Source organism: Pseudomonas sp. RT4P38 (assembly GCF_054897765.1).
Genome location: NZ_CM142703.1, coordinates 5315720 through 5372010, shown reverse-complemented (window position 1 = coordinate 5372010; position 56291 = coordinate 5315720). Strand labels below are relative to the sequence as shown.

General features: G+C 58.1%; 52 protein-coding genes, 5 tRNA genes and 1 riboswitch (2 of these 58 running past the window's edge). Of the genes, 41 read left to right on the top strand and 16 right to left on the bottom strand.

Annotated elements, in window-relative coordinates; genetic code table 11:
* Positions 1–710, top strand: partial view of a MucB/RseB C-terminal domain-containing protein gene (locus ACYZT7_RS24930; protein ID WP_462038603.1) — the 3' portion only. The gene continues 247 nt to the left of window position 1, outside the view; 710 of the gene's 957 nt are visible here — the last part of the coding sequence; its start codon lies beyond the left edge, outside the window; the stop codon is at positions 708–710.
* A gap of 180 nt (positions 711–890) precedes the next feature.
* Complete coding sequence (locus tag ACYZT7_RS24925; protein WP_449642532.1) at positions 891–2318, top strand: DegQ family serine endoprotease; 1428 nt, start codon at positions 891–893, stop codon at positions 2316–2318.
* A gap of 67 nt (positions 2319–2385) precedes the next feature.
* On the opposite strand, the gene ACYZT7_RS24920 is transcribed toward ACYZT7_RS24925, so the two are convergent.
* Positions 2386–3819 (bottom strand): M48 family metalloprotease, encoded by a 1434-nt coding sequence (locus ACYZT7_RS24920; protein WP_462038602.1) that lies wholly within the window; start codon positions 3817–3819, stop codon positions 2386–2388.
* Between the two features lie 98 nt (positions 3820–3917).
* On the opposite strand from ACYZT7_RS24920, the gene ACYZT7_RS24915 reads away from it, so the two are divergent.
* Together ACYZT7_RS24915 and ACYZT7_RS24910 are read left to right on the top strand one after the other, a co-directional pair.
* Positions 3918–4157: a sulfurtransferase TusA family protein gene (locus tag ACYZT7_RS24915; protein ID WP_020300476.1), complete on the top strand. Its 240-nt coding sequence runs from the start codon at positions 3918–3920 to the stop codon at positions 4155–4157.
* A gap of 32 nt (positions 4158–4189) precedes the next feature.
* Entirely contained in the window at positions 4190–5260 is a 1071-nt protein-coding gene (locus ACYZT7_RS24910) for an AI-2E family transporter (RefSeq protein ID WP_462038601.1), read from the top strand.
* Positions 5261–5297: 37 nt separating this feature from the next.
* On the opposite strand, the gene ACYZT7_RS24905 is transcribed toward ACYZT7_RS24910, so the two are convergent.
* Positions 5298–5771 carry a peroxiredoxin gene (locus tag ACYZT7_RS24905; RefSeq protein ID WP_008153083.1) on the bottom strand — a complete coding sequence of 158 codons (474 nt, stop codon included), beginning with the start codon at positions 5769–5771 and terminating at the stop codon, positions 5298–5300.
* Positions 5772–5781: 10 nt separating this feature from the next.
* The gene (locus ACYZT7_RS24900) at positions 5782–6342 is read right to left on the bottom strand and encodes a glycine cleavage system transcriptional repressor (RefSeq protein ID WP_008034925.1); all 561 of its coding nucleotides are present in this window, start codon (positions 6340–6342) and stop codon (positions 5782–5784) included.
* A 329-nt stretch (positions 6343–6671) separates the two neighbouring features.
* On the opposite strand from ACYZT7_RS24900, the gene dapA reads away from it, so the two are divergent.
* From dapA to ACYZT7_RS24860, 8 genes are all read left to right on the top strand, one after another.
* Entirely contained in the window at positions 6672–7550 is an 879-nt protein-coding gene (gene dapA, locus ACYZT7_RS24895) for a 4-hydroxy-tetrahydrodipicolinate synthase (protein WP_007898664.1), read from the top strand.
* A 17-nt stretch (positions 7551–7567) separates the two neighbouring features.
* A complete protein-coding gene (bamC, locus tag ACYZT7_RS24890; RefSeq protein WP_462038600.1) occupies positions 7568–8683 on the top strand; it encodes an outer membrane protein assembly factor BamC in 1116 nt (371 codons plus the stop codon).
* Positions 8684–8687: 4 nt separating this feature from the next.
* A complete protein-coding gene (locus ACYZT7_RS24885; RefSeq protein ID WP_008153089.1) occupies positions 8688–9446 on the top strand; it encodes an MBL fold metallo-hydrolase in 759 nt (252 codons plus the stop codon).
* 28 nt (positions 9447–9474) lie between these two features.
* Positions 9475–10188 carry a phosphoribosylaminoimidazolesuccinocarboxamide synthase gene (gene purC / locus ACYZT7_RS24880; RefSeq protein WP_008034929.1) on the top strand — a complete coding sequence of 238 codons (714 nt, stop codon included), beginning with the start codon at positions 9475–9477 and terminating at the stop codon, positions 10186–10188.
* Between the two features lie 83 nt (positions 10189–10271).
* Positions 10272–10361, top strand: a tRNA-Ser gene (locus ACYZT7_RS24875).
* 191 nt (positions 10362–10552) lie between these two features.
* A complete protein-coding gene (locus ACYZT7_RS24870) occupies positions 10553–10885 on the top strand; it encodes a hypothetical protein (protein ID WP_449642525.1) in 333 nt (110 codons plus the stop codon).
* Between the two features lie 313 nt (positions 10886–11198).
* Positions 11199–11498, top strand: a complete 300-nt coding sequence (locus tag ACYZT7_RS24865; RefSeq protein WP_462038599.1) for a hypothetical protein — start codon at positions 11199–11201, stop codon at positions 11496–11498.
* Complete coding sequence (locus ACYZT7_RS24860; RefSeq protein WP_462038598.1) at positions 11491–11802, top strand: hypothetical protein; 312 nt, start codon at positions 11491–11493, stop codon at positions 11800–11802. The genes ACYZT7_RS24865 and ACYZT7_RS24860 overlap by 8 nt, the downstream gene beginning before the upstream one ends.
* A 17-nt stretch (positions 11803–11819) precedes the next feature.
* Here the strand turns inward: ACYZT7_RS24860 and ACYZT7_RS24855 are convergent, their stop codons facing one another.
* The 4 genes from ACYZT7_RS24855 to ACYZT7_RS24840 all read right to left on the bottom strand — a co-directional run bounded on the left by ACYZT7_RS24855 (position 11820) and on the right by ACYZT7_RS24840 (position 15314).
* Positions 11820–12800 (bottom strand): hypothetical protein, encoded by a 981-nt coding sequence (locus ACYZT7_RS24855; RefSeq protein ID WP_462038597.1) that lies wholly within the window; start codon positions 12798–12800, stop codon positions 11820–11822.
* 163 nt (positions 12801–12963) lie between these two features.
* Complete coding sequence (locus ACYZT7_RS24850) at positions 12964–13443, bottom strand: YbaK/prolyl-tRNA synthetase associated domain-containing protein (RefSeq protein WP_462038596.1); 480 nt, start codon at positions 13441–13443, stop codon at positions 12964–12966.
* A gap of 9 nt (positions 13444–13452) precedes the next feature.
* Positions 13453–14217 (bottom strand): sulfite exporter TauE/SafE family protein, encoded by a 765-nt coding sequence (locus ACYZT7_RS24845; RefSeq protein ID WP_282375762.1) that lies wholly within the window; start codon positions 14215–14217, stop codon positions 13453–13455.
* Between the two features lie 5 nt (positions 14218–14222).
* Positions 14223–15314 carry a TauD/TfdA family dioxygenase gene (locus ACYZT7_RS24840; RefSeq protein ID WP_462038595.1) on the bottom strand — a complete coding sequence of 364 codons (1092 nt, stop codon included), beginning with the start codon at positions 15312–15314 and terminating at the stop codon, positions 14223–14225.
* A gap of 104 nt (positions 15315–15418) precedes the next feature.
* Here ACYZT7_RS24840 and ACYZT7_RS24835 point away from each other — a divergent pair, with 104 nt between their 5' ends.
* On the top strand, positions 15419–16342 hold the full coding sequence (locus ACYZT7_RS24835; protein WP_462038594.1) for a LysR family transcriptional regulator: 924 nt from the start codon (positions 15419–15421) through the stop codon (positions 16340–16342).
* Between the two features lie 243 nt (positions 16343–16585).
* On the opposite strand, the gene ACYZT7_RS24830 is transcribed toward ACYZT7_RS24835, so the two are convergent.
* The 3 genes from ACYZT7_RS24830 to ACYZT7_RS24820 all read right to left on the bottom strand — a co-directional run bounded on the left by ACYZT7_RS24830 (position 16586) and on the right by ACYZT7_RS24820 (position 19867).
* Positions 16586–17299 carry an HNH endonuclease gene (locus tag ACYZT7_RS24830; protein WP_462041857.1) on the bottom strand — a complete coding sequence of 238 codons (714 nt, stop codon included), beginning with the start codon at positions 17297–17299 and terminating at the stop codon, positions 16586–16588.
* 507 nt (positions 17300–17806) lie between these two features.
* On the bottom strand, positions 17807–19057 hold the full coding sequence (locus ACYZT7_RS24825; RefSeq protein ID WP_150657174.1) for a ribonucleotide-diphosphate reductase subunit beta: 1251 nt from the start codon (positions 19055–19057) through the stop codon (positions 17807–17809).
* A gap of 546 nt (positions 19058–19603) precedes the next feature.
* Positions 19604–19867, bottom strand: a complete 264-nt coding sequence (locus ACYZT7_RS24820; protein ID WP_462038593.1) for a DUF2790 domain-containing protein — start codon at positions 19865–19867, stop codon at positions 19604–19606.
* Positions 19868–20367: 500 nt separating this feature from the next.
* Here ACYZT7_RS24820 and acs point away from each other — a divergent pair, with 500 nt between their 5' ends.
* The 7 genes from acs to argR all read left to right on the top strand — a co-directional run bounded on the left by acs (position 20368) and on the right by argR (position 28254).
* Positions 20368–22323, top strand: a complete 1956-nt coding sequence (acs, locus tag ACYZT7_RS24815) for an acetate--CoA ligase (protein ID WP_462038592.1) — start codon at positions 20368–20370, stop codon at positions 22321–22323.
* 670 nt (positions 22324–22993) lie between these two features.
* Complete coding sequence (locus ACYZT7_RS24810) at positions 22994–23767, top strand: ABC transporter substrate-binding protein (protein WP_008154331.1); 774 nt, start codon at positions 22994–22996, stop codon at positions 23765–23767.
* Between the two features lie 90 nt (positions 23768–23857).
* Positions 23858–24547: an ABC transporter permease gene (locus ACYZT7_RS24805; RefSeq protein ID WP_131059697.1), complete on the top strand. Its 690-nt coding sequence runs from the start codon at positions 23858–23860 to the stop codon at positions 24545–24547.
* Positions 24544–25242 carry an ABC transporter permease gene (locus ACYZT7_RS24800; protein ID WP_462038591.1) on the top strand — a complete coding sequence of 233 codons (699 nt, stop codon included), beginning with the start codon at positions 24544–24546 and terminating at the stop codon, positions 25240–25242. Before ACYZT7_RS24805 ends, ACYZT7_RS24800 begins: the two co-directional genes overlap by 4 nt.
* Position 25243: 1 nt before the next feature.
* Positions 25244–26368, top strand: coding sequence for a M14 family metallopeptidase (locus ACYZT7_RS24795; RefSeq protein ID WP_462038590.1), 1125 nt, complete (start codon positions 25244–25246; stop codon positions 26366–26368).
* A gap of 27 nt (positions 26369–26395) precedes the next feature.
* Positions 26396–27160 carry an ABC transporter ATP-binding protein gene (locus ACYZT7_RS24790; RefSeq protein WP_008154324.1) on the top strand — a complete coding sequence of 255 codons (765 nt, stop codon included), beginning with the start codon at positions 26396–26398 and terminating at the stop codon, positions 27158–27160.
* A gap of 113 nt (positions 27161–27273) precedes the next feature.
* Positions 27274–28254 (top strand): transcriptional regulator ArgR, encoded by a 981-nt coding sequence (gene argR / locus ACYZT7_RS24785; RefSeq protein WP_462038589.1) that lies wholly within the window; start codon positions 27274–27276, stop codon positions 28252–28254.
* 17 nt (positions 28255–28271) lie between these two features.
* On the opposite strand, the gene ACYZT7_RS24780 is transcribed toward argR, so the two are convergent.
* Positions 28272–32987: a dermonecrotic toxin domain-containing protein gene (locus tag ACYZT7_RS24780; protein WP_462038588.1), complete on the bottom strand. Its 4716-nt coding sequence runs from the start codon at positions 32985–32987 to the stop codon at positions 28272–28274.
* A gap of 285 nt (positions 32988–33272) precedes the next feature.
* Between ACYZT7_RS24780 and ACYZT7_RS24775 the strand changes: the two genes are divergently transcribed.
* From ACYZT7_RS24775 to astE, 7 genes are all read left to right on the top strand, one after another.
* Positions 33273–34493: an aspartate aminotransferase family protein gene (locus ACYZT7_RS24775; RefSeq protein ID WP_462038587.1), complete on the top strand. Its 1221-nt coding sequence runs from the start codon at positions 33273–33275 to the stop codon at positions 34491–34493.
* Between the two features lie 203 nt (positions 34494–34696).
* Complete coding sequence (gene aruF / locus ACYZT7_RS24770) at positions 34697–35716, top strand: arginine/ornithine succinyltransferase subunit alpha (RefSeq protein WP_461977786.1); 1020 nt, start codon at positions 34697–34699, stop codon at positions 35714–35716.
* A 53-nt stretch (positions 35717–35769) separates the two neighbouring features.
* The gene (gene astA, locus ACYZT7_RS24765) at positions 35770–36795 is read left to right on the top strand and encodes an arginine N-succinyltransferase (protein WP_462038586.1); all 1026 of its coding nucleotides are present in this window, start codon (positions 35770–35772) and stop codon (positions 36793–36795) included.
* Positions 36792–38261, top strand: a complete 1470-nt coding sequence (gene astD, locus ACYZT7_RS24760; RefSeq protein ID WP_462041856.1) for a succinylglutamate-semialdehyde dehydrogenase — start codon at positions 36792–36794, stop codon at positions 38259–38261. Before astA ends, astD begins: the two co-directional genes overlap by 4 nt.
* A gap of 139 nt (positions 38262–38400) precedes the next feature.
* Positions 38401–39747: an N-succinylarginine dihydrolase gene (gene astB, locus ACYZT7_RS24755; RefSeq protein ID WP_462038585.1), complete on the top strand. Its 1347-nt coding sequence runs from the start codon at positions 38401–38403 to the stop codon at positions 39745–39747.
* 18 nt (positions 39748–39765) lie between these two features.
* Entirely contained in the window at positions 39766–40053 is a 288-nt protein-coding gene (locus ACYZT7_RS24750; protein WP_033056735.1) for a hypothetical protein, read from the top strand.
* Positions 40054–40065: 12 nt separating this feature from the next.
* The gene (astE, locus tag ACYZT7_RS24745) at positions 40066–41076 is read left to right on the top strand and encodes a succinylglutamate desuccinylase (protein ID WP_462038584.1); all 1011 of its coding nucleotides are present in this window, start codon (positions 40066–40068) and stop codon (positions 41074–41076) included.
* A gap of 126 nt (positions 41077–41202) precedes the next feature.
* On the opposite strand, the gene ACYZT7_RS24740 is transcribed toward astE, so the two are convergent.
* Positions 41203–41712, bottom strand: a complete 510-nt coding sequence (locus tag ACYZT7_RS24740; protein ID WP_461977792.1) for a 6,7-dimethyl-8-ribityllumazine synthase — start codon at positions 41710–41712, stop codon at positions 41203–41205.
* Positions 41713–41814: 102 nt separating this feature from the next.
* Positions 41815–41985, bottom strand: a riboswitch (FMN riboswitch).
* Between the two features lie 195 nt (positions 41986–42180).
* On the opposite strand from ACYZT7_RS24740, the gene ltaE reads away from it, so the two are divergent.
* The 7 genes from ltaE to ACYZT7_RS24705 all read left to right on the top strand — a co-directional run bounded on the left by ltaE (position 42181) and on the right by ACYZT7_RS24705 (position 48144).
* The gene (gene ltaE / locus ACYZT7_RS24735) at positions 42181–43185 is read left to right on the top strand and encodes a low-specificity L-threonine aldolase (RefSeq protein WP_462038583.1); all 1005 of its coding nucleotides are present in this window, start codon (positions 42181–42183) and stop codon (positions 43183–43185) included.
* Positions 43186–43331: 146 nt separating this feature from the next.
* Positions 43332–45950, top strand: a complete 2619-nt coding sequence (alaS, locus tag ACYZT7_RS24730) for an alanine--tRNA ligase (RefSeq protein ID WP_462038582.1) — start codon at positions 43332–43334, stop codon at positions 45948–45950.
* Between the two features lie 91 nt (positions 45951–46041).
* On the top strand, positions 46042–47283 hold the full coding sequence (locus tag ACYZT7_RS24725) for an aspartate kinase (RefSeq protein ID WP_461977798.1): 1242 nt from the start codon (positions 46042–46044) through the stop codon (positions 47281–47283).
* Positions 47284–47469: 186 nt separating this feature from the next.
* The gene (csrA, locus tag ACYZT7_RS24720; protein ID WP_002554426.1) at positions 47470–47658 is read left to right on the top strand and encodes a carbon storage regulator CsrA; all 189 of its coding nucleotides are present in this window, start codon (positions 47470–47472) and stop codon (positions 47656–47658) included.
* 62 nt (positions 47659–47720) lie between these two features.
* Positions 47721–47811 (top strand) — tRNA-Ser (locus tag ACYZT7_RS24715).
* A gap of 108 nt (positions 47812–47919) precedes the next feature.
* A tRNA-Arg gene (locus ACYZT7_RS24710) sits at positions 47920–47996 on the top strand.
* A 71-nt stretch (positions 47997–48067) separates the two neighbouring features.
* A tRNA-Arg gene (locus ACYZT7_RS24705) sits at positions 48068–48144 on the top strand.
* Between the two features lie 19 nt (positions 48145–48163).
* Here ACYZT7_RS24705 and ACYZT7_RS24700 read toward each other — a convergent pair.
* Positions 48164–48682, bottom strand: coding sequence for a cell envelope protein SmpA (locus ACYZT7_RS24700; protein WP_462038581.1), 519 nt, complete (start codon positions 48680–48682; stop codon positions 48164–48166).
* A 320-nt stretch (positions 48683–49002) separates the two neighbouring features.
* On the opposite strand from ACYZT7_RS24700, the gene mgtE reads away from it, so the two are divergent.
* Entirely contained in the window at positions 49003–50445 is a 1443-nt protein-coding gene (gene mgtE, locus ACYZT7_RS24695; protein WP_462038580.1) for a magnesium transporter, read from the top strand.
* 100 nt (positions 50446–50545) lie between these two features.
* On the opposite strand, the gene ACYZT7_RS24690 is transcribed toward mgtE, so the two are convergent.
* Positions 50546–50872, bottom strand: coding sequence for an Arc family DNA-binding protein (locus ACYZT7_RS24690; protein WP_003178899.1), 327 nt, complete (start codon positions 50870–50872; stop codon positions 50546–50548).
* A gap of 110 nt (positions 50873–50982) precedes the next feature.
* On the opposite strand from ACYZT7_RS24690, the gene ACYZT7_RS24685 reads away from it, so the two are divergent.
* Positions 50983–51138 (top strand): hypothetical protein, encoded by a 156-nt coding sequence (locus ACYZT7_RS24685; protein ID WP_462038579.1) that lies wholly within the window; start codon positions 50983–50985, stop codon positions 51136–51138.
* Between the two features lie 121 nt (positions 51139–51259).
* Positions 51260–51832: a phosphonate metabolism protein/1,5-bisphosphokinase (PRPP-forming) PhnN gene (gene phnN, locus ACYZT7_RS24680; protein WP_462038578.1), complete on the top strand. Its 573-nt coding sequence runs from the start codon at positions 51260–51262 to the stop codon at positions 51830–51832.
* Here phnN and ACYZT7_RS24675 read toward each other — a convergent pair.
* Complete coding sequence (locus ACYZT7_RS24675; protein WP_074879199.1) at positions 51807–51986, bottom strand: PA3371 family protein; 180 nt, start codon at positions 51984–51986, stop codon at positions 51807–51809. The genes phnN and ACYZT7_RS24675 overlap by 26 nt on opposite strands.
* A gap of 22 nt (positions 51987–52008) precedes the next feature.
* A complete protein-coding gene (locus ACYZT7_RS24670; protein WP_462038577.1) occupies positions 52009–52239 on the bottom strand; it encodes a hypothetical protein in 231 nt (76 codons plus the stop codon).
* Positions 52240–52532: 293 nt separating this feature from the next.
* Here ACYZT7_RS24670 and ACYZT7_RS24665 point away from each other — a divergent pair.
* The 4 genes from ACYZT7_RS24665 to ACYZT7_RS24650 all read left to right on the top strand — a co-directional run.
* A tRNA-Arg gene (locus ACYZT7_RS24665) sits at positions 52533–52609 on the top strand.
* A gap of 336 nt (positions 52610–52945) precedes the next feature.
* Positions 52946–54550: a response regulator gene (locus tag ACYZT7_RS24660; protein ID WP_462038576.1), complete on the top strand. Its 1605-nt coding sequence runs from the start codon at positions 52946–52948 to the stop codon at positions 54548–54550.
* Positions 54547–55239: a sensor histidine kinase gene (locus tag ACYZT7_RS24655; RefSeq protein ID WP_462038575.1), complete on the top strand. Its 693-nt coding sequence runs from the start codon at positions 54547–54549 to the stop codon at positions 55237–55239. Before ACYZT7_RS24660 ends, ACYZT7_RS24655 begins: the two co-directional genes overlap by 4 nt.
* Positions 55240–55440: 201 nt before the next feature.
* Positions 55441–56291 carry the 5' portion of a glutamine synthetase family protein gene (locus ACYZT7_RS24650; RefSeq protein ID WP_462041855.1) on the top strand. 391 nt of this gene lie beyond the right edge of the window, so only the first 851 of its 1242 coding nucleotides appear in the window; its start codon is at positions 55441–55443; its stop codon lies beyond the right edge, outside the window.

Genomic DNA, 56291 nt, shown 5'->3' with positions numbered 1-56291 from the left:
TTGATGGGCATACTCAATGCGTCAGCGGCACCCTGATAGCAGGGCTTGGGGGTTCCCCCAACTCCGCTGCTCGTGCACTCGATCCACAAAAGTTAAAGAATTGGTACGATCTTGCCGTGATTGGCAAGTCGCGTGTGGCCGGGCGTGCGGCAGTGATCGTTTCACTGAGACCTCGCGATCAACACCGATACGGTTTTGAATTGCATCTGGATAAAGAAACCGGCTTGCCTCTCAAATCATTGCTTATGAATGAAAAAGGGCAATTGCTGGAGCGATTCCAGTTCACCCAACTGAATACCGCCGATGTTCCAGCCGAGAGCGACTTGCAGCCGGGTCCGGATTGCAAAGCCGTCACCCTCGATAGCGATAAGGCTTCGGTGGCCAAGGCCGCTCAGGTCTGGCATTCGGACTGGTTGCCTGCAGGTTTTGAGCTGACAAGCAGCACCTCGCGCAACGATCCAGAGACCAAAACTCAGGTTAACAGCCTGATGTATGACGATGGTCTGGCCCGTTTCTCGGTTTTTCTGGAACCGTTGAATGGCGCAACAGTCACTGACACTCGCACCCAGTTGGGACCAACCGCTGCAGTCTCCCGACGCTTGACTACCCCGCAAGGTGAAATGATGGTGACCGTGGTCGGTGAGATTCCGATTGGCACCGCTGAGCGGATTGCGCTATCCATGCGCTCCGACGCCACTGCAACCAAGTAGTGAGCTGTATCGAAATGTTTGGTGAGCATTTCAACTTGCAAATATCTTCGAATTTTTCTATAGGTCAGAGCCCCTCGGCTCTGGCCTTGTTTGTTGTTCCCGGAACAAAAATACCGGCGTATCGTTCCCGGTGTTCCTTGCTCCATATCGCTTAACCATGCTCGTCGTAACGGGAGCCGTATGTCGATACCACGCTTGAAGTCTTATCTCTCTATTTTTGCCACCGTGCTGGTGCTTGGTCAGGCGGTCGCTGTTCAAGCGGCCGAGTTGCCTGACTTCACACAGTTGGTCGAGCAGGCCTCGCCCGCGGTGGTGAACATCAGTACCACGCAGAAACTGCCGGACCGCAAAGTGTCGAGCGAGCAGATGCCTGACCTTGAAGGCTTACCGCCGATGCTGCGCGAGTTCTTCGAACGTGGCATGCCACAGCCGCGTACGCCTCGCGGTGATCGTCAGCGTGAAGCCCAATCCTTGGGTTCGGGCTTCATCATCTCGCCTGATGGCTACATCCTGACGAACAACCATGTAATCGCCGATGCCGACGAAATCCTCGTTCGACTCGCTGACCGCAGCGAATTGAAGGCGAAGCTGGTCGGCACCGATCCACGTTCCGACGTGGCTCTGTTGAAAATCGAAGGCAAGGATCTGCCGGTCCTGAAACTTGGCAAATCCCAAGACCTGAAAGCCGGCCAATGGGTCGTGGCTATTGGCTCGCCATTCGGTTTCGACCATACCGTGACCCAAGGTATCGTCAGCGCCATTGGTCGCAGCCTGCCGAACGAAAACTATGTGCCGTTCATCCAGACCGATGTGCCGATCAATCCAGGTAACTCTGGTGGTCCGCTGTTCAACCTGGCCGGTGAAGTGGTTGGCATCAACTCGCAAATCTACACCCGTTCCGGCGGCTTCATGGGCGTATCGTTCGCGATCCCTATCGACGTAGCCATGGACGTTTCCAATCAGCTCAAAAGTGGCGGCAAAGTCAGCCGTGGCTGGTTGGGTGTGGTGATTCAGGAAGTGAACAAGGACCTGGCCGAGTCGTTCGGTCTGGAGAAGCCGGCCGGTGCGCTGGTGGCTCAGATCCAGGATGACGGCCCGGCTGCCAAGGGTGGCCTGCAAGTGGGCGACGTGATTCTGAGCATGAATGGCCAACCCATCGTCATGTCCGCCGATCTTCCGCACTTGGTGGGCGCGCTGAAGGCCGGCTCCAAAGCTGATCTGGAAGTGATACGTGAAGGCAAGCGCAAGAATGTCGAGTTGACTGTTGGCGCTATCCCGGAAGAAGGCAAAGAGCTGGACGCATTGCCGAAATCCAGCACTGAGCGCAGCAGCAATCGCCTGGGTGTTTCCGTGGCCGAGTTGACTGATGAACAGAAGAAAACCTACGACCTCAAAGGCGGCGTCGTCATCAAGGAAGTCCAGGACGGTCCTGCTTCTCTGATTGGCCTGCAGCCAGGCGATGTAATCACTCACCTGAATAATCAGGCGATTGGTTCCACCAAGGAGTTCACGGATATCGCCAAGGCACTGCCGAAGAACCGTTCGGTGTCGATGCGGGTTCTGCGTCAAAATCGCGCCAGCTTCATCACCTTCAAACTGGCTGAATAATCCGGGTTGTTAGTTGAATAAAAAACCGCCTCGAAAGAGGCGGTTTTTTTGTGTCTGCCGAAAAGAGTCAGCCCATCATGTCCTTGATCATGCGCTCTTGCTCCATCAGCTCTCGTTGCCGTGCGTCGATCCGCGACGACAGCGGGAAGTTGGTGCCGGCCTTGCGCTTGGCGAAGTCCAGTTGCTGAATGGCCTGACGGTAATCCCCGACCAGGGCGAAATACTCGGCGCGGGCCTGATGCAGGCCGATGATGTTGCCTGACAGACCTCGAGTCTCGGCCACCATGTACCAGACGTCCGGATCGTCGGGGCGACTCTTGAGTAAACTTTCCAGCGCTTTTTCCGCTTCGGGCGCGCGGTTCTGCTTGAGCAGCAGATCAACACGCACCGAATTCAGCGGATAGTTGCCGGGATACTGAGTAAGCATCCGGTCAACCCGGGACTGGGCATCAGGCAGACGATTGTTGGTGATGTCCAGGTCGACCTGAGCCAGGTTATAGATAATTTCGTTCGGCGACTTGGCCAGCAGCATCTTGAGGTTTTCCCGTGCTTCATTCAGCTGGCCGCCCTTGATCTGGGCGATGGCCAGGCCGTAGCGCGCGACATCGTTTTTCGGGTTTTCATCAAGCTGGGCGCGGAAGCGTTTGGCGCCCAGGCCTGGGGTTTCTTCATAGATCAACTGGACCCGTGCTCGAATCAGCTGATAACGCATAGTGTCTTCGATGCCGCCGGGTTTTGCCTGTTCGGCGCGGTTGCGCGTGTCAGCGATCCGCGACTCGGTCACCGGGTGAGTCAGCAGAAACTCTGGTGGCTTGGCGTCAAAGCGGTATTGGCGCGCCAATCGCTCGAACATGGTCGGCATTGAGCGCGGCTCGTAACCGGCCTTTTCCAGATTGAGGATGCCGATGCGGTCGGCTTCCTGTTCGTTCTGGCGAGAGAAGCGCCGCTGTTCCTGAATGGCCGCCGCCTGCGTGCCCGCAATGGCCGCGATCCCGGCATCGCCGGCACCGGCTGCGGCAATCACGATCCCGGCCAGCAGCGCGGCCATCATCGGCACCTGCATGCGTTGTTGGGCTTCGACGCCGCGGGCGAAGTGGCGTTGCGACAAGTGAGCCAATTCGTGAGCGAGTACCGAGGCGTATTCGCCCTCGGTCTGTGCATTGAGAAACAAACCGCCATTGACCCCGACAATTCCGCCTGGTGCCGCGAAGGCGTTGAGTTGCGGGCTATTGATCAGGATGAACTCCAGTCGCCGGTCATTGACCTGGCTGGTTTCAACCAGTCGGTAGACGCTGGATTCGACGTAGTCCTTGAGCTGTGGGTCGTTGAGCTGCGAAACCTGGCTGCGCAACAGCGCCAGCCAGGCACGGCCCAACTGGTGTTCCTGTTGCGGCGAGACGATGGCAGAACTGGCGTCGCCGAGTGACGGCAGGTCGTCGGCGAAGCCCGGTGAGGCGAGCAGGCAAGCGAGCGTCAGCAGGGTAGGGCGCAAAAAAGTCATGCACAAAGCCTTAGTCGACAAAGACCTTACTGTAGCCGGACACTACGCTTCGGACCAGATATTCTAGCCGCTCAACCAACTGATCCCGGAGTGATGCAATGACCGACGCTGTAGCCCATGACGCCGAACTCGACGCCAGCGGCCTGAATTGCCCGTTGCCTTTACTGAAGGCCAAGCTGGAACTCAATCGACTGGCCAGCGGCGCAGTGCTCAAGGTGATCGCCACCGATGCGGGCTCACAGCGTGACTTCCGCACTTTTGCCCGATTGGCAGGTCATACGCTGCTTCGTGAAGAAGATGAAGCGGGTGTTTACCGCTACTGGTTGAAAAAAGCCTGAATTCTGCTGCGTTCGTTTCTAAGGGATTATTGATGTTCAAGGTGTTACGCGACTGGATTCAGCGTTATTTCTCCGATGAAGAAGCCGTGGTGCTGGCGGTCCTGCTGTTTCTGGCGTTTACCGCCGTGCTTACGCTGGGCGGCATGCTCGCGCCAGTGCTGGCCGGGATGGTGCTGGCGTATCTGATGCAAGGGTTGGTAGTGACTCTCGAACGCCTGCGCATGCCCGGCGGGGTAGCGGTGGGGCTGGTCTTCGCCTTGTTCATGGGGGTTTTGCTGGTATTCATTATTGTCGTGGTGCCATTGCTCTGGCATCAGATGATCACCTTGTTCAACGAGTTACCCGGCATGCTCGCCAAGTGGCAATCGCTGTTATTACTGCTGCCTGAGCGCTATCCGCATCTGGTATCTGACGAGCAGGTGCTGCAGGCCATCGAAGTGGCGCGGGGCGAGATCGGCAAGTTCGGTCAGTGGGCGCTGACGTTCTCGCTGTCGAGTCTGCCGCTGCTGGTGAACATCATGATCTACCTGGTGCTAGTGCCGATCCTGGTTTTTTTCTTTCTCAAGGACCGGGAAATGATCGGTCAGTGGGTGCGTGATTACTTGCCCCGTGAGCGGGCACTGATCACCCGCGTCGCTCATGAGATGAACCGTCAGATCGCCAACTACATTCGCGGCAAGGTCATCGAGATTTTCATTTGCGGTGGCGTGACCTACATCGGTTTTGTGGTTCTGGGGCTCAACTACGCAGCGCTGCTGGCATTACTGGTGGGGGTGTCGGTGGTGGTGCCTTATGTCGGCGCAGTGGTGGTGACCGTTCCGGTCATGCTGATTGCACTGTTCCAGTGGGGCTGGAGCGATCAGTTCATCTATTTGATGGCGGTCTACGGGATCATCCAGACACTGGACGGTAACGTGTTGGTGCCGCTGTTGTTCTCGGAAGCGGTCAACCTGCATCCGGTGGCGATCATCTGCGCGGTGTTGTTGTTTGGCGGACTGTGGGGTTTTTGGGGCGTGTTCTTTGCGATTCCCCTGGCGACGCTATTCAAGGCTGTGCTGGACGCGTGGCCGCGCAAGGAACCGGTGGTGGCGCCGCTGTTGTAAGCGGTCTGCGGGAGCGGGCTCCCACAGCATTCAACGATCAGGCCTTGTTCAGCGCCTGAGCTGCAGCCAATACCGCATCCACATGCCCCGGCACCTTCACACCGCGCCATTCCTGACGCAGCACACCGTCCTTGTCGATCAGGAACGTGCTGCGATCAACGCCCATATATTCCTTGCCATAGAGCTTTTTCAGCTTGATCACGTCGAACTGCTGGCAGAGCGCTTCTTCCTTGTCGCTGATCAGCTCGAAGGTGAACGCCTGCTTGGCCTTGAAGTTTTCGTGTGATTTAAGGCTGTCGCGGGACACGCCGAAGACTTCAGTGTTGGCGGCTTTAAAAGCATCAAGCTGATCACGAAAGCCCTGACCCTGGGTGGTGCAGCCTGGCGTGCTGTCCTTCGGATAGAAGTAAATCACCACCTGTTTGCCTTTGAGGCTCGCGAGGTTGACGGTCTGCCCGCTGGTGGCGGGTGCTTCGAAGTCGGCAACCGGTTGGTCGATGGCAACGGCCATGAAAGCTTCCTTACATTGGGTTTTGTGGGCGCCACGGTTCGATCAGGGCATCCAGGTTCAGCGCGTCGGCGAAATCCAGGAACTGATCGCGCAGCCAGCTGATTTGCACACCGGCCGGCAAGGTCACGGTAAACGTGGCATTGAGCATGGTGCCGCCGGTTTGCGGAGCCTGATAGGTGTCGCAGGTCAGGTTCTCGAGCTCGACGTTGTGGTCCATGAAGAACTGGCACAGCTCGTTAATGATGTCCGAGCGGTAAGCCGAGCTGACATAAGCGACGTATGGCAGGGCTTGAGGACGATTCTCCAGCGCTGCGCTGCGCACCACATTGACCGTAAAGGCGTGCTTCTTGGCGAGGCTCGGCAGGCTGCCTTCGAGGCGCGCCAGGGCGTCCCAGCTGCCGGAGATCTCGAGGATCAACGCACTGCACTCGCCATGACGCGTCAGGCGAGAGGTGACCACGGCGCAGCGGTTTTCATGGCTGGCGCGGCACAGGACGTTAGTCAGCTCCATGGGGTTGGCGCCGAGGGCACTGATGACAAGGAATTGTTCGCGAACTGTGGGGGTGGACATGCAGCATTCCTAAAGCGATGAGCGGTCGATACTTCTACGGGCTTTTTTTACCGGGAGCGAGCCTGCGGATGCGAATTCAAAAAACCCGAGCCGCAAGGTTGCAACGTGCTCCAGAGTGGCAAGAGCGAAGGGTGGCAACGCTGGATCGGGGCTTGTGATGCCGAAAATAGAGGCTGGAACCCGGCGTACGAGCTTATCAGTACCGATCAAAGTCTGAAGGGTAGCGAAAAGCAGCGCCAAGGGGAATGGCAGCAGCGCAGTACTTCGCTTGTACAAGCATCTTGGCGCCAGTACCATTACCGCTCTCTTTTTCCGGCAGGAGCGGTTGCATGATTGCGGGCAGTATGGTGGCACTGGTCACACCCATGGATGCACAAGGTCGTCTCGACTGGGACAGCCTGAGCAAACTGGTGGACTTCCACCTGCAAGAGGGCACCAACGCCATCGTGGCGGTCGGCACTACAGGTGAGTCGGCCACGCTTGACGTGAACGAGCACATTGAAGTGATTCGTCGCGTGGTTGCCCAGGTTGCAGGGCGTATTCCGGTGATCGCCGGTACGGGCGCCAATTCGACGCGCGAAGCGATCGAACTGACGACCAACGCGAAGAACGCCGGCGCCGACGCGTGCCTGCTGGTAACCCCTTATTACAACAAGCCGACGCAAGAAGGCCTGTACCAGCACTTCAAGGCAATCGCCGAAGCCGTCGACATCCCGCAGATTCTCTACAACGTGCCGGGCCGTACCGCTTGCGACATGCAGGCCGAGACGGTGATTCGCCTGTCGACCGTGAAGAACATCATCGGCATCAAGGAAGCCACGGGCGACCTGCAGCGCGCCAAGGACATCCTGGCCGGCGTGAGCAGCGACTTCCTGGTTTATTCCGGTGACGACGCGACCGCGGTCGAGCTGATGCTGCTCGGCGGCAAGGGCAATATTTCGGTGACCGCCAACGTCGCACCACGCGCCATGAGCGAGTTGTGTGCCGCGGCCATGGCCGGCGATGCCGTCAAAGCCCGGGCGATCCACGAAAAACTGATGCCGCTCAATAAAACCCTGTTTATCGAATCCAACCCTATCCCCGTGAAATGGGCACTGCATGAAATGGGCTTGATGCCGGACGGTATCCGTCTGCCGCTCACCTGGCTTAGCGCTGCCTGTCACGAACCGCTGCGGCAGGCCATGCGCCAGTCCGGCGTCCTGGTTTAATTGAGGAAGTACTACGCATGAAGCGAATGGCCGGACTTTCCGCACTTGCCTTGATCATCTCCAGCACCAGTGGCTGCGGATGGGTTTGGGGCCCGGAAGGTTACTTCCGTGACCGTGGTAGCGATTACCTGGAAGCGCAACAAACTGCACCCATGCAATTGCCGGCGGATGTCAGCACTGCCAAACGTCTGGATCCGCTGTTGCCGATCCCGCGCAACGTGGCCGATGACACCGCTAAGGGCGAGTACATCGTTCCTCGTCCGCAACCGTTGTCGGCAGGGGCTGACGCCAGCGCCTACTCCCTGCAAAAGACCGGTGATTCACGTTGGATCGTCGCCCAGAACCCGCCGGCCGAAGTCTGGCCAGTGGCTGTGCAGTTCTTCCAGGATAACGGTTTCCGTCTGGACGAACAGCGCCCGCAAACCGGCGAATTCACCACCACCTGGCAGCATTCCGATGAACTGTCCGCCGCCATGGCCAAGCGCCTGAGCGCGGCCGGTGTCGGCGCTGACAGCGAAACCCGCGTGCGGGTCCGCATCGAGCCTGGCGTGCAGCGCAACACCAGTGAAGTCTACGTGGTCAGCGCCGAGCGTCCTGCGGGTAGCACCTCCGACGTGGCCTTTACCAACCGTTCGGTCAACACGGGCCTGGACGCGGCACTGGTCGACGACATGCTCGCGAGCATGAGCCGCACCTCGGAGAAGGGCGGTTCGGTCTCCATGCTGGCTTCACGTGATTCCGATACGCCAAGCCGTGTCAGCCTGAGCGAAGACGGCAGCGGCAACCCGGTTCTGAACGTCGGTACTGACCTGGATCGTGCCTGGTCGAGCGTCGGTCGTGCGCTGGAACAGGGCGAATGGCGCGTTGAAGACATCAACCGCAGCCTGGGCCTGTACTACATCAACCTGGCTGAAAAAGCCGAGAAGAAAGACGAGAAGCCTGGTTTCTTCAGCGGCCTGTTTGGCAGCGCGCCGAGCAAGGAAGAAGTTGAATCCCGTGCCGAGCGTTATCAGGTTCGCCTGAGCAAGGTTGGCGACAACGTCCAGGTCACCGTCGAGAAAAACATCAATACCGTGGCGCCAGCAGACGTGGCGCGCAAAGTGTTGAGCGTGATTCAGGACAACCTGGGCTGATCACATGCGTTTTGCCGTTCTCGGCAGCGGTAGCCAAGGGAACGGCACGCTGATAGCCAGCGCTGACACGTATGTGCTGGTGGATTGTGGTTTCTCCCTGCGGGAAACCGAAAAACGCCTGCTACGCCTGGGTGTGAACCCTGCGCAGCTGAGCGCGATACTCGTGACCCACGAACATGCCGACCACGTGCATGGCGTGGGTTTGCTGTCTCGGCGCTACAATCTGCCTGTCTACCTCAGTCGCGGTACCCTGCGCGGGATGCGCAAACCCATTGAGCCGGCTGGCCTTCTGGCTGGCGGTGAGCAACTGCAGATCGGCGCACTGAGCATCGGCGTTATTGCCGTGGCACACGATGCACAGGAGCCGACGCAATACGTATTCAGTGACGGTGAGCGGCGTTTCGGCCTGTTGACTGACCTGGGCTCGTATTGCAACAAGGTGCTGGACGGCTATCGGGACCTCGATGCGTTGATGATCGAGTCCAATCATTGCCGTGACATGCTGGCTCGCGGTCACTACCCGTACTTTCTCAAGCAGCGGGTGGGCGGTGAATTGGGACATTTGAACAACCATCAGGCGGCATTCCTGGTGTCTGAGTTGGGCTGGCAAGGCCTGCAACACCTGGTCCTGGCCCATTTGAGCAGCAAGAACAACCTGCCGCAGCTGGCCCGGCAATGTTTTGTCGACACCCTCGGGTGCGACCCGGACTGGCTGCAACTGGCCGATCAAGATTCAGGGCTCGACTGGCGGCATATCGCCTAGCCCACCTACTTAGCAAGCGGAGCCCATCATGGAAAAACGTGAAGAACTCTACCGCGGCAAAGCCAAATCGGTTTTCAAGACCGACGACGCTGACCGCTTGATCCTGCTGTTTCGCAACGACACTTCGGCGTTCGACGGCAAGCGCATCGAGCAGCTCGACCGCAAAGGCATGGTGAACAACAAGTTCAACGCCTTCATCATGCAGAAACTCGAAGCAGCCGGCGTGCCGACCCAATTCGACAAACTGCTGGGCGACAACGAATGCCTGGTGAAAAAACTCGACATGATCCCGGTCGAGTGCGTCGTGCGTAACTACGCCGCCGGCAGCCTGGTCAAGCGCCTGGGCGTCGAAGAAGGCATGAAGCTCAACCCTTACACCTTCGAACTGTTCCTGAAGGACGACGCCAAGGGCGACCCGTTCATCAACGAATCCCACGTCGTGGCATTCGGTTGGGGCACCGCCGAGCAACTGGTTCGCATGAAAGAACTGTCGCTCAAGGTCAACGAAGTCCTGAGCAAACTGTTCGACGACGCTGGCCTGCTGCTGGTCGACTTCAAACTCGAATTCGGCGTGTTCTCCGACGGCTCCATCGTTCTGGGCGACGAGTTCAGCCCGGACGGTTGCCGTCTGTGGGACAAGGCCACCGGCAAGAAAATGGACAAAGACCGCTTCCGTCAGGGCCTCGGTGACGTCATCGAAGCCTACGAAGAAGTCGCCAATCGTTTGGGCGTACCGCTTTAATCGACGCAAGCATCTGATAGCACGGAAAAATTTTGCTTAGGGGGTTCGCTTCCGGCAAAAGTGTTGTTATGATGCGCGCCGTTGGAGAGATGCCAGAGTGGCCGAATGGGACGGATTCGAAATCCGTTGTACCTTCACCGGTACCTAGGGTTCGAATCCCTATCTCTCCGCCATTACATAGAAAAAGCCCCATAGCTGAGTAAGCTACGGGGCTTTTTTGTTTCTGGTGTCTCGTTGAACTTTGATTCCGCGACGAGTGGTGAGGGCGGCGGAGAGGCTCCACTCCGGAATTCAGGAAACAAAGCGCATCCACGTCATTAGCTATCATGCATACAGAGCAAATAACCGGATGACGGGGAATAGCATGAACAGATGGCGACGGCTTTGGTTGTCTGTGAAGCTGATAGCAGCCGTTGCGGCCTGCCTGGCGGTTGCAGTTCAGGCTTTTCAATACATGTTGGAAAGCCCCGATGCAGTGCGAATTCACCCGTTGAGCATTGTGGTTGTCGGGCTGATTTTTGGCTTCATCACCTTTGGGCTCCTTTCACTGAGTGAAAGGATTGTCCGGGGTTTCTTTGCTTCTCCTGATCCGGTAGTCCTCCAGCCTCAAGCAGAACTTGAAAGTAATGTGGGGCTAGCAGTTGAACAGCCGCTAACCCTGCCACCTGACGACCCAACCCAGCAGAAAAATCTGTGAGCTGACGTGTGTCAGCTTTCGAAAAGAACTGCTTGGATGGATCTCACGGAGAGAATTCTGAGCTGACACAAAGAAACGAATCTTCTTACTTCGTACACAGATACGTCCGGGATTGATCGGGGGTATATTCGATTTGCAGCGGTGACCTAAGTAATGTCTTCTCGGCCGCGCAAGTAACTGAACGTGACACACCATCCTATGGTTTTTCGCTTAGTCGATGATTTATCCCTCAAGGAAGAGGTAGCCATGTACTACGACGGTAAAGAAGGTTTTCAGAGTTGTTTTCAGATCGGGAATGTCACGAGGCTAGCCAATGCTTAGGGATTTTCATCTGGATACAGGGCGGTTAGCCAAAATTTTCAAAGAGCGAATAAAGAATACCGAATGCCCATTCTGTGAGCATGATGAGTGGGAATTGCCACTCCAAACTGGTGCAGCAGGTGTAGCGTTGCCTTGGGCACGTGGCAAAGAGTATTTACGATCCGGCACGCCGGCGGTGATGCTTAACTGCAAATATTGCGGATTTGTACGCCTGCATTCTCTCAATGTACTGGCAGATATAATCGTCGAACAGGGAAGCAAAGCCGGTTGCCCGGAGGGCAGCGATGAGTGAGCCTTTTGTGCTGGTAAACCTTGATGAGCATTACCCCGACCGCTTCCCGAGCAACAAAAGGAGTGGTGGTGACGATAATGATCGAAGACCACCAGGTCCCCCAGGAGATAACCCATTGGAACCGCGAGTATCCAAACTTGAGACGCATATCGAATACGTCCGACGTGACCTTGGTGAGCTTCGTGTGGATTTTCGAGAGCACCGCAAAGAAACCAGAACAGACTTTCGGCTGCTGTTCAGCGCATTGATCACTGCCGCGCTGAGTTTGGCGGCCATGATGGGAAAAGGATTTGGTTGGTTGTAAGCGAATAAAAAAACCGGTCAGGCGCCTGGTGCATCCCGAACAATAAAGTGATCCAGGTTCTCGATATTCGCACTGAACACCCCGAACGTCTGCTCGGGGTTTTTCTTGCTCGGTACCTGCTTCAACTCCGGCGTCACGCCATAGAAAAAGCAAAACAACTCTTTTTCGCTCTCGATAGCATGCTTGATCTCTTCCAGAAACGCTTTGCGTTTGCGGTAGTTGTCGATCAGTTTTTTGCTCAGGTAAACGTTGACCGAGTAAGGCTTCTTCTTCGCCTCGTCCGGTTGCTTGAACCAGACCTTTTGTTCGAAGTCGATGCGAAAGCTCTGCGTGTAGTCCTTGATCTCCTTGATCTTGCCCCAGTAAATCAGCCCTTTGTTGTCCTGCAGATACTCGATCTTCTTGAAGAACGACCCATAAGGCGCCGTGTACTCGCCAATCTTCAGCGGCATGCGCTTGAGCAACTCCTTGTCCTCGAAGTTCGACACAAAACACTCCACCGGGTGGGCGAAGACACTGGTCTTGTCAGGCGCCGATTCGCGACTCGGGTGCTCGACATCACTGACCGCTGAAGAGGGTTTCGGATCGTCCCGCATCACATCCGCCGCTACCGCCGGGTTCGACGGCTTACGCACATACTCGCGCCGAGTCAGCAACAACTCCGACGGGAAATGTTCCTCGCGACTGTCATCCGTTTCCGCGTCGTCGGCGTCCACACCTGACGCCGGCGTCTTGAGACTGACATAAGGACAATCCGCAACATGCCGGGTACTGGGCGTGTTCTTGAAGTGCGGCGTGCGAACGTAATTCACGTTTTTGGCGTTGAACGTCGTCAACACATTCGCCGCATCGAAGGCCAAACGGCAGGCATCGTTGGGGCACTGGAAGTGCTCCTTGGCGGAATCGAAATCCATGGTCTCGTCGAAATTCAAATCGCGCACGTCATAGATCGACAGCTTGTCGTCGAGGCTGAGGCAGTAGGCGAGGTCGAATTTCATGGCGGGCTCGGGTCCTTGCAGGCGCGAGCTTGCTCGCGATGGTTGCTAACGATAACGCATAAAACCTGACACCTCGCGGCGTTCTCAGGCTTTCGTCGCAACGCCGTCTGGAGCAAGCTCGCACCTGCACCCATCAGCGCAATCCAATCCTGCCCACCGGTGCTCAACCCTGGCGGATATCCACCAACCGGGGCTTGGCAATCGACAGATAATCCTGCGTATCGAGCACCATTGATGCATCCAGCCGACCAGCGTTGAAGGCGATTTCGCCGTAGCCCGTGGTCAGGGACGGGTCGACGATCAATTGAATCCGCTCATCGAAGGTAAACGGAGGGATGGCGCCGATCCTGCACCCGGTCAGTTGCATGGCAGTTTGCGCGTTCACCAGCTCGGCTTTTTTTCCTCCCAAGGCCGCTCCGACTTTCTTCATGTCGAGCCTCTGGTCCCCTGGCAGTATCACCAGGGCATAGGGTTCGGCCTGACCCTTTAGCGCGCAAAGCATGGCTTTCGCGCCTTGGCCGGGTTCGGTGCCACGGAGTTCGGCGACCCGCGCCGACTGGCCCTCGGCATCGTGCATCAACACCCGATAGGAGGCGGCGTGGGCATCGAGTAGCGCCACCAGGCGATCAAACATGGGCTGCATGGGCTTTCCTCAGGTTTTCAGCAACAGGTCGTAGGACAGTTTGCTGATCAGGATCACCAGCAACACCAGAAACAGCGCCCGGACGAAGGGCACGCCTTTACGCACCGCCAGCCAGGTGCCGGTCAACGCGCCCAAGATGTTGAAGGCCGCCATGGGGAGGGCGATCAGGTACAGCACGTTACCTGTCGGGATGAAGAATATCAGCGCCGCCACGTTGGTCGCGATGTTCACCAGCTTGGCCGACGCCGAGGCGTGCAGGAAGTCGAAGGCGAAGCAGCGGATAAACAGGAAGATCAGGAAGGAACCGGTGCCTGGGCCGAACAGCCCGTCGTAGAAACCGATGGCGCCGCCGATGACGACCGCCAGCCACTTCTGCCGGATACCGATGTACGTGGGGGCGTGCAGGGCGCCGAAGTCCTTTTTCCAGAAGGTGTACATCGCCATCAGCACGATCAATACCAGCACCGCCGGACGCATGACTGACTGGGGCACGAACGATACCGTGGCCGCGCCGAAGAAGGCCATGACAAAGGCGGCGCAGGCGGCTGGAATCACCAGGCCCCAGTCGATCACCACCTTGCGCACGAAGGACCGGGCCGCGAAAGCGGTGCCGAACGCGGCCGCGACCTTGTTGGTCCCCAGCAGCGCTGCCGGTGGTGCGGCGGGTAGCACGTTGAACAACGCGGGTATCTGGATCAGGCCGCCGCCGCCCACCGCCGCATCGATCAGGCCGGCGGCGAAGGCGAACACACAAAGAATGACAATATCGACCATGAACATCAGGCTCTTGCGATGAAGGGTTGTTGGGGGTTCAGCGCCAGCACGCGGGCCGGGTCGTTGACCCCGAAAACGCGCAGCAGCCAGCGGTCGCGCCCGTCGTAGCGCGGGGTAAAACCTTCCCTGGCATGCAGGGTTTGCTGGTTCTTGAAGATCAGCATGTCCCCCGGTTGCAGCAGGATGGGGCGTGCGACATCGGGGTGATTGGCGGCGGCTTCAAACAGCTGCAGGGCCAACTTCGCAATGGAGCTGGTGGCTTTCACACTGGCCTTGTTGTAACGGCAAAACAGCTCGCCGGTTGCGCTTTTGTACAGCAGGGGCGCGTGTTCCAGCACATTGCCTGGCTTGCCGAAGGACGCCGGTCGGTGAATGGCGAACTGCGGTTGTGACAAGGCTGTTTCAACCCAGGCGGGCAACATGGCCAGCACCTCGCTAATGGCAACGATGCGGGTCGGCACATCCGGCTCGCAGCGCAGACCGGTCAGGCACAGGTACTCCGGACAGGCCGACAACGCTGAGACAGGTTCGCAGGTCAAGGGCAGGTGCGGGTTGTCGACGTGCATGCACAGGTCCATGCGCGACCCATAAGAGCTTTTTTCGGCTTCACGCTGGTGCTTGGGCGACACATGGCGGAACACCGTGTCGTCGTTTTCACCCTCGTAGGCCACCGGATGGGTTTGCAGGGTCTGCAGCACCGCCAGGATGCCGCCGGCCACTACCGGCAGTTGCTCGATACCCGGCGCCATGTCGTAGGGGGTGGCGGGCAGGTGCGAGTCCAGGGGCAACCCCCTGACGATCATTGCCTTCTCGGGGGCCTTGGGGAAGTTGCGCAAGCGATCGATTTTTTCACCGCACAGGATGCTCTCAAGCAGTTGCCCCAAGGCCGGCATGCGACGGATACCCGAGGTGCTGTCGGTCACGGCCAGGGAGGCCAGGCCGGCGTGAAGCGCGTGCTGCTCTTCGAACGAGACATGAATCTGCGGTATCGCCTGTCGGGGTGAACTCGCTGAGTGACTGCGCTGCCAGTCACGAATATGTTCACCCTCGGTGGGCGTTGATGTCCCGATTATTTCTTCCAGCTTTGCCACGTCCATTTACTCCGGTTTGCCTACATCCCTGTAAATTGAGCGCGAAGGTTAACGGAAGGGCCTCTTTTGTGTTGCAATGCCACGTTGCGATAAATGCAATAAGGTGATCAATGGCTCTGGATAAGTTATGGGCGCTTGAAGCCTTCGCGACCGTAGCGCGCAAGCGTAGCTTCGTCGCAGCGGCACGCACGCTGGGACGCTCCCCCAGTGCGTTGACCCGCGCCGTTCAGGGCCTGGAGGAAAGTGCCGGGGTCAAGTTGTTTAATCGCTCCTCCAGCGCCGTAAGCTTGACGGAGGCGGGTGAACGCTTGCTGCCCCACGCCTGCAAAATGCTGGAATTGCAACGTGAGGCGGATGAAGACCTGGCTGGTCTCAGCGGCATGGCGAGCGGCTGGGTGCGTTTTTCCGCCCCCGAGTCCCTCGGTCACGGCGTTTTGCCGCAATTGATCGCGCAGTACGCCGAGGGTTATCCAGACGTGAACGTCGACGTGATCTTCACCGATGAGATCCTAGACCCGGTCAAGAGCAAGCTGGACTTCTCGATTCGCGGCGCGTTTGCGCAATCCAGTGACCTGATCGGCTATCCACTCTGGAGTTACTCGCGTCATCTGTACGCCAGCCCCGGCTACCTGCAGCGGCGCGGGACGCCTGAGGCCATTGAAGCGCTGGAGGCCCACTCGCTGATCCTGCACACGGCGCCGCGCATCCTCAAGGAATGGAATTTCCGCAGTGAGCAGCAGGCCATCAGCGTTCGGGTCCATCCAGGGTTTCGTTTCAGCTCGGGCGTGGCGGTGTTCCAGGCAGCCCTGGCGGGCATCGGCATCGCCCGCCTGGCGGACTGGCTGGCAGAGCCCGAAGTGCAAGCGGGGCGCCTGCGCCGGGTCTGCCCCGAGTACCGGCTCACCTCCAGCAACGGTGACAGCCCGCAGATGCACGCGGTGTACCCGGCCGGGAACTTGCCGCTGCGGGTGAAGGCATTGCTGGAGGTGATTCGCGGGTTTGGTCACAGCCTTGAGCGCAAGCATGGACCTTAAACCGCGAATTTTTGAAGGAGCACAATCGGGTTCTTGAATGGGCAAGAGTATTAATAGCGGGAGTCGGGGCGGGTTGCACTGACTGTTTTCAATACACCGCAAAATCTGCGGCAACGCATCAAACCTGTGGGAGATTCTATGGTTGAGGGGAAGTCCTCAACTGACTTTCGATTGGTATTCGCTTAGCGACTGCTCAGCAGCCGAACGGGAGCAGCTCCCTCGCACGCACAGCCTTCAGTCTGGTTACTCGGGAACTAGCCGCGTGACTCGCTTATAAAGTAGCGCTGTGAACTCGGTTTTTTCGTCGGAGTGGTGGCAGCTACGATGACAGTTTGGGCATAGCGCCACAGCATTGGAGATGCGATCCGAACCTTTTTCGGCGAGTGGCTTTACGTGGTGAACCTCAAGAAAAGGCAAACCAAGTTTTTGAAACGGAGCGGGCTCGCCACAACCTTCGCAATGGCCTTCGGCGTCATTTCGAACCCAGGCTCTCACTTCTGGGTCACGAACATATACCGTGCTTGAGCTTGGTGCTCGCTTCGGTTTCAGAATGCCCTTTGGCGGTTCCTTTATCTTTTGCTTCTGAAGCGCAGCCGCGCGGCGTTCTAGCGTTTCTTCATCGGCTGTCGGAGCGGTTAGGTCGCCAAGCTGAACGCCTCTTTCAGTAAGCGCTGCTCGAATTGATTGCTCAACATTCGAACCAACGTTTTTGGCAGGCTTGTATCCCTTGATGAATTGCCGATCCATCTTCATCAGAACAGTGGAGATGTTCTGCATCCGGAATTCGACAGATCCCTTGGTGCGGGTTGGTAAGGCGTTTTCGCGCAGAGCAAGATTTTCCTCAGTCTTAACGAATTTCTGGCCACTTAGCTCTAGGGCGAGCATCTTCAGATAGGCATCCACCGCCGCTTTAATCTCAGAAATGCTCCAGTCGCTGTCTTTCTTCTTTACGCTCATACAGTCGCCGAGGTTGAAAACCCTCGGACGATACTGAGTGGCCATTACACCTGTCTACGAAAATTCCTACAGAAAAGACCGACGCATCGCTCAAGCGATCCTACAAACACATCGGCGCTCTAACCCACCGAATGCTTCGACGACTGAAACACCTCCACCAACTTCCGCCACCAAGGCTTAGCCACCGGTACCCCCGGCAGGTTCCTCGAATTCTCTTGGGTCTGCGTTTTGCTCGATAAAATCACCGGAAGGCCTCACCGCCTCGTCCATCATGCGAGGTACAGACGCCACGATGGTTCACGAAAGAACAGCGTGAAGGCTCAAGTTTCCTCCGAAGCAAAAACAAAAAAGGGCTGCCAGTTGGCAACCCTTTTCGCAGAAACCGTTTCATTTTTGATGAGACATGTTCAGGTTTTAATGCGACGCCAAGCGACTCCACGGGTGCCCCCGTTTCACGTTTAGTGAAAAGGTTTCACGGTTTAGTGGTTTTGAGCGTTAGCTCGGGAATCAATCCCAGCTAAGTGCGCCGCCCGTTTGGTACTCAATAACCCGCGTCTCAAAGAAGTTCTTCTCTTTCTTCAAGTCCATAATCTCGCTCATCCAAGGGAACGGGTTAGTCGTCCCAGGATACTCTTCCTTCAAACCGATCTGCGACAGACGACGGTTAGCGATGAACTTGAGGTAGTCCTCCATCATCGCCGCGTTCATGCCCAACACGCCGCGTGGCATGGTGTCGCGAGCGTATTCGATCTCCAGCTGAGTGCCCTGCAGAATCATCTGCGAAGCTTCTTCCTTCATTTCAGCATCCCACAGGTGTGGGTTTTCGATTTTGATCTGGTTGATCACGTCGATGCCGAAGTTCAGGTGCATGGATTCGTCGCGCAGGATGTATTGGAACTGCTCGGCGACGCCGGTCATTTTGTTGCGGCGGCCCATGGAGAGGATTTGGGTGAAGCCGCAGTAGAAGAAGATGCCTTCCAGAACGCAGTAGTAGGCGATCAGGTTGCGCAGCAATTCTTTGTCGGTGTCGACGGTGCCGGTTTCGAACTTCGGATCGGAGATCGAACGGGTGTATTTGAGGCCCCAGGTGGCTTTTTTCGCGACCGATGGGATCTCGTGGTACATGTTGAAGATCTCGCCTTCATCCATGGCCAACGATTCGATGCAGTACTGGTAGGCGTGGGTGTGGATCGCCTCTTCGAACGCCTGGCGCAGGATGTACTGGCGGCATTCCGGGTTGGTGATCAGGCGGTACACGGCCAGCACCAGGTTATTGGCAACCAGGGAGTCGGCGGTGGAGAAGAAGCCGAGGTTGCGCATGACGATGCGGCGCTCGTCGTCGGTCAGGCCTTCCGGGTCTTTCCAGAGGGCGATGTCGGCGGTCATGTTGACTTCTTGCGGCATCCAGTGGTTTGCGCAGCCGTCCAGGTACTTCTGCCAAGCCCAGTCGTACTTGAACGGGACGAGCTGGTTGAGGTCGGCGCGGCAGTTGATCATGCGCTTTTCGTCGACGGCCACACGGGCGGAGGCGCCTTCGAGTTCGGCGAGGCCTTCGGCGATGTCGAGGTTGTCCAGGGCAGCTTTGGCACGGGCGATGGCGGCGGAGTCGGACGCGGTTACAGCGCGAGCTTCTTGAGCAGCAACACCACCAGCGGTGTCGAGGCGGTCCATGTTGGCTTCAGTGGCGTGGCCGGCGTTGGCGCCTTTAACCACGGTTTCGCCGCTGTCTTCTTTGTCGAATTCGTCCCAGCTCAGCATGACGTGTCGTCTCCTGCGTGAGGGCCAGATGCCCGTGTGAAAACTGATAGGTTGGTTTTTCACACGACCGTACTGGCCGCGTTGGATAGCGTTTTTTGCAGCGGTACACGCAGGCAAATAAACATAATTTTGTACGGGGTTCCGAGAGCCTCTGACGGGCGCAGAAATCGGTGAAGACTTCGGCGTGGGCTTCAGACTGGCTGTTATCCCTGTAAGGGAATATTGCAGGCCCGTTTAAGGCGGCATTATAGGGAAATTTTTGCGGCCGTGGTGGGGCGAATCCGCGCATGGAGCGGTCGAGAAGGAGGGTTTTTCGGTCGGAGCGAGGGTTTACAGGGCTTTGACTGGAGATCGCGGGTGCAGATTTTTTTTTATAAATTTTGGCTAACCATTTTTTTGTTCAAAAAACAGCCAAAAAACCACGTTTTTCACTACATGTTGTGTTTTGAGTGAGTTTTCGACGCTCCCAGACACAACTAGGCCCGAGCGAAATCGGGCCTTAAACAGCGTCGGGTGGTCGAACCTTGGGGATGTCGGAGCGAGAGATCAGCCTTTAGAGCAGCCGTTACCCATAACGCTGTAGCGCAGAATGTGGCGTTGGCCTTTGGAATCGTCGTATTCCATTTTCGCCGGAACAACTTCGCAGACGTTCGGGATTTCGCTCATGGAGATAACTTTGACGATGTCCAGGTGAGTGGAGTAAGTGTATTCCTCAATGGCGGGTTGCTGCTGCGCGACATCAGTCGGGACCTCGTCTGCCATGGCGGTTGCGCACAGGCTGCTGAGGGCCAGAACTAATAAAGCTTTCATTTCAAATTTACCTTTTAGAGGTCGAGTGAGGTCACGCAACCTTTTTGGGGTTGCGTGTGGAACTTAAGTACTGGTTTTGGATTAACTGCCTTCGTGGGGGCTGCAACTGGGTTAATCACGTTGCCTTGTTGGCGAGGCTGATTTTAGGCGGGGGGGCTGCATTCATATAGGAGGGCTTTTGATAAACACCTTTGACAGATTTCGTAACAATCCCCGGATACTCACCTATATGTGCCTGTTTGATTGATCGTTCCCACGCTCCAGCGTGGGAATGCCTCAAGGGACGCTCCGCGTCCAGTGACGCGGAGCGTCACGGGCTGCATTCCCACGCAGAGCGTGGGAACGATCAAAAGCCCCTGAAATCACCGCCCTTGAGCGCCTCGACGAGGTATAGCCACATTTTGTAGGGGCTTGTTACTACCATCGTCGAATGGTTCTATAGGCCCAGCCCGGCTACAACTGGGTCATACAAAAACAACTATTCCACCGAGGTAAGAAAGATGAGTGCGGCTTCTCTGTATCCCGTTCGTCCCGAGGTTGCGGCCAACACGTTGACTGATGAGGCGACCTACAAGGCCATGTACCAGCAGTCCGTCGTCAACCCGGACGGCTTCTGGCGCGAGCAAGCCAAGCGCCTCGACTGGATCAAGCCTTTCACCACGGTGAAACAGACTTCCTTCGACGATCACCATGTCGACATCAAATGGTTCGCCGATGGCACCCTGAACGTTTCCTACAACTGCCTGGACCGCCATCTGGCAGAGCGCGGCGACCAAATCGCGATTATTTGGGAAGGGGATGACCCTGCCGAAAGCCGCAACATCACCTACCGCGAGCTGCATGAAGAAGTCTGCAAGTTCGCCAACGCCCTGCGCGGCCAGGATGTGCATCGCGGCGACGTGGTGACTATCTATATGCCGATGATCCCCGAAGCCGTGGTCGCCATGCTGGCGTGTACCCGGATCGGCGCGATTCACTCGGTAGTGTTCGGTGGTTTCTCGCCGGAAGCCCTGGCCGGCCGGATTATCGACTGCAAATCCAAGGTAGTGATCACTGCCGACGAAGGTATTCGTGCCGGCAAGAAGATCCCGCTCAAGACCAACGTCGACGACGCGCTGACCAACCCGGAAACCAGCAGCATTCAGAAGGTCATCGTGTGCAAGCGCACCGGTGGCGACATCAAGTGGAACCAGCATCGCGACATCTGGTACGAAGACCTGATGAAAGTGGCGGGCACCGTTTGTGCGCCGAAAGAGATGGGCGCCGAAGAAGCGCTGTTCATCCTTTATACCTCCGGTTCGACCGGTAAGCCGAAGGGCGTGCAGCACACCACCGCCGGCTATCTGTTGTACGCGGCGATGACCCACGAGCGCGTGTTCGACTACCGTCCGGGCGAAGTCTACTGGTGCACCGCCGACGTCGGTTGGGTCACTGGCCACACCTATATCGTCTATGGCCCCTTGGCCAATGGCGCGACCACCTTGCTGTTCGAAGGCGTGCCGAACTACCCGGACATCACCCGGGTGGCGAAAATCGTCGACAAGCATAAGGTCAACATCCTCTACACCGCGCCGACCGCCATCCGCGCGATGATGGCGTCGGGCAAAGCAGCCGTTGAAGGCGCCGATGGCAGCAGCCTGCGTCTGTTGGGTTCGGTCGGTGAGCCGATCAACCCGGAAGCGTGGGACTGGTACTACAAGAACGTCGGTCAGTCCCGTTGCCCGATCGTCGACACGTGGTGGCAGACCGAAACCGGCGCGACCCTGATGAGCCCGCTGCCGGGTGCGCACGCGCTCAAGCCGGGTTCTGCTGCACGTCCGTTCTTCGGCGTGGTGCCGGCATTGGTGGATAACCTGGGCAACATCATCGAAGGCGTTGCCGAGGGCAACCTGGTGATTCTCGATTCTTGGCCAGGCCAGGCGCGCACGCTGTATGGCGACCATGACCGCTTCGTCGATACCTACTTCAAGACGTTCCGCGGTATGTACTTCACCGGTGACGGTGCGCGTCGTGACGAAGACGGTTATTACTGGATTACCGGTCGCGTGGATGACGTGCTCAACGTGTCCGGTCACCGCATGGGCACCGCCGAAATCGAAAGCGCGATGGTTGCGCACCCGAAAGTCGCTGAGGCGGCCGTGGTCGGTGTGCCGCACGACATCAAAGGGCAGGGCATCTATGTCTATGTCACGTTGATCGGCGGCGAAGAACCGAGCGAGCAACTGCGCCTGGAACTGAAAAACTGGGTCCGTAAAGAGATCGGTCCGATTGCCTCGCCGGATGTCATCCAGTGGGCACCGGGCTTGCCGAAAACCCGTTCGGGCAAAATCATGCGCCGGATTCTGCGCAAGATTGCTACGGCTGAATACGATGGGTTGGGGGATATCTCCACCTTGGCGGATCCGGGCGTGGTGCAGCATTTGATTGATGAACACAAGATCATGAACGTCGCTTAACCCGCCGTTCCTGAGTCATCGAAGCCCCGCCCGGCTTTACGCCCGGCGGGGTTTTTTTCGTTCTGATCGTTCCCATGCTCTGCGTGGGAATGCCGCCATGGACGCTCCGCGTCCGCCGTGAACGCTGTGACGCAGAGCGTCACGGGATGCATTCCCACGCGGAGCGTGGGAACGATCAACAGTGAGCCAATAATTATCGGCTTCATCTGTAGGCCTATTCCCACTGTTACCCATCACCTTTCAAGTAACTGAATGTGTAACCGTTCGCTCCCATACGGGGCATTGGGAAACGCGAAGCCCCGTCATCGGGCCTATCCAGCCCCCCATTAAAAGAAGACCCAACGCTACGCTTGCCGGATTAGAAGGGTTTGCCAATAATAGGCCCGCAATTTGCAGTATAGATCGGTTCACTGTCTTTTGCTCTTGCATGAAATTGCAAGGCTGTCAACGCGCGCAAACGACTTTCTCGGTGCTTCTGTAATTAGTTGTCGCATTGAAGAAATATCGGCTTCGGGCCTGTCGTTAGAATGCCGATCACTCGCTCGTTGTTGCTCGCGTTGAAAAAAACACGCGATTCCTACGACGCAGCATCGCTTTGCGGTTTTACTCACTCGCATATTGGGCTGTCGCTCACTCTGCCGTTTTAGCCCTTTACCGATGGAGTCCCAAGATGAAGAAACTCGTGCTGCTTGGCGCCCTGGCACTGTCCGTGCTGTCCCTGCCAACCTTCGCCGATGAAAAGCCTCTGAAAATTGGTATCGAAGCGGCTTACCCTCCGTTCGCTTCCAAAGCGCCGGACGGCAGCATCGTTGGTTTCGACTACGACATCGGCAATGCTCTGTGCGAAGAGATGAAGGTCAAGTGCGTTTGGGTCGAGCAAGAGTTCGACGGTCTGATCCCGGCACTCAAGGTGCGCAAGATCGACGCGATCCTGTCGTCCATGTCGATCACTGAAGACCGTAAGAAGTCCGTGGACTTCACCAACAAGTACTACAACACCCCGGCTCGCCTGGTCATGAAGGCCGGCACTCCAGTCAGCGACAGCCTGGCTGAGCTCAAGGGCAAAAACATCGGCGTGCAACGTGGTTCGATCCACGAGCGTTTCGCCCGTGAAGTCCTGGCCCCGCTGGGTGCCGAGATCAAGCCTTACGGTTCGCAGAACGAAATTTATCTCGACGTCGCTGCCGGCCGCCTCGACGGCACCGTGGCAGACGCTACGCTGCTGGATGACGGTTTCCTGAAAACCGACGCCGGCAAAGGTTTCGCCTTCGTCGGCCCGGCCTTCACCGACGTCAAATACTTCGGCGACGGCGTGGGTATCGCGGTTCGCAAGGGTGACGCGCTGAAAGACAAGATCAACACCGCGATCACTGCCATTCGCGAGAACGGCAAGTACAAGCAAATCCAGGACAAGTACTTCGCCTTCGATATCTACGGCAAGTAACAGTCCCGGCGACAAGTCCGAAATGGCGCAAGCAACAGGATCTCTGAGGTTTGCGCCATTTTTTCATCCCAACTTTCGAGGACCTGAATCATGTTGAAAGGCTACGGGGCTGTCATCCTCGATGGCGCATGGCTGACGCTTCAGCTCGCCTTGTCGTCCATGGTCTTGGCCATTTTTCTGGGCCTGATCGGCGTCGCGCTGCGTCTGTCCCCGATTCGCTGGCTGGCCTGGCTGGGCGACCTGTATTCCACGGTGATCCGCGGTATTCCCGATCTGGTGTTGATCCTGCTGATTTTCTACGGCGGTCAGGACCTGCTCAACCGTGTCGCGCCGCTGCTCGGTTTTGACGACTACATCGACCTGAACCCGTTGGCCGCCGGTATCGGCACTTTGGGCTTCATCTTCGGTGCGTACCTGTCGGAAACCTTCCGTGGCGCCTTCATGGCAATCCCGAAAGGTCAGGCAGAAGCCGGCATGGCGTACGGCATGAGCAGTTTTCAGGTGTTCTTCCGGGTGTTGGTGCCGCAGATGATTCGCCTGGCGATTCCGGGCTTTACCAACAACTGGCTGGTACTGACCAAGGCCACCGCGCTGATTTCGGTGGTGGGTCTGCAAGACATGATGTTCAAGGCCAAGCAGGCGGCAGATGCTACCCGCGAGCCTTTCACCTTCTTCCTCGCAGTGGCGGCGATGTACCTGGTGATCACCAGTGTCTCGTTGCTGGCATTGCGTCACCTTGAGAAGCGCTACTCGGTAGGCGTAAGGGCGGCTGATCTATGATCTTCGACTACAACGTCATTTGGGAGGCCTTGCCGCTGTACTTCGGCGGTTTGCTGACCACCCTCAAATTGCTCGCGCTGTCGCTGTTTTTCGGCCTGCTGTGCGCTTTGCCGCTGGGTTTGATGCGCGTCTCCAAGAATGCAGTCGTCAATATGACGGCTTGGCTCTTCACCTACGTGATCCGCGGCACGCCGATGCTGGTGCAGCTGTTTTTGATCTACTACGGTCTGGCGCAGTTCGAAGCGGTGCGTGAAAGCGTCTTTTGGCCGTGGCTGTCCAGCGCGACGTTCTGTGCGTGCCTGGCGTTCGCCATCAACACCAGTGCCTACACCGCGGAAATCATCGCCGGCAGCTTGCGCGCTACACCGAACGGCGAGATCGAAGCCGCCAAGGCGATGGGCATGTCGCGCTACAAAATGTACCAGCGCATCCTGCTGCCGTCGGCCCTGCGCCGGGCGCTGCCGCAGTACAGCAACGAGGTGATCATGATGCTGCAGACCACCAGTCTGGCCTCGATCGTGACCCTGATCGACATCACCGGTGCCGCGCGCACCGTCAACGCTCAGTTCTACTTGCCGTTCGAGGCGTACATCACGGCGGGTGTGTTCTACCTGTGCCTGACCTTCATTCTGGTGAAGCTGTTCAAACTGGCCGAGCGCCGCTGGCTGGGCTATCTGGCCCCGCGGAAGCACTGATATGGAACGCATCGATCATTCATTGCCGTGGAGCCACCTGGGCAGCGAACGCCAGATTTCGGTGTTCTGTTTCGGTAATAGGGAGCGCAGTGGCGGGCGCAAGGCCTATATCCAGGCCAGCCTGCACGCCGATGAATTGCCGGGCATGCGCACGGCCTGGGAGCTGAAAAAGCGCCTGACCGAACTCGAAGCTCAAGGCTTGCTCAACGGTGTGATCGAACTGGTGCCGGTGGCCAATCCACTGGGCCTCGGTCAACTGCTTCAGGGTAATCATCAAGGGCGTTTTGAGGCGGGCAGCGGCAAGAACTTCAACCGGGATTTCGTCGAGCTGAGCGAGCCAGTGGCCGCTGCGCTGGAAGGGCATCTGGGCGATGATCCGCACGCCAACATTCGCTTGATCCGTCAGGCTATGAGCGACGCATTGGCGGCATTGCCGCCGGCTGCGAGTCAGTTGCAAGGCATGCAGCGCATTTTGCTCAGCCATGCCTGCACCGCCGATGTCGTGCTGGATCTGCACTGCGATTGCGAAGCGGCGCTGCACATGTACGCCTTGCCGCAACATTGGCCGCAGTGGCGTTCGCTCGCCGCGCACCTGAATGTGAAGGTCGGTCTGCTGGCGGAAGATTCCGGCGGCAGTTCGTTCGACGAAGCCTGCTCGCTGCCGTGGCTGCGCCTGTCGCGACTGTTCCCGGACGCGCAGATTCCCCTGGCCTGCCTGGCGACTACTATTGAATTAGGTGGTCAGGCCGATACCGGTCGATCAGAGGCGGTGGCTTACGCCGAAGGCATTCTGGCGTTCCTCGCCGAACAAGGCTTGATCAGCGGCGAATGGCCAAAACCTGCGCAGGACGCGTGCGAAGGCCTGCCATTCGAAGGCACCGAATTGCTGTTCGCGCCGCACCCTGGCGTGATCAGTTATTTGCGTAAACCCGGTGAATGGATCGAAGCCGGCGACGAGATTTTCGAAGTGATCGATCCGTTATCGGATCGGGTCAGCACGGTGTGTGCTGGTACGTCCGGGGTGCTGTTTGCCATTGAACGGCTGCGTTATGCCCAACCCGGTTTCTGGCTGGCCAAGGTGGCGGGGCGCGAAGCGCTGCGTCACGGGCGCTTGCTCAACGACTGACTGACTGTTTTTGTGAGAACCGACCGCATGTACAAACTTGAAGTCCAAGACCTGCATAAACGCTATGGCAGTCACGAAGTGCTCAAGGGCGTGTCCCTGAAAGCGGCGGCTGGCGATGTGATCAGCATCATCGGCTCTAGTGGCTCCGGCAAAAGTACTTTCCTGCGCTGCATCAACCTGCTGGAGCAGCCCCACGCGGGCAAGATTCTGCTCAACAACGAAGAGTTGAAGCTGGTCGCCAACAAGGACGGCGCGCTGAAGGCGGCCGACCCGAAACAGCTGCAACGCATGCGTTCGCGCCTGTCGATGGTGTTCCAGCATTTCAACCTGTGGTCGCACATGACCGCGCTGGAAAACATCATGGAAGCGCCGGTCCACGTACTCGGCATGTCCAAGGCCGAAGCCCGCGAGAAGGCCGAACACTACCTGAACAAGGTCGGCGTGGCGCATCGTAAAGATGCTTACCCGGGCCACATGTCTGGCGGTGAACAACAGCGTGTCGCAATTGCCCGTGCACTGGCGATGGAGCCTGAGGTGATGCTGTTCGACGAACCGACGTCGGCGCTCGACCCGGAACTGGTTGGCGACGTGCTGAAAGTCATGCAGGCCCTGGCGCTGGAAGGCCGGACCATGGTGGTGGTCACGCACGAAATGGGCTTTGCCCGTGAAGTGTCGAACCAGCTGGTGTTCCTGCACAAAGGTGTCGTCGAAGAAAGCGGCAACCCGCGTGAAGTGTTGGTCAATCCACAGTCCGAACGCTTGCAACAATTCCTCTCGGGTAGCCTCAAGTAATCGCTCCCGTTACGCACCAAATTAGGTCATGCTGCGCACCGCGCGCCAGATGGTCTAATTTGGTTGCAGCCGCTTTCGGCTTCTAACAGTGTTTTCGTTTCGGATTGCCCGCCATGACTGCCCATCGAATTGGTTTCCTGATTTGGCCCAGCACTAAAGCACTGACGCTTGCGCTGGCTGAGGAGGCCTTGCGTGTTGCCCAGCGTGTGCATCCGGACGTTGTCTACGAACTGTCGTTTTTGCAGGCCGAACCGCCGACCGAAGGTGCCTGGCGATTGCCGGGTGAGCCGTGGGCCGGCAAGCTCGAAAACTTCCAGAAACTGTTCCTGCTCGCCGACGAGCCACCGACCTCACTCGCGCCGGCGCTCAGCAGTTCGCTGAAACAACTGGTGCGTGCTGGCTGTGTGATCGGTGGTTTGTCTGCCGGTGTTTACCCGTTGGCTCAATTGGGTTTGCTCGACGGTTATCGCGCTGCCGTGCATTGGCGTTGGCAGGACGATTTCACCGAACGTTTCCCGAAAGTCATCGCCACCAGTCATCTGTTCGACTGGGATCGCGATCGCCTGACCGCGTGCGGCGGCCTGTCGGTTCTGGATCTGTTGTTGGCGGTACTGGCCCGTGACCACGGCGCCGAACTGGCGGGTGCGGTGTCCGAGGAGCTGGTGGTCGAGCGCATCCGTGAAGGCGGCGAACGCCAACGCATTCCGCTGCAGAATCGCCTCGGCTCCAGTCATCCGAAGCTCACCCAAGCGGTGTTGCTCATGGAAGCCAACATCGAAGAGCCGCTGACCACTGACGAAATCGCCCAACATGTGTGCGTGTCCCGTCGGCAGCTGGAGCGGATTTTCAAGCAATACCTCAACCGCGTGCCGAGCCAGTATTACCTGGAATTGCGCCTGAACAAGGCCCGGCAGATGTTGATGCAAACCAGCAAGTCGATCATTCAGATCGGCCTGTCGTGTGGCTTCTCCTCGGGGCCGCACTTCTCCAGCGCCTACCGCAACTTCTTCGGCGCCACGCCGCGGGAAGATCGCAACCAGCGGCGCAGCAGCAGCCCGTTCGAATTGTCGTCGGTGCCGTCCGAGCGCGGGTGATTCCTCACAAGCGCGCCTTACTCGTCGACTTCGGACCCCTGCGAAGACGATACCTGCATTTCGCCGCGATTGATCACGTCTTCCACGCCGAAATCCACCCCCGTATTCTGGTAGTAGTCGATCAGTCGTAGCAGGGCTTGCTCGGTAAACGGATTGCCTCGAAGGCTAATGTTCTCCGCCACGTCCACCGGCAATTCCATGATGTCGCTCGGGACGTCGGTGATTGCGTTGCCGCTCAGGTCTGCCAAATCCAGCTCGGTCAACTTCAGTAGGCCGTTGGGCATGTCGCTGATTCCGGTGTCATGCAACAGGACGGTCGCGAGGTCCGGCATCTGGCTCAGATCAGGTGTCTGCCCCAGCGGGTTGGAGCTCAAGTCGAGGTGGTCGAGGTGCTCCATTCCTGCCAACGCGTTTGCCGACTCCGCAGACAAGCTGATGCGGCAATCGTGCAGCGTCAGCGAACGCAAGCGGCCCATCGTGAACACGGCATCAGGAATGCCGCCCAGGTCACACTCGCGCAGCCGCAGACTTTTCAGATTGGGGAACGATTTCAGGAATTGTCCAATGCGCGTCACGCCATCGGAACTTTCCAGTTCCAGCGCCGACACATGCTTGAAGTCAGCATTGAGGGTGGGAAGCTCCCCGTTGATCCGCGGGCTGATGATCAGTTCGAAGGTTGGCTCAAGTGCGTCGTTGAAATCATCCTGGTCCGTCTCAATACGCCAGCATCGCTCCAATAACTGTTTGAATTCGTCACGGTTGGCGTACTCGATAAGCCGTTGCTGTTCACTGAACGGTTCACCGGTCTGTGGGTGCAGAGGCGGTAAGTCGGCTGTCCAGGCAGCCAGATCGATGCTCAGTTGGGCGAGCTCCGCTTCCAGCCTTGTCAGCTCTATTCGGCCGTCTGCCAATGTGCCCGGCAGCTCGTACACATAGTCGCTCGCCTCTTCGACTTCCAGGCTTGGAAAAAGCGCCCTGGCTCGCGCTATATCTGCATCGGGTGCGCAAACGCCCAGATCGTAGGAGGTCTCGAAGTATTGCTGCTTGATCAGTTCCCTTGCCTGGTCGCTGAGCGGATTCTGCGAAAGGTGCACGCCGCGTTGCTCATACACCGGGCTGTCGAACAATCCGGAAGGCAATTCGCTGATGTTGTTGTTCATCAACATGAGGGTGTTGAGCCTGGCATGTTGCAAGGTGCTGGCGGGTATTTCCGTCAGGCCGGTATCGCTCAGATCCAGATGAACGAGGTCGGGCATTGTTTCGATACTGGGTACGCCTTCCACCGGATTCCGGTAGAGATCCAGCATGACCATTTTTTTCATTGAGGACAGTTTTGACCAGGCGACGGCATCGAAATTGATTCCGCAATCGCTGAGTATCAATGTTTCCAGATTCACCATTTGCCCGATGGCATCGGGAAGCGTACCCAGGGTGAAACGGCGTAACTCCAGTCGGCGAAGATCGGTGAAGTGCTGCAAAAAGCCGGGCACCCCGTGCGCGGCATGACTGCCGTCGAGGGCGAGCGACGACACGTGGCTGAACTCGGCCGTCAGGTTCGGCAGATCGCCCGGGATCGCTTCAGCGAATCGCAGCGCATACCGCTCGGCGCCATCCGGCGCATCGAGGTCGCGTTCGGACTGCCGTCGCCAGCTGCGCTGGATATCCTGGGCCAGCAACCGCCGATTGTGTCGCACAGCCTGTTGCTCCAGATCGCTCAGCGGGAGCCCGGTTTCACGGTGGACGGTGGGGGCGTCACTTGTCCAGCGCTGAAGATCCCCATGCAGTACGTGGAGTTCACTGGCCAGGCGTGAAAGCTCCATGCGAGGGCCGTCGGGGTGACGTTGTAGCTGGGAGACGACGGAGCGCAGCTGTTCCTGAGTCAGGCTGGGATAAACTTCGCGAACCCTGTCATCGAGCGTTGGTGTAGATCGGTGGCTGCGACCGTAACCCTGCGTGCCACCGGGCAGGCGCATGGTCGTCGGGTCATAGAAGGGTTTTCGACGCGGGTTTTTTGCGAACAGCGTGCGCAACTGCGGTCTATTCACCGCGTGTTCGGCAATGCGTTGCTTGAGCACTTGGCTGTCTTCGGCGCCAAGACCCAGCGCAGTGCGCTCCGCCTCCGGCAACGCCTGCAGGAGGGCGTGATAAAAATCGCCGGGTTGCTCATTGTTTTCATGGACCTGATAAGTGCCGTCGTCTGCCCGAACCAATGTTCTGACGATCGGCGCATCGGGCTGGCCAATGCTGTCGCGCAGTGAGCCGTCATAAGAAAAATCCCTGACTTCGATGCGCAGACCAGCGGGCCAGCCAGGCAACGATTCAAGGCTATGCAACGCCAGTCGATGAGTGTCCGTCGTGTCCATGTCGTTCAGATAAAACCCTTCATAGGCTCTGGCCACACGCACCGCCTCCATGGCTTTGACTGCCACATCCTTGAGGCGTTGAGGGATTCGACCGTTGTGCAGCTGCATCAGCTCGGTGCCGGATGCGTTGCTCACCAGTTCTTGTGCAATATCTGTCGGTAGTCCCTGAGTTTCGCCAAGCAGTAGCTGGACCTGACGGTCATCGGTTTTTTCAAGTTCACGGTAGCGAGATTCGAACAGCGACAGGCGATGGTTCAGTGCCTGATAGCGTTCGGGATGGTCACTATCGGCATGATCGATCAATGCCTGAATATCACGATCGATTTTGAAGCGCTTGATCGTGTCGGTCAGCAGTGAAGGCGGGCGATGGTTCTCGACGTGAATCTCGCGCACTACATTGTCGTGGAAGCCACTGATGCGCAGGACTTGTTCGCGCTCGGCAGTGCTGAACGACTCGACGCTGTGGCCGAGGCGGCGCATCACGGTTTCCCGGTCCCACGTCAAGGGTTGGTCCAGCGCGGTCTGCCAGGCGCCATGATCGTTGTGACGCAAGGGTGGCTGATACGCATCGGTCCGGTGCGGATGCTGGATTTGAAACCGGCCAGTCTCGCTATCCGGTTGTACGCCATAGAGCTTGTCTTCGAGGCGCAGCAGCGCTTTGCCCTCATGCTGATACAGGCCTAGCTGATTGGGTTTGGCTTCGGTTGGCAACGTGACTGATTGCTCGTAAGGCGCGAGATCCGGCTTCCAGTACCGGGTTCGGCCCCCGGCAGTTTTGACGGTTTGGAGCGGCGAAATCAGCGCTACTGCTTCGCGAGACAACAGGCGGTTGAACGCACCGGCAGCCATGGCGCCGCCCACCGCAAATGTTCCAAGCTGAGTCACCGTCTCAACGATGCTCATCAACTGCTCGAAAGCTTCGGTTTTCAGACGCTCTGCCCAGTCGACAATGCCTTCGAAAGTGTCGTCCAGTACCTGGTAGGCCATGTAGGCCAGCATCAACTCACCCATCAAAGGAACAAATGGCAGGGCAATGAACGATGCCACTTCAAGAATCGCGGTGGCGATTTTGCTGAAGGCGTCCCATAACGCCCATCGCGCGTTTCGATCAGCGCTGGCGGTGGAGACGGCAAGGATTCGCGCATCATTGAGGACCTTGTTCATTTGCTGTTGATACAGGTGAGTCCACAGGCCGGCTTTGATCGGGCTCACCGAAAACTGCAATTTGGGCTCGTTGACTGGTGTGTCTCGCCAACTGGGCAGGGGATCGCCGTGCTTGCGCTCATGCCAGGTAACGGTGCTGAGACGCCGGTTGAGATCGGCGAAAAAGAAAGCTCTTTCTTGATGATCGACGAATCGGCTGAAGAACGCCTGGTAAGCGGGGGAGCGCAGCTTGCGGGTCAACTCTGTCAAGAATGCCTGTGCGTCAGGGTACTGTTTGAGCGGATGCTGCGGGTCGTCGGGGATATAGACAATGATCCGCCTTACCTGCCGTGAGCGCTCAAGTTTGGGCGCAAAAATGACGATGCCAGTCAACAATGAAGACATCATCGTCAGGTAATGACACTCCATTGGCTGGCCATCCAGCCGCATACCCGCGCGGCCTTGTGCGATGCCGAGAATCGAACGGTAAGCGTCGATCGGCAGGTCTTCTCGAATGTGTGCCAGTTGCAAGGCTGTTTGCAGGGCAGCTTTGTGCGTCTTGATGACCTTCGATTTCACCATCGCGCCGGCCACGGGATTGGTCACCCCCAGATTATCGTTGAGGTACGCCTCGTACTGACCACCGATATCCAGTTCCCGGCATAACCGGGTAAAGCTCTGTATAGAAAGTTGGCGTTTAATCGCCGGCAACGTTTTGAAGTGACCGGTGGGCGAGGGCTCGGTGATAAACGTCGAAGCGGACTCGTAAGCGTCCGGCTCGGTTTCTGAAGGCTGAAAATTGTGCAGGGCTGCATCGAGCAGCGATACCGTCCAGGTGCGCGCGGTGCCGGATTTGATCGGGAACCACGGGATGTTCTGCGGAACGTACAGGCGCAGGAAAGTGGTCTTGACGTCCAGGTCCAGGCCGAAGCGGATTCTCAATGCGTCGCTCAGAAGCGGTTCGGCGAAGTCCCGGGCGTTTTTCAGTTTATTCAGCATCGCCTCAAGGCGATTGCGCAGGGTCAAGTGTTCCCTGCTGGCCAATTTCAGCGATTGATGTTGCTGATGGGTTGCAGTGGCATGCCAGTCAGGAAATTCCAGAGAGGCGTTCTTGAGCGCGCTGAGCGTCACAGGCGATGCTTTCAATACCCAGTCGGGCAGATTTTTGAACGCGTGGTGGTAGTGCGCGTCCGGATGAGCGGCAAGCTCAAATTCGTGGTGATTCATCGCTAGTCCTTTAGCGTTTGGATGAAACCCAAGGAAAACAGACGAAGAAGGGCTGCGTGCGGTACATATTTACCGCACCGGTTTACAAGCCTGCCTATAACCTGTTCCGCCGGTTTAAACTGCGCCTTTGCGACGCTATATGTCGCATTGCCGTAAACCCGGCTGAAACCGGGGTTTGCGCTATAAGAAGTTGTCGCTTGGCGGCAAGGCCGGGCTGAAAACTGTCCTTACAATCCTCACCAAGCTCGCCAGTTTCAGGCGAGTGTTCCTCATCAGGAGACTCCGATGTCCGTTGAGCACGCTGCGGTACAACGCGCCGATTTCGACCAGGTAATGGTTCCCAACTACGCGCCTGCCGCTTTCATCCCTGTGCGTGGTGCCGGTTCCCGCGTCTGGGACCAGTCTGGCCGCGAGCTGATCGACTTCGCCGGCGGGATTGCCGTTAACGTATTGGGCCATGCGCACCCGGCGCTGGTCAGTGCCTTGACCGAGCAGGCGAACAAGCTGTGGCACGTCTCCAACGTCTTCACCAATGAGCCGGCCTTGCGCCTGGCGCATAAGCTGATCGACGCTACATTTGCCGAGCGCGTGTTCTTCTGCAACTCCGGCGCCGAAGCCAACGAGGCCGCCTTCAAGCTGGCCCGTCGCGTCGGCTTCGATCGTTTCGGCAGCGAGAAGTACGAAATCATCGCCGCGCTCAACAGCTTCCACGGCCGTACGCTGTTCACCGTGAACGTCGGTGGTCAGTCGAAGTATTCCGATGGCTTCGGTCCGAAGATCACCGGTATCACCCACGTGCCGTACAACGATCTGGCCGCGCTGAAAGCCGCCATCTCCGACAAGACTTGCGCTGTGGTCCTGGAACCAATTCAGGGCGAGAGCGGCGTCATCCCGGCTGAGCTCGAGTACCTGCAAGGTGCCCGCGAACTCTGCACCGCGCACAACGCGCTGCTGATCTTCGACGAAGTTCAAACCGGCATGGGCCGCAGCGGCAAGCTGTTCGCCTACCAGCAGTACGGCGTGACGCCGGACATCCTGACCAGCGCCAAGAGCCTGGGCGGTGGTTTCCCGATCGCTGCGATGCTGACCACCGAAGACCTGGCCAAACACCTGGTCGTCGGCACCCACGGCACCACGTATGGCGGCAACCCGCTGGCGTGCGCTGTCGCTGAAGCCGTGATCGACGTGGTTAATACCCCTGAAGTGCTGGCCGGTGTCAACGCCAAGCACGACAAGTTCAAGGCTCGCCTGGAACAGATCGGTGAGAAGTACGGCCTGTTCACCCAGGTCCGTGGCATGGGCCTGTTGATTGGTTGCGTGCTGAACGATGCCTGGAAAGGCAAGGCCAAGGACATCTTCAACGCCGCTGAAAAAGAAGGCCTGATGATTCTGCAAGCCGGCCCCGACGTGGTTCGTTTCGCGCCAAGCCTGGTGGTTGAAGACGCTGATATCGATGCCGGTCTGGACCGTTTTGAACGCGCTGCGGCCAAACTGACTCAAGCCTGATAGACCCTTCGACGCCTGACATTTCAGGCGTCGAACAAATTTTTATGCCGGGCCCGCTCTTCTGTAGGAGCGAGGCTTGCCCGCGAAGGCGGAGTGTCAGCCACCATCATCATCGGCTGACACGCCGCCTTCGCGGGCAAGCCTCGCTCCTACAAGGGTTCGGTTTATTTCCCTCAAAAGAGTTACGAGAAAGGAGTGACACCATGCTGGTGATGCGCCCCGCGCAAATGGCTGATCTGGGCGAGGTACAGCGTCTGGCTGCGGACAGCCCGATTGGTGTCACTTCCTTGCCGGATGACGTTGAACGCCTGAGCGACAAGATCGCAGCAAGCGAAGCCTCGTTCGCCGCCGAAGTCAGCTTCAACGGTGAAGAGAGCTATTTCTTCGTCCTCGAAGACACCGCCACCGGAAAACTGGTGGGCTGTTCGGCCATCGTTGCGTCGGCCGGTTATTCCGAGCCGTTCTACAGTTTCCGTAATGAAACCTTTGTGCACGCCTCCCGCGAGCTGAAGATTCATAACAAGATTCACGTGCTCTCCCAGTGCCACGACCTGACCGGCAACAGCTTGCTGACCAGTTTTTACGTGCTGCCGGAACTGGTGGGTTCGGCCTGGTCGGAGCTCAATTCCCGCGGTCGCTTGCTGTTCGTGGCCAGCCATCCGGAGCGCTTTGCCGATTCCGTGGTGACCGAGATCGTCGGCTACAGCGACGAAAATGGCGATTCGCCGTTTTGGGATGCCATCGGCCGCAACTTCTTCGACCTCAACTACGCCGCTGCCGAGCGTCTGTGCGGTCTGAAGAGCCGTACGTTCCTGGCGGAATTGATGCCGCATTACCCGATCTATGTGCCGCTGCTGCCGGATACCGCTCAAGAAGCGATGGGCCAGGTGCACCCACGGGCGCAGATCACCTTCGACATCCTGATGCGCGAAGGCTTCGAGACCGATCACTACATCGACATTTTCGACGGTGGCCCGACCCTGCACGCCCGTGTCTCGGGGATCCGTTCGATCGCCCAGAGCCGAGTAGTCCCGGTGAAAATCGGCGAGCCGGTCAAAGGCGCCGGTCGTCAGTACCTGGTGGCCAACGCGCAGTTGCAGGATTACCGCGCGGTATTGCTCGAGCTCGATTACGCGCCGGGCAAACCCGTGACCCTGGATCTTGAAGCGGCCGAAGCCCTGGGCGTCGGTGAAGGTGCCAGCGTGCGCCTGGTGGCGGTTTAACGCCTTACAGCGAGTTTCACGGGTGGCGCAAGCGGCCCGTTTGAGGAGATAGCATGATCGTTCGTCCCGTACGCAGCAGCGATTTACCCGCTCTGATCGACCTGGCCCGCAGCACCGGCACCGGCCTGACCACGTTGCCGGCCAATGAAGAACGTCTGGCCCATCGGGTCGGCTGGGCCGAGAAGACCTTCCGCGGCGAAGCCGGGCGGGGCGATGCGGACTACCTGTTCGTACTCGAAGACGATGACGGTCGCGTGGTGGGCATTTCCGCCATCGCCGGCGCCGTTGGCCTGCGTGAGCCTTGGTACAACTTCCGGGTTGGCCTGACCGTCAGCGCTTCCCAGGAACTGAACATCTACCGCGAAATCCCGACGCTGTTCCTGGCCAACGACCTGACCGGTAACTCCGAGCTGTGCTCACTGTTCCTGCACGCCGACTACCGCACTGGCCTCAACGGTCGCATGCTGGCCAAGGCGCGGATGCTGTTCATCGCCGAGTTCCCGCAGCTGTTTGGCAACAAGATCATCGCCGAGATGCGCGGCATGTCCGACGAAGCGGGGCGTTCGCCGTTCTGGGAAAGCCTGGGGCGTCACTTCTTCAAGATGGAATTCAGCCAGGCCGATTACCTGACCGGTGTGGGCAACAAGGCGTTCATCGCCGAATTGATGCCGAAATTTCCGTTGTACACCTGCTTCCTGTCGCCGGAGGCGCGCAACGTGATCGGCCAGGTTCATCCGGACACCGAGCCGGCCCTGGCCATGCTCAAGAGCGAAGGCTTCAGCTATCAGGGCTACGTCGACATCTTCGACGCCGGTCCTGCGGTGGAGTGCGAAACCGGCAAGATCCGCGCAATTCGCGACAGCCAGGCGCTGGTGCTGGCCATCGGCACGCCGGGTGACGACGCCACACCGTTCCTCATTCATAACCGCAAGCGCGATGACTGCCGGATCACTGCTGCTCCTGCACGCTTCGCCGCCGGCACGCTGGTGGTCGATCCGCTGACTGCCAAACGTCTTCAACTCAACGCCGGCGATCAAGTGCGCGCCGTTCCGTTGTCTGCTGCCAGGGAGTCGAAATAATGAATTCGCTATACATCGCAGGTGAATGGCTGGCCGGCCAGGGTGAAGCCTTCCAGTCGCTGAATCCGGTGAGTCAGCAAGTACTGTGGGCTGGCGAGGGCGCTACTGCCGCTCAGGTTGAATCGGCCGTGCAAGCCGCGCGCCAGGCGTTCCCGGGCTGGGCTCGTCGTACCCTGGAAGAACGCATTACAGTGCTGGAGGCGTTTGCCGCCGCGTTGAAAAATCACGCTGATGAACTGGCCCGCACTATTGGTGAGGAAACCGGCAAACCCCTGTGGGAAGCGGCGACCGAAGTCACCAGCATGGTCAACAAGATAGCGATCTCGGTGCAGAGCTACCGCGAACGTACCGGCGAGAAGAGCGGCCCATTGGGCGACGCCACCGCCGTGTTGCGCCACAAACCACACGGTGTGGTTGCGGTGTTCGGGCCTTACAACTTCCCTGGTCACTTGCCGAACGGTCATATCGTGCCGGCGCTGCTGGCCGGTAACAGTGTGCTGTTCAAACCAAGCGAACTGACGCCGAAAGTCGCTGAGCTGACGGTCAAGTGCTGGATCGAAGCCGGTCTGCCGGCAGGCGTGTTGAACCTGCTGCAAGGCGCTCGCGAGACCGGTATCGCCCTGGCGGCGAACCCGGGTATCGACGGTTTGTTCTTCACCGGTTCCAGCCGCACCGGCAATCACCTGCATCAACAGTTTGCTGGTCGTCCGGACAAGATCCTCGCGCTGGAAATGGGCGGTAACAACCCGCTGGTCGTTGATCAGGTCGCAGACCTCGATGCTGCCGTTTACACCATCATCCAGTCGGCGTTCATTTCTGCCGGTCAGCGTTGCACGTGTGCCCGCCGCTTGCTGGTGCCGCAGGGCGCCTGGGGCGACACACTGCTGGCGCGTCTGGTGGCGGTCAGTTCGACGATTGAAGTCGGCGCGTTTGATCAGCAACCGGCACCGTTCATGGGCTCGGTGATTTCCCTTGGTGCTGCGAAAACCCTGATGGATGCGCAAGAGCATCTGCTGGGCAACGGCGCCGTGGCGCTGCTGGAAATGACTCAACCACACGCTCAAGCCGCCTTGCTGACCCCAGGCATTCTGGACGTGACGGCCGTGGCTGATCGTCCTGATGAAGAGCTGTTCGGCCCGCTGCTGCAAGTGATCCGCTACGCTGATTTTGAAGCGGCGATCGCTGAAGCCAACGACACCGACTATGGCTTGGCGGCCGGTCTGCTGTCGGATTCCGAAGCACGTTATCAGCAGTTCTGGCTGGAAAGCCGTGCTGGCATCGTCAACTGGAACAAGCAGCTGACCGGTGCGGCGAGCAGCGCGCCATTCGGCGGTGTCGGCGCCTCGGGCAACCACCGCGCCAGCGCCTACTACGCAGCCGATTACTGCGCGTACCCGGTTGCTTCGCTGGAAACGCCGAGCCTGACCTTGCCTACCGCGCTAACCCCGGGCGTGCGCATGTCGTAAGGCCCAATCGCGGACAAGCCCGCTCCCACAAAGATTGCGCAAAACCTGTGGGAGCGAGCTTGCTCGCGATAGCCGCGACTCGGTCTCAAAGAACAGTTACCAGATGCCTATAACAACAGATTCTCGTGGAGCCTCGCTGATGAAATCCTATGAAGTCAATTTTGACGGTCTAGTGGGGCCGACCCATAACTACGGCGGCCTGTCCTACGGTAATGTCGCGTCCCAGAGCAACAGCCAGCAGTCTTCGAACCCGAAGGAAGCTGCGCTGCAAGGCCTGGCGAAAATGAAATCGCTGATGGAAATGGGCTTTCAGCAGGGCGTGCTGGCACCACAGGAGCGCCCGGACGTGGCAGCCCTGCGTCGCTTGGGTTTCAGCGGCACCGACGCTCAGGTGATCGAGCAAGCTGCCAAAGAAGCCATGCCGCTGCTGGTTGCCAGTTGCTCGGCATCGAGCATGTGGGTGGCCAACGCCGCCACCGTCAGCCCGAGCGCCGACACCGCGGATGGCCGTGTGCATTTCACTGCGGCAAACCTGAACTGCAAATATCACCGCAGCATCGAACACCCGACCACCAGTCGCGTGCTGGGGGCTATGTTCGCTGACCAGAAGCACTTCGCACACCACGCCGCATTGCCAGCCGTGGCGCAGTTCGGGGACGAAGGTGCAGCCAACCACACCCGTTTCTGCCGTGAGTACGGCGAAGCTGGCGTCGAGTTCTTCGTGTTCGGTCGCAGCGCGTTCGACACCCGTTACCCGGCACCGCAGAAATACCCGGCCCGCCAGACCCTCGAAGCCTCCCAGGCGGTTGCCCGCCTGCACGGCTTGAGCGATGACGGCGTGGTCTACGCCCAGCAGAACCCTTCGGTGATCGATCAGGGCGTGTTCCACAACGACGTGATCGCGGTGGGTAATGGCGAGGTGCTGTTCTATCACGAGGATGCGTTCCTCGACACCGAGCAGATGCTCGCTGAATTGCAAAGCAAACTCGCCAAAGTCGGTGGGAAATTTCAGTCGATCTGCGTACCTCGTTCCGCGGTAAACGTGGAAGATGCCGTTCGTTCCTACCTGTTCAATAGCCAACTGCTGTCGCGTCCTGACGGCTCGATGCTGTTGATCGTGCCGGAAGAATGCCGTGGCAACGCGCGTGTCTGGCAGTACCTGCAAGGTTTGACCAGCTCCGGCGGGCTGATTCGCGAAGTGAAAGTGTTCGATTTGAAGCAGAGCATGCAGAACGGTGGTGGCCCGGCTTGCCTGCGACTGCGCGTCGCGCTCAACGAAACCGAACTGGCGGCCGTCAACCCAGGGGTTATCATGACGGCACCGTTGTACGGCACGCTGACCGAATGGGTCGACAAGCACTACCGCGACCGCATGACCGAAAACGATCTCGCGGACCCGCAATTGCTGCTTGAGTGCCGGACGGCACTGGATGAACTGACGCAAATCCTTAAACTGGGTGCGGTTTATCCATTCCAGATCAATTGAAAGTCGAGAGCGTAAAACATGAGCGATACCCTGCAGCTGATCCTTGAAGACACCGACGGCACGCAACTGGAAACCTCCTGCACCCGCGTCGCGGTCATGTGGCAAGGCAAAGAGCTGTGGATTCAGCAGGATGGCCGCGGCCAACTGCTGATCGGCGTGGACGTCGAAGAAGGTGACGCTGAATACGCAAACCTGCTGCTGCGCCCATTGGCGACTAATCTGGTAAGCCTGCAACTGGAAATGGAACCGGCTGAAGTCGGTGACGAAGACCACGTGCATGGCCCGGATTGCGCGCACGACCACTAAGGAAACCGCTCTATGCTCGCCCTCGGCAAACTGCTTGAACTGACCCTCGCCGGCCGTGAACCAGCGGAGAAGACTCAACTGACTGTCGAAGGCGTGCGCATGCGCTGGTTGAGCGAAGGTGCGCTGGAAGTCCGGCCACCGCAAGCGAGCGACCAAGGCTTGGACCTGCTGCTATCGGCCGGCATCCACGGCAACGAAACAGCGCCGATCGAATTGCTCGATCGCCTGTTGCATGACATCGCCCGCGGCGACTTGAAACCGCGCACACGTATTCTGTTCCTGTTCGGCAACCCGGAAGCGATTCGCAAAGGCGAGCGTTTCATCGAGCAGGACGTCAACCGGCTGTTCAACGGCCGTCACGAACAAAGCAGCGGCTCCGAAGCCCTGCGCGCTTGTGAACTGGAACGGCTGGCGGCGAGCTTCTTCAGCTTGCCGGACCGTAATCGTCTGCACTACGACCTGCACACGGCAATTCGCGGTTCGAAAATCGAGCAGTTCGCACTGTATCCCTGGAAAGAAGGCCGTCAGCATTCACGCCTGGAACTGGCGCGGCTGCGCGCTGCCGGCATGGAAGCGGTGCTGCTGCAGAACAAGCCGTCCATTGTTTTCAGCTCCTACACCTACGACAAGCTCGGTGCGGAGTCTTTCACCCTCGAGCTGGGTAAGGCGCGGCCCTTCGGGCAGAACGACGGGGTCAACGTCGATCTGCTGGAAACCCGCCTCAAACAGATTATCGAAGGCAGCGAGCCGACCCCGACCGAAGAGGCGCTGGACGGTTTGCAGCTGTTTAGCGTGGCGCGAGAAATCATCAAGCACAGCGATAGCTTCCGTCTGAACCTGCCAGTGGACATCGAGAACTTTTCGGAGTTGGAAGTGGGCTATTTGCTGGCCGAAGACATCGCCCAAACCCGGTGGATCATAGAGGAGGAGGGGGCCCGGATCATCTTCCCGAACCCCAAGGTCAAAAACGGCCTGCGCGCCGGCATCCTGATTGTGCCGACCACCGACGAAAACCTCGCCTAACTGACGCCGCCCACCTGTAGAAGCGAGGCTTGCGCGCGAAAGCGATTTAACATTCAACATCACTGTTGTTCTTTAAATCGTCTTCGCGGGCAAGCCTCGCTCCAACAGGTGGGCGGCGTTTTGCTTTTAAACGGCTACCGCACGAGGCTCATTACGACGCAACGCACGCATCTTGTGCAGCGTATCCGCGCACGTCTTCGCCGCTTCCTGGCCTTTATGCACGAAATGCTCGAAGAAGAACTTCTGATGTTCTTCACCCGCATGGAAGTGGTGCGGGGTCAGGACTACCGAGAACACCGGCACTTCGGTTTCCAGCTGGACCTGCATCAGGCCGCTGATCACCGACTGGGCGACGAATTCGTGGCGGTAGATCCCGCCGTCGACCACCAGACCCGCCGCGACGATGCCGGCATAACGACCGGACTTGGCCAGCAGCTTGGCGTGCAGCGGAATTTCAAAGGCGCCGCCGACTTCGAAGAAGTCGATCTCCGACTCCTGATAACCCTGAGCAATCATTTCGGCCACAAAGCCTTTACGGCTCTGATCGACGATTTCTTTGTGCCAGCAGGCCTGGATGAACGCAACGCGCTCGCCCTGATGGTTTTTGCTTTTGCTATCGATTGCGGTGGGTTGCATGTTCTGACTCCTGTTTATGTAAAAAACAGGGCATATGAATCGAATGGGATTTAAGGGTACGCACGCTCGCACGAATGCCTGCGGACGGCCCTTTGGCGCCAATCCCGTTCTCTCTTCATCCGGACTATGACCGTCGGCCCCGGGATCACACCGGGTCTGCTGACCTTGCCGCCATCACAGCCATTGCCGTGCCTGTCGCCAAGCGCTCGCGGGCTATGCGCATTGCGCGCAATTACCGCCGGTGGGGAGTTGCACCCCGCCCTGAGAACGTTTTGCCACCAGATTGTTTGGCAGCGAAGCGTTTTTAACACATATTTCTCACCTGTGCATCGCTGCTATCTGATGATTGCTATCGACTTTTTCGTCGGATCAACAAGCCATTTCCTACTCAAGGGTTGATTATTCGTCGGCGTGACCGCAGTAATTCCCTACTGAAAGGGATTTCCCCTGCTTACCGAGGCCAGATTCATGAGCGTTATCGATCTTCGCAGCGACACCGTCACCCAACCGACCGCAGGGATGCTCGACGCGATGGCCGCAGCAGCCACCGGTGATGACGTTTATGGTGAAGATCCGACGGTCAATCGTCTCGAAGCCGAGCTTGCAAATCAGTTGGGGTTTGCGGCGGCGCTGTTTGTCCCGACGGGCACCATGAGCAATCTGCTGGGCTTGATGGCCCACTGCGAACGCGGTGACGAGTACATCGTCGGCCAGCAGGCACACACGTATAAGTACGAAGGCGGTGGTGCAGCGGTGCTGGGTTCGATCCAGCCACAGCCACTGGAAGTGCAGGCGGATGGTTCGCTGGACCTGGCCCAAGTCGCGGCCGCGATCAAACCGGATGACTTCCACTTCGCCCGCACCCGTTTGCTGGCGCTGGAAAACACCATGCAGGGCAAAGTCCTGCCGCTGGAGTATCTGGCCCGGGCCCGCAGTTTCACCCGTGAGCACGGGCTGGCGCTGCACCTTGACGGCGCGCGGCTGTACAACGCGGCGGTCAAGCTGGGTGTCGATGCTCGAGAGATCACTCAGTATTTCGATTCCGTCTCGGTCTGTCTGTCCAAGGGCCTGGGCGCGCCGATCGGTTCGGTGCTGTGCGGTTCGGCCGAGTTGATCGGCAAGGCACGGCGTCTGCGCAAGATGGTCGGCGGCGGTATGCGCCAGGCCGGAATTCTGGCGGCAGCCGGCTTGTATGCTTTGGAAAACAACGTTCGGCGTCTGGCCGACGACCACGCCAATGCCCAATTGATGGCCGAAGGCCTGCGAGCCGCGGGTTACGAGGTCGAGCCGGTGCAGACCAACATGGTTTACGTGCAGATGGGCGACAAGGCCGAGGCCATCAAGGCATTTGCCGCGGATCGCGGGATCAAGCTCAGCGCTGCCGGGCGCCTGCGCCTGGTTACGCACATGGACGTCAGCCGCGCTCAAGTCGAGCAGGTCGTCGCGACATTCGTCGAGTTTTCGCGCAACTGATAGCGTTAGCGGTCCAATTGACCGTTTCTATCGTATAAACACGCTGTACCCCGCGCGCAGGGCCGATATAATGCGGCCCTTTGCCGTCGCTTCGTCTGTTGACGTTTCGCACAGGCCTTTGGCCGCAGCCTCCGTGGAAGAACCTAATGAAAAGCGCAGAAATCCGTGAAGCCTTCCTTCGCTTCTTCGAAGAGCAAGGCCACACCCGTGTAGCCTCCAGCTCTTTGATTCCGGGCAACGACCCAACCCTGCTGTTCACTAACGCGGGGATGAACCAGTTCAAGGACTGCTTCCTGGGCCAGGAAAAGCGCGCGTACACCCGTGCGACAAGCAGCCAGAAATGCGTGCGCGCCGGTGGCAAGAACAGTGACTTGGAAAACGTCGGTTATACCGCTCGTCACCACACGTTTTTCGAAATGCTGGGTAACTTCAGCTTCGGCGATTATTTCAAGCACGACGCGATCACCTACGCCTGGACCTTCCTGACCGGTGTCCTGAAACTGCCCAAGGAAAAACTCTGGGTAACGGTCTATGCCTCGGATGACGAGGCCTATGACATCTGGACCAAAGAAATCGGTGTGCCAGTCGAGCGCATGATTCGCATCGGCGACAACAAGGGCGCGCCGTACGCGTCCGACAACTTCTGGACCATGGGCGATACCGGCCCGTGCGGCCCTTGCACCGAGATTTTCTACGATCACGGCGACCACATCTGGGGCGGCCCACCGGGTTCGCCGGAAGAAGATGGCGACCGTTACATCGAGATCTGGAACAACGTGTTCATGCAGTTCAACCGTACCGCCGACGGCGTGTTGCATCCGCTGCCAGCGCCGTCGGTAGACACCGGCATGGGCCTGGAGCGGATCAGTGCGGTGATGCAGCACGTTCACTCCAACTATGAAATCGACCTGTTCAAGAACCTGCTGAGCGCATCGGCCACTGCGATTGGCTGCAGCAACGACGACCAGTCTTCGCTCAAGGTTGTCTCCGACCACATCCGTTCGTGCGGTTTCCTGATTGCCGACGGCGTATTGCCGTCCAACGAAGGCCGCGGATATGTACTGCGCCGGATCATTCGTCGTGCGTGCCGTCACGGTAACAAGCTGGGCGCGACCGGTAGCTTCTTCTACAAGATCGTCGCGGCGCTGGTTGCCGAGATGGGCGAAGCCTTCCCGGAACTCAAGCAACAACAGGCCAATATCGAGCGCGTGCTCAAGGCCGAAGAAGAGCAGTTCTCCAAGACCCTGGAGCACGGCCTGAAGATTCTCGAGCAGGATCTGCTGGAACTTAAAGGCACCGTGGTGCCGGGCGACGTGGTGTTCAAGCTGTATGACACCTACGGTTTCCCGATGGACTTGACCGCTGACATCGCTCGCGAACGCAACCTGACGGTCGACGAAGCCGGCTTCGAGCGCGAAATGGAAGCCCAGCGTGTGCGGGCGCGTTCGGCCAGCTCGTTCGGCCTTGACTACAACACGCTGGTCAAGGTTGACGTGGCGACCGAGTTCACCGGCTACAAGGCCACCAGCGGTTCGGCCAAAATTGTCGCTATCTATAAAGAAGGCCGGTCGGTTGACGTATTAAGTGAAGGCGAAGAGGGCGTGATTGTTCTCAATCAGACGCCTTTCTATGCTGAGTCTGGCGGCCAGATCGGCGATTGCGGCTATCTGCAAGTCGGCAGCAGCCGTTTCGACGTGCGCGATACCACCAAAACGGGTGGCGCCTTCTTGCATCACGGCGTGCTGGCGTCGGGCAGCCTGACCATCGGCGCGCCGGTAGAAACTCATGTTGATGCTGAAGTGCGTCACGCGACTTCGTTGAACCACTCGGCGACTCACTTGCTGCATGCGGCGTTGCGTCAGGTGCTGGGCGAGCACGTTCAGCAGAAAGGCTCGTTGGTCGACAGTCAGCGCCTGCGCTTTGACTTCAGCCACTTCGAAGCCATCAAGCCTGAGCAGTTGAAGGCGCTGGAAGACATCGTCAACGCCGAGATTCGCAGGAACTCCGAAGTTGAAACCGAAGAAACCGATATCGAAACCGCCAAGCAGAAGGGCGCCATGGCGCTGTTCGGCGAGAAGTACGGCGACAACGTGCGCGTGCTGAGCATGGGCGCCGATTTCTCCGTCGAGCTGTGCGGTGGTATCCACGCCAGCCGTACCGGCGACATCGGTCTGCTGAAAATCATCAGCGAAGGCGGTGTGGCTTCCGGCGTGCGTCGTATCGAAGCGGTCACCGGCGCCGCGGCGCTGGCATACTTGAACGCTGCTGAAGAACAACTCAAGGAAGCGGCCAACCTGGTCAAGGGTAGCCGCGACAACCTGATCGACAAGCTGTCGGCTGTGCTGGAGCGCAACCGTCTGCTGGAAAAGCAACTAGAGCAGTTGCAGGCCAAGGCAGCCAGCGCGGCGGGCGACGATCTGTCGGCTTGCGCCCTGGACGTCAAAGGCGTGAAAGTGCTGGCCGTGCGTCTGGACGGTCAGGACGGCAAGGCGCTGCTGGCGCTGGTCGATCAACTGAAAAACAAACTCGGCCGCGCAGTGATCCTGCTCGGCAGTGTCCATGAGGAAAAGGTCGTTCTGGTTGCAGGCGTAACCAAAGACCTGACTGGCCAACTCAAAGCCGGTGATTTGATGAAGCAAGCCGCTGCGGCAGTGGGCGGGAAGGGCGGTGGTCGTCCAGACATGGCGCAGGGCGGTGGTGTAGACGCTGGCGCACTGGATGCGGCATTGGCCCTGACTGTTCCATTTGTAGAGCAGGGTTTATAAGGCAGTGTGTCCGGCCCGCAGTCTAGTGGCGGGCCTTATCTCTGTTTGAGTGATTATTTGGGCGCCCTTCATGGGCAGAGGCGGCTTTGAAATGGCTTTGATCGTACAGAAATTTGGAGGCACCTCCGTCGGCACTGTCGAGAGAATCGAGCAAGTCGCCGACAAGGTTAAGAAATTCCGCGAGGCCGGCGATGACCTGGTGGTTGTGCTGTCTGCAATGAGCGGCGAAACCAACCGTCTGATCGATCTGGCCAAGCAAATCAGTGGCGACGGCCAACCGGTTCCTCGTGAGCTGGATGTGATCGTCTCCACTGGTGAGCAGGTGACGATTGCGCTGTTGGCCATGGCGCTGATCAAGCGCGGCGTGCCTGCGGTGTCTTACACAGGCAGTCAGGTGCGGATTCTGACGGACAGCGCTCACAACAAAGCGCGTATCTTGCAGATTGATGAACAGAAGATTCGTGGTGACCTGAAGGCCGGTCGTGTGGTCGTCGTCGCCGGTTTCCAGGGCGTTGACGAACACGGCAACATCACCACCCTCGGTCGTGGCGGTTCCGACACCACCGGTGTGGCACTGGCGGCAGCCTTGAAGGCTGACGAATGCCAGATCTACACCGATGTCGACGGCGTCTACACCACCGACCCGCGTGTGGTGTCCGTGGCTCAGCGCCTGGACAAGATTACCTTCGAAGAGATGCTGGAAATGGCCAGCCTCGGTTCCAAGGTGTTGCAGATCCGTGCGGTGGAATTCGCCGGTAAGTACAACGTTCCGCTGCGCGTACTGCACAGCTTCAAGGAGGGTCCGGGCACCCTCATTACTATTGATGAAGAGGAAACCATGGAACAGCCGATCATTTCCGGCATCGCTTTCAACCGCGATGAAGCCAAGCTGACCATCCGTGGCGTGCCAGACACCCCGGGCGTTGCATTCAAGATTCTCGGCCCGATCAGCGGCGCGAACATCGAAGTCGACATGATCGTGCAGAACGTTGCGCACGATAACACCACCGACTTCACCTTCACCGTGCACCGCAATGACTTCCAGGCAGCGCAAACCGTGCTGGAGAACACCGCTCGCGAGATCGGTGCCCGTGAAGTCGTTGGCGATATCAAGATAGCCAAGGTGTCGATCGTCGGTGTCGGCATGCGCTCCCACGCGGGCGTAGCCAGCCGCATGTTCGAATCCCTGGCCAAGGAAAGCATCAACATCCAGATGATCTCGACCTCGGAGATCAAAGTCTCCGTAGTGATCGAAGAGAAGTACCTGGAACTGGCTGTGCGCGCTCTGCACACGGCTTTCGAACTGGACGCGCCGGCCCGTCAGGGCGAGTGATGCGTTTGCCGAAGGGCGCGGTCTGACCGCGCCCTTTGTTTTTTTGAATGGTGCGACCCGAAGCTGTTCTTTTGCTCGCGCTAGTCAATACTCAGGCATGTAGGGCTGCGATCGCTCCGGTTGTAGGTCGAGTGCCTTTTTTTTGCAGACTGTTGTCCCTGAAATGAAATGCGTGAGGAGAAAGGTATGCTGATTCTGACTCGTCGGTGCGCAGAAAGCCTGATTATTGGTGATGGCGAAATCACTGTGACCGTGCTCGGCGTCAAAGGAAATCAAGTGCGTATCGGTGTCAACGCCCCGAAAGAGGTTGCTGTCCACCGTGAAGAAATTTACCTGCGTATAAAGAAAGAGAAGGACGAAGAACCAAGCCATTAATTTTTATCGTTTTTTATGTTTGCAAACGGGGAAGAAGCTGGTTAATATACGCCCCGTGTTGCGGAGAGCTGGCCGAGTGGCCGAAGGCGCTCCCCTGCTAAGGGAGTACACCTCAAAAGGGTGTCGGGGGTTCGAATCCCCCGTTCTCCGCCATTATTTGCGTAGTACGTTGTAATCTGGCTTCTTCGGTAAGTTGTTGAAATTACTAGAAAAAAGCGCTTTACAAAAAGATTCAACGGCCTATAATGCGCGGCAACAAATGCACTCGTAGCTCAGCTGGATAGAGTACTCGGCTACGAACCGAGCGGTCACAGGTTCGAATCCTGTCGAGTGCACCATTTAAGAGTTGTTTGCAGTAATGTGAATGACTTGGCTTCAACCAGTTGTGATCTGGTATAAAAATACAAATGCACTCGTAGCTCAGCTGGATAGAGTACTCGGCTACGAACCGAGCGGTCACAGGTTCGAATCCTGTCGAGTGCACCAAACACCAAAAAGCCCGCGTTTAACGCGGGCTTTTTGCCGTCTGGGATTTGGCTTTTCCTTTGGTGCATCCTTTCTCATCGAACTCGACATGTGCGCTACGACCTCGCTTGGTGTCGTAACGGTAGCTCGTCGCTGAATTGCGAATACTGATCTTGTCTGGCTTGCCAAGGGCGCTCTCGACGTCCTGCTGACTCATGCCAGCGACAACCCGCTGATTGATGATGGCTTCGCGGCGTTCCCTGGCGCTGATCAGGTTTCCACATTTGTCCTCGGTCCGGCCGACGACAGTCGGATCTCTCCTTTTGATTTTCATGCCTGATGTTTCACGAATCTCGGCTTCCGGCATGAGAGCGGTCGTGCTGCCTGGCGTGAAGGTGTGCACATCCTGAAGCGAAAGGCTGTCTCCGGCCGCACAGCTCAACGTAGTGAAGGTAGTGCGCCCGTTGGCCGCTTCGCAGCGGTGAACGGTCGTGGCCAGCGCCCAGGGCGACGGGCAGAGCAGGGCGATCAATAAAAAATAATGTGCATTCGATGGCATTAAACGTCCTCCATGACGGTCCATCTCAAGGGTAGTCGCTACATATTTCGGCTGTGGTGTGTTTTCTTTTCAGGATGAGTCGTCGCAATTTGACGGATCAGGACAGCGCTCAAGTTTGTCTTGCAAGCGCTTGTTTCAGCCACGATTTTTTAACGATTAAAACCGTCGGGCGGTGTATCATTGCGCCCGTCAGCCCCGCCGGGGCTTGTGGAATACCTCCATGGACTTACCCAGTAGTTACTCAGTATCCCTTTTTTCCAATCATGAATTGACTGATTGATCCTTCCGGCGTGCCCCGCTGCTGGGAGTGGAGTTCGCCTATGTCTGAAGTTGAAGTAAAGAAAACGCAGGAAAGCTTGCAGGACCGCCTCGCTCAAGTTGTTGAGCTGCTGCAGCGTCAGCGAGTGGTCGAAGATCTGACTCATCGCCAGGAAGGTCCGCATCACGACCGGGTCGAGAACCTGGTTCACCGGCAAAACCTCGTCGAGTTGCAACGCAAGCTCGATGATTTGCACTCCGCCGACGTCGCCTACATCCTTGAAGCCTTGCCGCTGGACGATCGTCTGACGCTTTGGCAATTGGTCAAGGCCGATCGCGACGGCGACATCCTGCTCGAAGTATCCGATTCGGTTCGTGAAACGCTGATCGCCGACATGGACGATCACGAGCTCCTGGCTGCGGCCAAGGACATGGACGCCGATGAACTCGCTGACCTGGCCTCCGAGCTGCCGCGAGACGTCGTCCACGAGCTGATGGAAACCCTCGATGGTCAACAGCGTGAGCGCGTACGCTCTGCGTTGTCCTACGATGAGGAACAGGTCGGTGCGCTGATGGACTTCGAGATGGTGACGATCCGTGAGGACGTCAGTCTCGAAGTGGTTTTGCGTTACCTGCGCCGTCTCAAGGAGCTGCCGAGCCACACGGACAAATTGTTCGTGGTCGATTACGACGGTGTCCTCAAGGGCGTGTTGCCAATCAAGCGTTTGCTGGTAAACGACCCGGAAAAACAGGTTTCTGAAGTCATGGCCAGCGACCCGGTGAGTTTTCACCCGGACGAAGATGCCTATGACGCGGCTCAGGCGTTCGAACGTTACGACTTGGTCTCGGCGCCTGTGGTCGACAAGAACGGCAAGTTGATCGGCCGTCTGACCATCGATGAAATGGTCGACCTGATTCGTGAAGAGAGCGAAAACGAAGTTCTCAACATGGCGGGTCTGCGCGAAGAAGAAGATATTTTTGCATCAGTCTGGAAATCCCTGCGTAACCGTTGGGCCTGGTTGGCCGTGAACCTGATCACCGCGTTTATCGCATCCCGGGTGATCGGTCTTTTCGAAGGCTCCATCGAGAAACTGGTGGCGCTGGCGGCATTGATGCCGATCGTGGCCGGTATCGGTGGCAACTCGGGTAACCAGACGATCACCATGATTGTTCGGGCCATGGCGCTGGATCAGGTCAGCACCGGCAATACTTCGCGCCTGATGCGCAAGGAATTGGCGGTCGGTCTGATCAATGGTCTGGTCTGGGGCGGTGTGATCGGCGTGGTTGCCTACCTGCTGTATGGCAGTTGGTCTCTGGGTGTGGTGATGACGGCCGCCATGACGCTTAACCTGTTGCTGGCGGCATTGGCGGGAGTGTTGATTCCCATGACCCTGGCGCGGCTGGGGCGCGATCCTGCGATGGGCGCCAGTGTGATGATCACCGCCATGACGGACAGTGGCGGATTCTTCATCTTTCTCGGGCTGGCGACAATCTTCCTGCTCTGACTTGCAGACGTTAAAAACCCGCCAATCGGCGGGTTTTTTATGCCCGAATTTCAGGCAAAAAAAAGCCAGCGATTAAGCTGGCTTGGGCGTTCGGAATGAATCAGGAAGCGTCTGCGGCCATTTCGGCATCATGCGCAATCAGCGAGACAAGAGCGTTCTGCTGACGGTGGGAAAGTTGGCGGAAGCGTTGCAGCAGTTCACGTTCGTGCAATGACAGCTCCGGGCTGTCCAGGCGCATGCTCAATTCTTCGCCCAGCGCGCCTTCCTGAATAAGGCTCTGCTCAAGGCGCGCGATGATTTCGGAGTTCATGCTGCGATGATGATTGCGAGCCACCTCGGCAATGCGTTCACGCATTCCGTCTGGCAGACGTACGACGAACTTGTCAGCCGTACGGCTGGAATAAATTGCCTGTTTCAATGGGCGCATATATTTAACCGGTTAGTTCAGGGGAGCGGTTCTCGGGATTGGCCGCAGGATGTCTGTTAGGACAAGCGGTCTGGCCAAATGTTCAACCTGAATTGATAGAGGCTCGCATCATGCCTCAAAGCAGCCAGTTCATTGGCGTCAATTCTGTGACAAATATTGAACTGGATAAAGGCGTTATGCCAGCACCAATTATCAGAAATGCGGACTGGTTTGAAAAGTTTGCTCTAGTCCGTTTGACTGACCGCATCCTCCTGGTCGACAGGTGATGTCCGAAGACGCCTGAAGGTGCATGCTGTGTAGATTCGATCAGTGTTCCTTACTTTGTACAGGATAGTGGCATATGGCCGATTTACTAGGGGCAGACATGCAGTGGGAGGCTATTTCAGGATGGATGGCAGGCTGATTTACTTGATGGGGCCTTCTGGGGCCGGCAAGGACAGCCTCATCGAAGCCGCTCGAGAGCCTTTGCAGACGCTCAATTGTGAAGTGGTGCGTCGGTTCATCACGCGGTCAGCCGAATCAGTGGGTGAGGATGCGATTGGAGTTTCCCGGGAAGCGTTCGAGCGACACAAAGTCGAGGGCGATTTCGCACTGTACTGGAACGCCAATGGCCTGGATTACGGTATCCCGATCGAAATAGATCAATGGCTCAATGACGGTCGACATGTTCTCGTCAATGGCTCCCGCGCCCATCTGGCTGAGGCGCTGCACCGATATCCAACGCTGTTGCCGGTTCTGTTGACGGTCAAGGATCAAGTCCTGCGAGAACGACTGTTGCGCCGTGGTCGCGAGAGTCTTGAGGAGATTGAGGCAAGGCTGCACCGCAATGGGTTATTCACGGCAGAGGGTTCAATCGGTGGCACTCAGATCCATCGACTCGACAATTCAGGCGAACTCTCCATCACTGTCGTCAATCTGCTGAACCTGTTGAGGGTTAACGCAGTACCGGATCGAACTTGATCTTGCGCCCGGCAATCAGCGCCAGCACAAATAGCGCACCGAATACGCCACAGGCGATCAGGGGCAAGGTAACGACCGTGTCCTGGACCACTGATAGATGAAGAATGCCGCTCAGTAAGGCGAGGATGAAAAATCCAGCGGCTGATTTGGACATGCGGTGCTCCTGATGGGGTGATTCAAAACACCAAACGTTCGAAAGACTGAGCTGGCAGCAGGATGCCTTCCTGGCTCACCTCTTGGCTGACAAAGCTGCGCTCATCGCTCATAACCGCCAATTGAGGCGTCTTTTGCAGTTGAAGGTAATGAGGCAGTTGGGCAACTGGCTCAGCACCGCTCTCGGGGAGAAATGGAAAGCCCAACAGAATCACCAGGGCGATCGCGTTCGAGAGTAAAAGGGCGCTGTTCATGAGGCTGGCCTCCGTTGTTCTGTGAGAACAGCTCAAGCAGCCCGCATGCCAAGAGTCTAACGGCAATTAAACTCTTTAAAAACAATGAATTAAGTTATTTGTGCGAGGTGCTTGCATTGCATTTTGCAATGATCACTTTTTGCGGTGATGCAATTTGCACGGTAAACAAAGCTACGCCTCGGCAAGGCGTGTGCCTACACTTAAAAAGCCCAAGGACGACATGACAAACGCAGGCCTGCCCGTTAACATGCACGCCGTCCATCGCACCGCGTTTTTTTCGTGGTCGACCCAGTGTCTCAGTAGCTCAATTGGATAGAGCATCCCCCTCCTAAGGGGAAGGTTGGCAGTTCGAACCTGCCCTGGGACACCATATATTTGAAAGCCCCACTCAGAGTGATCTGGTGGGGCTTTTTTGTGGCTGCTGCGCTGGTAAAGGGGCTAAAAGCTGTCACCCCCACCTCAGCTTTGCCAATCGAGGTGCTGACCTTAGCATTTGGAAAGGATGGCGTAGGCATAGGTGTCGCAAATGGTTTTGAGCACAAATAAATGCAGCGCCCTTTCTTCAAGAGAACCGTTGACCCGGCCGATAACCCAAAAGGTAACTTCAGACTCGCACAAAATCGTTTGATAGCGTTGGCCTCCAGCTATCATCTGCGCGCCTGAAAATGCCCGTGGTTCATCCTCTTCAATTGCCTGGAAGTCTTCGATGCTGTCGTATCACCAAAAGCGTTTTTTGATCGTCGATGATTTCTCGGATTTCCGCAGTTCCGTCAGGTCCATGCTGCGCGAGCTGGGTGTCAAGGATGTCGACACCGCCGACACCGGTGAACAGGCGCTGCGTATGTGTTCGCAGAAGGCCTACGATTTCATCCTGCAGGACTTTCATCTGGGCGATGGCAAGAAGAACGGTCAGCAGGTGCTTGAAGACCTGATGATCGAGAAGCTGATCAGTCATGAAGCGGTGTTCGTCATGGTCACCGCCGAGACCAGTCAGGCAATGGTGCTCAGTGCGTTGGAACACGAACCCGATGCGTACCTGACCAAACCGTTCAACCGTTCCGGCCTGGCTCAACGTCTGGAGCGGCTGGAGCAACGCAAGACGTTGCTCAAGCCGATCCTGCAAGCCCTTGACCGGGGCAAGCCGGTTGAAGTGCTCAATGCTTGCATTGCCTTGTGCAAGCAAGACATCCGCTACTCGCCGTTGTGCCTGCGCTATCGCGCCGATGCCCTGCGCGACCTGAATCAGAACGAAGCGCTGGAGCGTCTCTACGACAGCATCATTGCTGATCGGCCTCTGCCTTGGGCGTTTGCCGGTCTGGGCAAATTGCTGTTCAAGCGCGGCCAGGTCGTTCAGGCCAAGGGCGTCTACGAAAAAGCCCTGAAAGTGTTCCCGATGATGCCGACGCTTTACGACGGCATGGCCGATGTGCTGGTCGCTGAAGGCGACACCAAGGCTGCCCAGAACGTATTGGAGGAGGCGATCCGCTTGTCGCCGCTGGCGGTGCGCCGGCAAGCGCTGCTGGGAAAGTTGGCAATGGCCAACGAAGATTTTGACACCGCCTCCAAAGCCTATCGCCAGGCGGTGGCGCAGGGCGCGCAGTCGCGTTTCAAGGATGCGGAGAGCAACCTTGGCCTGGCCCACGCCTTGATCAGCAAAGGTAGCGAAAAAGGCCTGGATAACCGGACCCGGCTGGAAATCAACACGACGCTGAGTGCGGTGGCCAAGGAAAACCCTACCGATCCAGGTCTGCAGATTCGTGCGCGGCTGATGAAAGCCACCAGCATGCTGCTTAACGATGCCGAAACCGCCGAGAAGCTCACCGAGCAGGCAATGATGCGCCTTGATGGCATGGAGCAGTTCATGAGTGCCGAAGCGGCGCTGCTGGTGGCCAAGCAACTGCAGATGCTCGGGCAGGCCAGCGCCGGTGCCTCGATGCTGAAAAACTGCGCGGAAATCTACGGCGACGACCCGGCGGTGATGAAGGGCATCGCCAAGCTGACCGACGATCCGAGCATTCTCAATTCCGGCAACGTCGCTGCCGACCTCAACCGTCAGGGCGTACGGGTCTACAAGACCGGCAACCTGGTGGAAGCGCGGCAGGTGTTCCGCAAAGCCCTGGCGATGCAGCCGAAGAACATCAGTATCGCGCTGAACATGGCGCAGTCGCTGCTGCACGGCACCGACACCAGTGTGCCTTCGGCGGAGCTGGAGGAATGTCGGGCCTGCCTGAAAATGGTCGGCCTGATGCCTGACACCGATGCGCGTTACTCCCGTTATCAGAAGCTGCGAAGCAAGGCGTTTGGCGAATGAACGACAGCGAACAGGCACTCGATTTTTCCACGGTGATTGCTTCCACCGTGCACGACATGAAGAACTCCCTGGCCATGCTGATGCAGGCCCACAGCCAATGGTTGGCGCGCTTGCCGGATCCGCAGCAGCACACCCCGGAGCAGGGCGTGATCGAATTCGAGTTCGCGCATCTCAATGGCATGCTGGTGCAGTTGCTGGGGCTGTATAAACTCGGCGTCAACCAGATGCCGTTGCAACCGGCCTACCATGAGCTGGATGATTTCATCGAAGCGCAACTGGCGGCGCATCAAGACGTGTTCGCCAGTCGCGGCATTATGGCGACCTATGAAGTGGACCCGTTGAGCCCGCTGGGCTTCTTCGACCGGGAGCTGATTGCGTCGGTGCTGGCCAATAGCATCAACAACGCCATTCGTTACGCCCGCCACGCGGTGTTTATCAGCGTCAGCGATGAAGCCGGGCAATTGGTGCTGACCGTCAACGACGATGGCGAGGGTTATCCACTCGAGATGATCGAGCGTCAGGCCGATTACGTGCAGGGCATCAACCACAGCAGCGGAAGCACTGGTCTGGGCCTGTACTTTGCAGGGCGGATTGCCGCACTTCATCAGCGAAATGGTGTGGGCGGACGCACCGAGATCAGCAATGGCGGCCCGCTGGGTGGTGGAGTGTTCAACCTCTATCTGCCTTGACCGGTTCTTTTTGTTGGCCGCTGCTTGATATTCCGAACAGGCGGAGCCTATTTTGTACGGGTCGCCGTTCGCGGCTTGCATAACAAAAAGGATTGCGTCATGACAACCGATGGCCATTGTTCACTCGCGGAGCGATTGACGGGCATTGATGAGATTGAATGTGTCACGCCGGACTTGAATGGCATACCCCGTGGCAAGGTAATGACCGCCGAAGGCTTTCTTGAAGGGCGGCGTTTGCAGATGGCGCGGGGGGTGCTACTGCAATGCATCATGGGCGGATATCCGCCAGCGCGCTTTTACGGCAGCGATGATGGCGACCTGGCGCTGGTGCCCGATCCTGCACAAATCCATCGCTTGCCCTGGAGCACACAGCCGCGAGCCTTGGCCATTTGCGATGCGGATGAGCTGACCGGCGAAAGCTCGTCTCTGTCGACCCGCGGCCAACTCAAAGCCGTGATCGCGCGTTACGCGGCCCTCGGCTTGGCGCCGGTGGTGGCGACCGAGCTGGAGTTTTTTGTCTTCGCACCCAATACCGACCCGACTCAACCGTTCCAGCCGCCGCTGGGCCTGGACGGTCGTCGCGAGGACGGTCATTCGGCGTTCAGTGTCAGTTCCAACAATGGTTTGCGGCCGTTCTTCAGTGAAGTCTACGCATGCATGGCGGCCCTGGGCTTGCCGCGCGATACCTTCATGCACGAGATGGGTGTCAGCCAGTTCGAGATCAACCTGCTGCACGGCGACCCACTGCTGCTGGCCGACCAGACACTCCTGTTCAAACACCTGCTTAAAGAAGTCGCGCTCAAGCATGGCCTGACCGTGGTCTGCATGGCCAAGCCGCTGGCGCACACGCCGGGCAGTTCGATGCATATTCACCAGAGCATCGTCGAGATCGGCAGCGGGCGTAACGTGTTCAGTGACAAGGCCGGTGAGCCGACCGCGACCTTCCGTCATTTCATCGCGGGTCAGCAGGCCGGCATGGCGGATTTCACGGCGTTGTTCGCGCCGAACGTGAACTCTTATCAGCGCTTGTGCCATCCCTTCGCATCGCCGAA

Bases quoted from the DNA above. Each gene is read 5' to 3' on its own strand.
- ACYZT7_RS24675 (WP_074879199.1), bottom strand. From the start codon at position 51,986: ATGTCCAAATCAGCCGCTGGATTTTTCATCCTCGCCTTACTGAGCGGC.
- ACYZT7_RS24825 (WP_150657174.1), bottom strand. From the start codon at position 19,057: ATGCTGAGCTGGGACGAATTCGACAAAGAAGACAGCGGCGAAACCGTG.
- ACYZT7_RS24670 (WP_462038577.1), bottom strand. From the start codon at position 52,239: ATGAACAGCGCCCTTTTACTCTCGAACGCGATCGCCCTGGTGATTCTG.
- ltaE (WP_462038583.1), top strand. From the start codon at position 42,181: ATGAGCGTTATCGATCTTCGCAGCGACACCGTCACCCAACCGACCGCA.
- aruF (WP_461977786.1), top strand. From the start codon at position 34,697: ATGCTGGTGATGCGCCCCGCGCAAATGGCTGATCTGGGCGAGGTACAG.
- purC (WP_008034929.1), top strand. From the start codon at position 9,475: ATGGAAAAACGTGAAGAACTCTACCGCGGCAAAGCCAAATCGGTTTTC.
- astA (WP_462038586.1), top strand. From the start codon at position 35,770: ATGATCGTTCGTCCCGTACGCAGCAGCGATTTACCCGCTCTGATCGAC.
- ACYZT7_RS24865 (WP_462038599.1), top strand. From the start codon at position 11,199: ATGCTTAGGGATTTTCATCTGGATACAGGGCGGTTAGCCAAAATTTTC.
- ACYZT7_RS24920 (WP_462038602.1), bottom strand. From the start codon at position 3,819: ATGACTTTTTTGCGCCCTACCCTGCTGACGCTCGCTTGCCTGCTCGCC.
- bamC (WP_462038600.1), top strand. From the start codon at position 7,568: ATGAAGCGAATGGCCGGACTTTCCGCACTTGCCTTGATCATCTCCAGC.
- ACYZT7_RS24740 (WP_461977792.1), bottom strand. From the start codon at position 41,712: ATGCAACCCACCGCAATCGATAGCAAAAGCAAAAACCATCAGGGCGAG.
- ACYZT7_RS24820 (WP_462038593.1), bottom strand. From the start codon at position 19,867: ATGAAAGCTTTATTAGTTCTGGCCCTCAGCAGCCTGTGCGCAACCGCC.
- ACYZT7_RS24775 (WP_462038587.1), top strand. From the start codon at position 33,273: ATGTCCGTTGAGCACGCTGCGGTACAACGCGCCGATTTCGACCAGGTA.
- ACYZT7_RS24660 (WP_462038576.1), top strand. From the start codon at position 52,946: ATGCTGTCGTATCACCAAAAGCGTTTTTTGATCGTCGATGATTTCTCG.
- ACYZT7_RS24915 (WP_020300476.1), top strand. From the start codon at position 3,918: ATGACCGACGCTGTAGCCCATGACGCCGAACTCGACGCCAGCGGCCTG.
- ACYZT7_RS24905 (WP_008153083.1), bottom strand. From the start codon at position 5,771: ATGGCCGTTGCCATCGACCAACCGGTTGCCGACTTCGAAGCACCCGCC.
- ACYZT7_RS24790 (WP_008154324.1), top strand. From the start codon at position 26,396: ATGTACAAACTTGAAGTCCAAGACCTGCATAAACGCTATGGCAGTCAC.
- ACYZT7_RS24810 (WP_008154331.1), top strand. From the start codon at position 22,994: ATGAAGAAACTCGTGCTGCTTGGCGCCCTGGCACTGTCCGTGCTGTCC.
- acs (WP_462038592.1), top strand. From the start codon at position 20,368: ATGAGTGCGGCTTCTCTGTATCCCGTTCGTCCCGAGGTTGCGGCCAAC.
- phnN (WP_462038578.1), top strand. From the start codon at position 51,260: ATGGATGGCAGGCTGATTTACTTGATGGGGCCTTCTGGGGCCGGCAAG.
- astB (WP_462038585.1), top strand. From the start codon at position 38,401: ATGAAATCCTATGAAGTCAATTTTGACGGTCTAGTGGGGCCGACCCAT.
- argR (WP_462038589.1), top strand. From the start codon at position 27,274: ATGACTGCCCATCGAATTGGTTTCCTGATTTGGCCCAGCACTAAAGCA.
- ACYZT7_RS24835 (WP_462038594.1), top strand. From the start codon at position 15,419: ATGGCTCTGGATAAGTTATGGGCGCTTGAAGCCTTCGCGACCGTAGCG.
- ACYZT7_RS24845 (WP_282375762.1), bottom strand. From the start codon at position 14,217: ATGGTCGATATTGTCATTCTTTGTGTGTTCGCCTTCGCCGCCGGCCTG.
- ACYZT7_RS24925 (WP_449642532.1), top strand. From the start codon at position 891: ATGTCGATACCACGCTTGAAGTCTTATCTCTCTATTTTTGCCACCGTG.
- ACYZT7_RS24830 (WP_462041857.1), bottom strand. From the start codon at position 17,299: ATGAGCGTAAAGAAGAAAGACAGCGACTGGAGCATTTCTGAGATTAAA.
- mgtE (WP_462038580.1), top strand. From the start codon at position 49,003: ATGTCTGAAGTTGAAGTAAAGAAAACGCAGGAAAGCTTGCAGGACCGC.
- dapA (WP_007898664.1), top strand. From the start codon at position 6,672: ATGATTGCGGGCAGTATGGTGGCACTGGTCACACCCATGGATGCACAA.
- ACYZT7_RS24750 (WP_033056735.1), top strand. From the start codon at position 39,766: ATGAGCGATACCCTGCAGCTGATCCTTGAAGACACCGACGGCACGCAA.
- ACYZT7_RS24885 (WP_008153089.1), top strand. From the start codon at position 8,688: ATGCGTTTTGCCGTTCTCGGCAGCGGTAGCCAAGGGAACGGCACGCTG.
- ACYZT7_RS24700 (WP_462038581.1), bottom strand. From the start codon at position 48,682: ATGCCATCGAATGCACATTATTTTTTATTGATCGCCCTGCTCTGCCCG.
- ACYZT7_RS24795 (WP_462038590.1), top strand. From the start codon at position 25,244: ATGGAACGCATCGATCATTCATTGCCGTGGAGCCACCTGGGCAGCGAA.
- csrA (WP_002554426.1), top strand. From the start codon at position 47,470: ATGCTGATTCTGACTCGTCGGTGCGCAGAAAGCCTGATTATTGGTGAT.
- ACYZT7_RS24855 (WP_462038597.1), bottom strand. From the start codon at position 12,800: ATGAAATTCGACCTCGCCTACTGCCTCAGCCTCGACGACAAGCTGTCG.
- ACYZT7_RS24800 (WP_462038591.1), top strand. From the start codon at position 24,544: ATGATCTTCGACTACAACGTCATTTGGGAGGCCTTGCCGCTGTACTTC.
- ACYZT7_RS24780 (WP_462038588.1), bottom strand. From the start codon at position 32,987: ATGAATCACCACGAATTTGAGCTTGCCGCTCATCCGGACGCGCACTAC.
- ACYZT7_RS24910 (WP_462038601.1), top strand. From the start codon at position 4,190: ATGTTCAAGGTGTTACGCGACTGGATTCAGCGTTATTTCTCCGATGAA.
- astE (WP_462038584.1), top strand. From the start codon at position 40,066: ATGCTCGCCCTCGGCAAACTGCTTGAACTGACCCTCGCCGGCCGTGAA.
- ACYZT7_RS24900 (WP_008034925.1), bottom strand. From the start codon at position 6,342: ATGTCCACCCCCACAGTTCGCGAACAATTCCTTGTCATCAGTGCCCTC.
- ACYZT7_RS24840 (WP_462038595.1), bottom strand. From the start codon at position 15,314: ATGGACGTGGCAAAGCTGGAAGAAATAATCGGGACATCAACGCCCACC.
- ACYZT7_RS24850 (WP_462038596.1), bottom strand. From the start codon at position 13,443: ATGCAGCCCATGTTTGATCGCCTGGTGGCGCTACTCGATGCCCACGCC.
- ACYZT7_RS24655 (WP_462038575.1), top strand. From the start codon at position 54,547: ATGAACGACAGCGAACAGGCACTCGATTTTTCCACGGTGATTGCTTCC.
- ACYZT7_RS24685 (WP_462038579.1), top strand. From the start codon at position 50,983: ATGCCTCAAAGCAGCCAGTTCATTGGCGTCAATTCTGTGACAAATATT.
- ACYZT7_RS24860 (WP_462038598.1), top strand. From the start codon at position 11,491: ATGAGTGAGCCTTTTGTGCTGGTAAACCTTGATGAGCATTACCCCGAC.
- ACYZT7_RS24870 (WP_449642525.1), top strand. From the start codon at position 10,553: ATGAACAGATGGCGACGGCTTTGGTTGTCTGTGAAGCTGATAGCAGCC.
- alaS (WP_462038582.1), top strand. From the start codon at position 43,332: ATGAAAAGCGCAGAAATCCGTGAAGCCTTCCTTCGCTTCTTCGAAGAG.
- ACYZT7_RS24805 (WP_131059697.1), top strand. From the start codon at position 23,858: ATGTTGAAAGGCTACGGGGCTGTCATCCTCGATGGCGCATGGCTGACG.
- ACYZT7_RS24725 (WP_461977798.1), top strand. From the start codon at position 46,042: ATGGCTTTGATCGTACAGAAATTTGGAGGCACCTCCGTCGGCACTGTC.
- ACYZT7_RS24690 (WP_003178899.1), bottom strand. From the start codon at position 50,872: ATGCGCCCATTGAAACAGGCAATTTATTCCAGCCGTACGGCTGACAAG.